The following is a 56,106-nucleotide window of genomic DNA, read 5'->3' as shown; positions in this document are numbered from 1 at the left end:
GTCCAGGGACGGGAAGAGCTCGTCAAGCAGTGCGGCGTCACGGATGTCGCCGTACACGAACGAGTACCGCGAGGACCCGGCGACCGGGGCCAGGTTCTCAAGGTTGCCCGAATAGGTGAGAGCATCGAGCACGACGACCTCGGCACCCTCGAGGCCCGGGTAGGCATCTTCGAGGGTGCGCCGAACGAAGTTCGAGCCGATGAAACCGGCTCCACCGGTGACAAGAATTCTCATTGAGTGGTTCTCTCCGTTCGCTGAGGTGCACAGGTTCGCCGAGGTGCACAGGTTCGCCGAGGTGCCCGGGTTCGCCGAGGTGCCACGGTCAGTGGTCTCCGTGCCGTTGCTGGAAACGCGAGCGAACGGCCAGGCCGACCGCGAGGGCCGTGCGCACCGGCCAGAAGAGCGGGCCGCTGTATTTGCGTGCGAGGAACCGGTTGGCGCTGTCGTGGTGGGCGGCGAGCATGCGTGCGGAGTCCGACTGGGTCGAGTGCGCGCCGGTGTGGGTGACCACGGCCGTCGGCTCGTAGACGCTGCGGAGGCCGGCCTGACGCATCCGCAGGCCCAGGTCGACGTCTTCGAAGTACATGAAGTAGCCCTCGTCGAACCCGTTCAACCCGTCGAAGATGTCCCGGCGGATGAGCAGGCAGGCGCCCGAGAGCCAGCCGGCGTCGCGTCGCTGGGGCTCCGCGGCATCCTGCAGGTAGCTGTGGGTCCAGGGATTGGACTTCCAGACGTTGGCGAAGAGGGCGTGGCCCACGCCCGTGCGAATCGAGGGCAGGGACCGGGCCGACGCGTAGGTCGTGCCGTCGGCGTTCAGGATGCGCGGCCCGACGGCGCTGATCGCCTGGTCGCTCTCACCGGCGGTCTGCAGGGTGTCGATCGAGTTCGGTTCGAGAACCAGGTCGGGGTTGCAGACCAGGATCCACTCGACGTCAGCGGTGAGGCTGGCGACGCCGGCGTTGATGCCGTGGCCGTAGCCGTGGTTCTGGTCGACCACATACCGGGCGCCGAATTCCGCGGCGATCTCGCGGGCGGCGCTGCCGATCGGCTTGTTGTCGACGACGACGACCGTCACCGGGGCCGTGCTGGCGACCGCGACGCTGGCCAGGAAAGGGCGGAGAACGTCGTCCGAGCCGTGGCTGACGGTGATGACCGCGATCATGATTTCCCGACCGATTCGATGTTCGGCGCTACCAGCCCGGAATCGCCGGTGACGAAAGTATTCATGCGTGCAGGTACCGTTCAGTTCGCGGATGAGACCTCCTGATTCTACGCGAGGCCCCTGTGCAGACTTCCGGGGGGTCAAGATTCGTGTGTATAAAATCCTGGACGCCTACCCTGCGGCCGGCGAGCTTCTCCCCTCTTCGAAGGATGTCGACGCACCGTCTCTGCGGTCCGCGACCGAGAGCGGACTGCTGCCGACCTGGGCGCAGGTGCGCGGGTTCAACGATTTGCGCAACGAGAACGGCTGACTATTTCGGGGATCATTTTGGCGGGGATCGGCCACGCGCCTATGGCCGATCATCAAGGCCATTTCGAAGCAGCTGATGCCGATCTACGACAAGCCGATGATCGACTACCGCGGTCCTCGCTGATGCTGGCCGGCATCGCGCTGTTCGCCCGGTACGTGCTTACGCCTGGGATTCGGACGCACGCCGGAACGAGAATTTCCGATGTCCGAAGAAGCTGATGAGGGTCGTGCAGACCAGCACGATTGCCTGTGCGATCAGCGAGTTGAGACCGAAGAGCTCAATCAGGATGGGCAGGGCGACCGCGTTGACTCCGATCGAAACCAGATAGACGCTGACGAACCGGGTGAGGTCGGTCCAGATTTGCCCGGTGACGTGGAAGACGAAGCGTCGATACAGGATGAAGGCCAGCGTGATGGCGATCGTGTAGGACAGTGCAAGGCTCAGCAGGTAACCGAAGGGAATGCCCGCGAAGACGTAGAGGTCGAGGGCGGCGAAGAGGCCGTAGCCTACGACCGTGTTGACACCGCCGATGACGAGGAAGCGGATGCGCTGGTCGTTGGCCAGCGTCGTGGCGAGCTCCAGCATCCGACGCATCGCAGTCCCTCATGAGGCTCGGGCATACTTGGCCGAGCGGCCGGTGCCCGCCCGCGTGAGCCCCCGACATGGAATAGTCTAACTGCTGGTGGCGACAGGGATTCGGGTCGTCTTGCAACCAGGGGATGAAATTGAAACTTCCAGAGGTCGATCCAGCCGTTGACTCGCGCGTTCCGCATGTGATCTCGGTGGTCATCCCCGTGTACAAGGGCGAGTTGGCCCCTCCCAGGTCTCCTGGCCGAGATCGACCCCTTCACCCGCCTCTCCATCTCTCCCGGCGGCGCGGTGTGGCAGGTCCGCGAAGTGTTGCTGGTCTTTGACAATGGGCCGGACAACTCGGCGCACATCAGCCGGGCATTGGAAGAGCAGTATCCCTTCGTGCGGCCAGTCTGGCTGAGCCGCAACTTCGGCCAGCACTCGCCACGCTCGCTGGCATGGCGTCCACTAAGTCCGAGTGGATCGTGACCATGGACGAAGACGGCCAGCATAATCCGGCCGAGATCGGCAAACGGATCGATTCCGCCCTCTCCTTCAACGCACCACTCGTCTACGGGAAGCCTTCTAATGCCCCACCCCATGGGCTGTTCCGCAATGCGGCATCCCGGTTGTCGAAGATCATCGTGTCGCGCCTCTCCGCGGGTCACGACGTGACCGAGTACCAGAGCTTTCGTCTGGTCCTCGGAGAAGTCGGGCGTTCGGTTGCCGCGTACGCCGGAGTCGGGGTGTACCTCGATGTGGCGCTCGGTTGGATCGCGTCGAGTGTTGCCACGGCGGACATTGAGCTTCGAGGAGAAAGCGGACGTGCGTCCGGCTACACCCTGCGAGCGCTTTTGAGCCACTTTTGGCGGCTGGTGCTGACCAGCGGCACCCGTGCGCTCCGGCTGGTCAGCCTCCTCGGGGTTCTTGTCGCGCTGGCCGGCTTTTTCCTCGGGCTCTACTTCATCGTTGAGAACCTGGTCAGTGGCGATCTGCCTGTGGGTTACACGTCCACCATCACCGTTCTCCTATTTTCCACCGGCGCCATCCTGATCGCCCTTGGCGTCATCGCCGAGTACGTGGGGGTATCGGTGAATATGGCCATGGGCAAACCCCTATACCTCATCGTTAGTGACCCGCAGAACGGCCCGCTGGGCCGTCGCCGTGCCGCCACCAGCACTTTGTGAGGGACCTGATCTGGGTCGTCGGCAGTGGCGGGATGCTCGGTTCCGCAGTGGTGCGACGCCTGCGCGCCGACGACCCGGAATAGGTGTTCACGGGTGGCCGGATCAGTTGGGGACAGCCCGATGCCTTGCGCGACCTGGAGACGAGTCTTCTGAGTCTCATCACCGAAGCCGGCGCAACGTGGCAGATCTATTGGTGCGCGGGGGCCGGTGTCACCTCGTCGGGGACTGACTCCCTGCGGAGTGAAGTGGCGCTTCTGCGGAGGTTTTTCGCCCTGGTGTCACAACTCCCACCAGGCGATCGCGCTCGTGGTTCGGTTTTCCTCGCGTCGTCCGCGGGAGCCGTCTACGGCGGGTCAGTGGTTGCCCCATTTGATGAGGACTCGATTCCCGTCCCCCGGGGAGTACGGAACCTCGAAGCTACTCATGGAAGCGGTCCTGGTAGGACTGTCGATCGCAACGGGCATCCCCGTGATGATCGGCCGGATCGCCAACCTCCATGGGCCGGGACAGAGCCTGGCTAAACAGCAGGGGATCGTGTCCCAGGTCTGCAAAACGAGCCTACTCGGGCAGCCGATTTCGATGTTCGTTTCCCTCGACACCCGTCGCGACTATATCATCGTCGATGACTGCGCTGCACTGATCGCGCAGGCCGGTGCCCGGCTGCGTCGGGTGGATCGGGGATCGCCGGTCATGAAGATTCTGGCTTCGGGGCGTTCGGTCACTCTCGCCAGCATCCGGGGTGAGTTCCGCCGGCTGATCGGTCGACGGCCGCGTGTAGTCACCGGAGTGTCTCCATATGCAAGATTGCAGGGGCGCGATCTGCGGTTCCTGTCACGGGTCTGGCCCGACCTGGACCGCGCGCAGAAGACCCCGCTCGTCGTTGGTATGTCGCGAACTCTGGCGGATCTCTCGTTGCAGGTCAACGGGGCTAGAAGCTCGGCCATGAACTGAGTCGTCCTTAATGGGAACTGAGCTGCGAACGACCAGTCATTGCGGAGAATCACAATGCCGGACCGACTGCCCGTCCTGTCCATTCAGGCAGCGGCGACAGCTACCCCTTGAGCGTGTCCAAGGCTCAAGTCGGTCCCACTAGACTGATGGGACGTTTGGGGTTGTCAATACGCACTGTTAAGGCCCGCGCAAGTTGGCGTTGGTGATTTTTTCTTTCTTACCTTTCCTGATCGTGGGGCTTCTGTTGTCTGCCGAGAACTCTCGGTGACTGACAGCCCAGATGTATTCACCTCAGAGACGATTGGAAGAAGACACGTGCACCCAGACGAATCCAACCCAATCGCGGGGGACCGCCATGGCGGCCTGGGATCAGTGCCACTGTCCATTGACTTCCTTCTCAAGGCGAACTCTCCGCGGAATTGGTCCCCCGAGATCAGTCGCCCCGCACCCCAGAACGTTCCATCAGGTCCTCGAACTCCTGAGATTCTCGTCAACCCGAAGCGCCGGAGCCTGCGCGCCCAGTTGCGTCGGGTCGCGCGCAGGTTCTACCCGCTGGTTTCCCCATTCGCCTGGCGCACCCGAACCTTTCTTCTCAAACCGCAGTTCGACATCGAGACCCGGCTGGCGGCGAGGATCGACGCCTCCGAGGCGCGTCTGGCGAGCCGTCTCGGTGAGGTGACCGAGCTGGTGAGAACAACCGAGAAGGCAGCCACGGATTCACTGAGCGAGCAGCGCAGGCTGTTCGTCTCGCTGCGCAACCTGATCGAGACGCAATCCATCGAGATCGCCCGGCTGGAACGGCAGGTTGCAGACTCTGCCGCCCGCATGCGAACGGACGCATAGCCAGTGATGAGCTCGAAATCCGTCCTGGTCTTCGGCGCCGGCGGCCATGCGAAAGTCGCGGTCGACGTTCTCTTGAGCGCAGGACATCATGTAGTGGCGTGTCTGGACCTTCTGCCGGGCGAGCCCGTGCTGGGCGTTCCGGTGCTCGACGAGGCCATCGAGCTCGATAGGCTGATCGACTCGGGGCACTCTCACGCCTTCGTGGCGATCGGCGACAACGCGGTGCGGCAGCGTCAATCTGCACGTGCCCGAAAACTCGGCCTCACACTGGTGAACGCCGTCAGCCCTCGCGCATATGTGGCGCCAAGCGTGACCTTGGGCAGTGGCATCTTGATCGTGCACGGAGCGGTGGTGAACGCCTGCTCCGAGCTGGGCGATGATGTGATTATCAACACCGCCGCGTCCGTGGACCACGACAACATAATCGGAGCCGGTGTACACATCGGGCCGGGTTCACATCTTGCCGGTTCGGTCACGGTGGGCAACGGCGCCTTCGTGGGAGCAGGCTCAGTGGTTATTCCGGGCATCATCATCGGCCCAGGTGCCGCCATTGGTGCCGGTTCTGTCGTTGTGCGGGACGTCGTTCCGCATCACCGTTCGTGGGGTAGCCCTGCGCGAGATATGGGGAGTGTTGCGACAAATGGGGATTGAAACAACAGCGTTGCTGCAGGATATTGCGCTCGCCCAGCCTGACCTTGGTGGCAACGAGCTCAAATACGTGACCGAATGCATGGAAACGGGTTGGATATCCAGCATCGGTCGGTTCATCCCCGAGTTCGAGGCCAGCTTTGCCCAGCTCGCGGGGACAACTCATGCGGTGGCCACCAACAATGGCACCACCGCACTTCACGTCGCGCTGGTAGCCCTCGGTGTGGGCCCAGGTGACGAGGTCATCATCCCGACGGTCACCTATGTCGCGACAGCCAACGCGGTGCGTTACTGCGGTGCCATTCCGGTGCTCGCCGACGTTCTTCCCGGAACCCTCAACATCGATCCGGAGGAGCTGCAGCGCCTCGTCACCCCGAGAACCAAGGGCGTGATCAGCGTTCACCTCTACGGCGTGCCCGCAGACGTCACCAGCGTGGGCGACTTCTGCCGAGCTCGTGAGCTCTTTCATCTCGAGGATGCCGCAGAGGCACATGGCGCCACGGTCGACGGAACTCCAGTCGGTTCCTTCGGCGATGCGGCCATCTTCAGCTTCTTTGGGAACAAGATCGTGACGACCGGCGAGGGCGGGGCCGTGGTGACCAATTCCGCGGCGCTGGCCAAGCGGGTTCGCTTGCTCCGCGGACAAGGAATGGACCCTGACCGCCGATACTGGTTTCCCGAGATCGGCTACAACTACCGAATGACGAACATCCAGGCGGCCATCGGTTTGGCGCAGCTGGAGCGGTTCGATCAGATCATGAGTGCACGGATCGATACTGCACGCCATTACGAGCTGCGCCTTGCGGAACTGGGAGCCGAGATTGAGCGCATCGAGATCCCCGCGGGCGTGAACCCGGTCCCGTGGTTGCAGAACGTGTATCTGGCCGACGGCGGTGCGGTCCGCCGAGACGCCGTTGTGGAGCGGCTGTCCTCACGTGGCGTGCCCAGCCGTCCCGTCTTCTACCCGATGCATGTGCTGCCGGCCTTCGTGGACTCTCGGCCTTTCCCTGTCGCCGACGACTGGACCGCACGGGGCATCAGCCTGCCGTTGCACACCGCTCTGACCGTTGATGCCGTTGATCGAGTGTGCGACGAGCTCGCCGCGGCAATGGCGTGATAGGGGTGTCGCACCGGTGAGAATCGCCCTCGTTTCATCCATCGTTCCGTTCGTGCACGGCGGAGCCCGGAACATCGTCGATTGGCTCGCGTTGGCCCTGCAGGAGCGCGGGCACGAGACGGAGATCATCTCCTTGCCGTTCGACGAGTCTCCGGATCGAATCATTTCGCAGATGGCCACATACCGCATGATCGACCTCACGGACCGGGCCGATCTGGTGGTGTGTTTTCGGCCACCCTCGTACCTCATCCGCCATCCGCGCAAGGTCCTCTGGTTCATCCACCACGTGCGGCCGTATTACGACCTCTGGGACACGGACTATCGAGGATTCGCCGACACCGAAATTTCGCGCGCCCGGAGGAACACGATCATGACGGCCGACACTCGGGGATTGATGGAGGCCGCGGCCGTCTTCACGAACTCCCGGGTCGTTTCTGAGCGTCTCCTACGCTACAACGCAGTCGAGAGCGAAGTGCTCTACCCGCCGCTGTACCAGTCTGAGGACTTCGTCAACGAAGGCTACGGCGACGAGATCGTCGTCATCGCGCGGCTCGAACATCACAAGCGTCAGCATCTGCTCATCGAGGCCCTCGGCCTCTGCAAGACACCCGTGCGTCTGCGCTTCCTGGGCAAAGGCTCCAGTCCTGACTATGGTCAGCATCTGCGGGCCCGGGCAGACGAACTTGGGGTTGGGGACCGGGTCATCGTCGATGACGAGTGGGTCGAAGAAACCGCGAAGCGCAAGATCCTGGCGTCGGCTTTGGCCTGCGCTTATCTTCCCCTCGATGAGGATTCCTATGGCTACCCATCGCTCGAGGCTGCTTACGCTCGAAAGGGGATCCTGACCACGGGAGACTCCGGGGGAGTGCTTGAGTTCGTTGAGGACGGACGGAGCGGGCTCATCGTCGATAGTTCGCCGGCGAGCATCGCTGCAGCAATGGACCGGTTGCATTCCGAAGCCGGCCTCGCGAAGAGACTCGGCGACGGCGCCCACAGCAGACTCGATGACCTGAATATTTCTTGGTCGCACGTTGCAGATCGGATCACCGCTTAATGCGTGTCGTTGTCGCCAACAATATGAGCCCATTCATTCACGGTGGCGCTGAGGAACTGGCGAATCATCTGGTACGTCGGATCGCCGCGCGAGGCCATGAAGCCGAGCTTCTTCGCATCCCTTTCCGCTCGGAACCCTACTCGGTGCTCCCCAAGCAAATGGCAATCGCGCGCCAGCTGAGAGTCGACTCGGCAGATGTTCTGATTGCGCTCAAGTTTCCGGCCTATGGGATGTCTCATCACCACAAGAACCTGTGGCTCTTGCACCAGTACCGCCAGGCTTACGACCTGTACGATGCCGGCTACACCAACATCCCGGCCGACGACGACGGAGACGTGGTGCGGAACATGATCCGCCTTGGTGATAATCAGTCGTTCTCCGAGGCTCGAACGATTTACACCAATTCCCCGACGACCAGCGCCCGACTGCAGCACTACAACGGAATCGGCTCTGAGGTCCTGTATCCGCCCCTGAACGACCCCGATCTGTTCACCGGTGGCAAGCCGGGGAACTATGTCTTCGCCGGAGGCCGGGTGGATTCCCTGAAGCGACAGGAGCTTCTGCTCCGGGCGATGAAGAAGACCCCGCAGCGGGTTCGCCTCGTCATCGCCGGCCCTCCCGACACCGCGGAAACGGGCCATCGGCTTCGCTCGCTGGTCGATGAGCTGGACCTTGCTGACCGGGTGACCCTGGACCTGCGCTTTCTCGACCGCGGGGAGATTGCGGCCCTGGTCAACGGTGCGGCGGCGTGCGCGTATATTCCTTATGATGAGGACTCCTTGGGCTACGTCTCCATGGAAGCGGCGCAGGCGCGGAAACCCGTCATCACCACCAGCGATAGTGGAGGCATTCTCGGACTGGTTAAGCATGGCGAGACCGGCTGGGTAGTGGAACCCACCGAGGATCAACTCGCGTTAGCACTCTCCGAGGCTGCCACCAATCACCGCTCGAGTCGGGCTCGCGGGAGCGCGCTCCACGACCACTGGCAATCGTTCGGGGCGACCTGGACGCACACGATCGACCGGTTGCTTGAATGAAAATCGCATTCTTCACACCCACACACGCACAATCGGCGATTGGCCGGGTGACGGTTCTCGTGCGGGCCGCACTCCAAATGGCCGGCCACGACGTCGCCCTCGTCGCGACCGAGTATTGCCTTTTGGACCCGGCGGATGTCAATCCGCTGCTGGTCGACAGCACTGCCTGGACCGACGTAGGTGCGGTTCGCCAGATTGTGTCTGAGTCTGACCTTGTCTTCCACCAGATCGGCGATCATTATGCGTTCCATGCCGGAAGCGTCGCGTGGCTGTCCGAGGTGGGCGGATGCGTGGCCCTGCATGATTTCTTCCTCGGTGACATGTTTCTGTCCTGGCTCCCGGGCAACGAGGCCCACGCCGAGAGCATCCTCAAGCGCTGGTACGGACTGCCTCTGGACGAGTATCTTGGCATGGCCAGGAGTGGGCGGTTCGTGGACCGAACTTGGCCGCGCTACCCCCTGACCGAATGGATCTGCAGCCAGGCCGACGCGGTGATCGCTCACTCCGACTTCGGGCTGCCCGCAGTTCTGGTCTCGACGGATGTCCCGGTTCGTGTCGTTCCGCTTCCGTACGACATTGCGGGTGGTTCGGTCGTCGGCGCCGATGGTCTCGTGGGGCGTGACCCCGGAGATGACAATGTGCGCGTACTCACTTTCGGGCGCATCAACCCCAACAAACTGTGCGATCTCATCGTCAACTCGATCGCCGGGGACTCCCAGCTGCGCAAACGGGTCGACTATCGCATCGTCGGCACGATCTTGCCCACCGATCGCGCGTACTTGACTTCCATGGCGCATGCGCTCGGAGTTCGACTCACCATCATCGGCGAGGTAGATGACGCGCAGCTGGTCGCTGAGCTCCATGCCGCAGACGTGATTGCCTGCCTCCGTGAGCCCGCTCTCGAATCCGCCTCTGCAAGTGCCATTGAGGGGATGCTCTCGGGCACGCCCCTCATCGTCGTAGACACCGGTTTCTACAGCAGCCTGCCGCGCGAGTCGGTGTTTCATGTACCGCAGCTCGACGCCCAATCGAGCTTGACCCAAGTGCTCCGCAGCATTCTCGACGGTGCCCACGACCTGTCGGCCATGGGGGCATCTGCGAAGGAATATGCGCTGGCGACCTTCCGGGCCGACACCTATGCTTCGGCGATCATTGAATTGGGCGTTGCCGCGGCCAAACGCCGACCGGAGCGAGAACTGGACGGCATCTTCGCCCCGATCTATGCCTCCTGGGGTGCTGTTACCGGCTCTGGCCCAATCGCGGCATACACGGAGGACACAAGTATTTTTCGAGCCGAGGGCGCGTATCGCAATTCGTTTAGCCACACGACCATGCCGCCCAGCGTGGCCCCTCCTCGGTAGTAGTTGAGGGCATAACGGGTGGCTCGGTCGCGCCAATGCTTGAGAGTGCGCGTTCGATGACATTGGTCTGCTTGCAGGCGGCCAGGTCGGCGGTGGGGCTTGGGGAGAAACGAGCTAGGGTTCTTCGATGTCCACGGAGATTCTGAACGCTTTTTCGCCTTGACCGAGAGCCGAAAAGACCGTGGTGTCCTCGGCGCCCGGCAAGTCAATGACGGACTCGCCCGAGGGCGCCTTCCAGCTGAGCGTGAGTGCCGAGGTGCCTTTCGCAGCCGTGGTGATTCCCTTCGTCGCGAACCATGCTCGAAGGTCTGTCATGTCGGCTTCAGTTCCCTCGATGCTCACCATCACCTGCGCTTCTGCACTGCGTGGGTTGGTGACCGAAATGCGTGGTCGGAATTCCCTGAATAGATGCGGAATTTTGAATGTTGACGCCGACCCAAAACAGGATTATTAACGCCGATTGAAAACAGGACCACCGACCAGTATGGAAGGTGATCAATATGGACGATTGGGCGAAGATACGCCAACTGTTTTCGACGGGTGAGCACTCGAAGCGGGAGATCGGCCGGCTCGTCGGCGTCTCGCGGGGAACGGTGGAGCGGGCGCTGGAGACGGACCGGCTACCGAAGTACCAGCGGCCCGCGGTCGGGTCGAGTTTCGACGCGTTCGCCCCGCAGGTGCGGGCGTTGTTGGCCGTGACGCCGACGATGCCGGCCTCGACGTTGGCCGAGCGAGTCGGCTGGCCCGGGTCCGCGTCGGTGTTCCGCGAGAAGGTCGCCGGCGTCCGGCCGGAGTATGTCCCGCCGGATCCCGCGGACCGCCTCGTTCACGAGCCGGGCCGGCAGGTCCAGTGCGACTTGTGGTTCCCGCACGAGCCGTTGCCGCTGGGACACGGGCAAGAGGGCATGCCGCCGGTGCTGGTGATGACGTCGACGTTCTCCGGGTTCTTCCAGGCGCTGATGTTGCCGTCGCGGACGACACCCGATCTGCTCGGCGGGATGTGGTCGCTGCTGCAAGCCGCGCAGGCGGTGCCGAAACGGCTGCTTTGGGACAACGAGACCGGCATCGGCCGCGGCAAACTCACCGAGTCCACGGCCGCGTTCGCCGGGACGCTGGGCACCGAGATCAAGCTCCTGAAGGCGCGATATTCGCAGTCCAAGGGCATGGTCGAGCACCGCAACTGGTTCTTCCGCTCGTCGTTCATGCCGGGCCGCGACTTCGCCTCACCGCAGGACTTCAACGAACAGATGGCGGCCTGGCTGCCGATCGCGAACTCGCGGCACTCCCGCTCACGGCGGGCCCGTCCGATCGACCTGATCGCCCAGGACCGGGCCGCGATGCGCCCACTCTCACCCGTGGTCCCAGACGTTTTGTTCCGCAACACGGTTCGGCTGCCCCGGGATTACTACGTTCGGTGCACTCGAACGACTACTCCGTCGCGCCGGTGCTGATCGGCCGGCTCGTGGATGTGACCGCTGACCTCGAGCGTATCCACGTCGCTCACAACGGTGTCACCGTCACCTCCCACGACCGCGCTTGGGCCAGGCAGTTGACCGTCACCGACCCCGACCACGTCGCCCAGGCGGCCGTGTTGCGCCGCCAGTTTCAGACGCTGCGCCGCCATCAACGACCGCAGGCTCACGTCGCTTTCGTCGAGACGGCCAGCCTCTCGTCCTACGACGACGTGTTCGGCGTTGACACCGGTCGTGGTCTGACTGATCTGAGCCTGATCGCATGAGCGCGACGGCATCTCAGATCGAGTACTACGCCCGCGCGCTGCGCGCCCCGAGGATCGGCGGCGCGTTCCGGCGCCTGGGCGATCAGGCCCGCGAGGCCGGCTGGTCGCACGAGGAATACCTCGCCGCGGTCCTTTCCCGCGAGGTCTCTGAGCGGGAAGCGTCAGGTGCGGCGCTGCGGATCAAGGCCGCCCGGTTCCCTGGGCACAAGACGTTGGAGGACTTCAACTTCGATCATCAGCCCTCCGCCGATCGGAACCTGATCGCGCATCTGGGCACGAGCACCTTTGTGACCGAGGCGAAGAACGTGGTCCTTCTCGGCCCGCCCGGCACCGGAAAGACACACCTCGCCGTCGCGCTCGGCGTTCAGGCCGCCAAGCACGGCCACCGCGTCCTCTTCGACACCGCAACAGGCTGGGTCGCCCGCCTCCAAGACGCCCACTCCCGCGGGAAACTCGCCGCGGAGCTGACCCGGCTGCGCCGCTACAGCGTCCTGATCTGCGATGAAGTCGGCTACATCCCGTTCGATCAGGACGCTGCGAACCTGTTTTTCCAGCTCGTCGCGAGCCGCTACGAACACGCGTCGCTGATCATGACGAGCAACCTGTCATTCGGGCTCTGGGGCGAGGTCTTCGGCGACCCGACCGTCGCCTCCGCGATGATCGACCGCATCGTCCACCACGCCGACGTGATCAGCCTCAAAGGAACCAGCTACCGGCTCAGAAGCCACCGGCCGGTGCCCGGTACGGCATAGTAGAAACACACATAGTGGTCCTGTTTTCAATCGGCACTATTGGCCCTGTTTTGGGTCGGCGTTAACATTGAACCCGGATCGGAGATTCGGTTCCAGCGCCGCAACAACAGGGAAGAACGTCCGATCGATCGCCAGAGCGATCTGCGCCGACGACATTTGAGATACGGACCGCTGGCGCAACGTTTCCAGCGACATCGCAAGGTACCGCGGTGGGATGATCAGGGCAGCAGAGTCTCCGAGCACGCGCGAGGTCTCCGCAGCTACCGCGTCCTGATCGTCACCCAGAGACTGGCGATCAATAACTACGGCGTTGAATCCTCTCAATGAGGCCGCGATCAAGGTGGACTCGAGCCCCTGCCGCGGCATGGACAGGGCCGGCCAGTCAGTTGTCGGCCTTCCTTTGATGGCCCCGCCAGTGATGGCCCCGCCAGACCATTTGAGGTGTGCAGAGTGGAGAAATGGTTCGATTTGGCCAGAGTCGACGACTCCATTGACCGGGCCGGATTGGAGGTACGCACTGTAAGGCAGCTGCAGAACGCTGGAACCGGTCGGGATTTTGGACTCGAGCTCCCTAACGAATGAGGCGTCTTGTGAGTAGGCGGCCGACACCGCAGGGTAATCGGGAATCATCTGCGGCGAGGTTTGGTCGAGCAGGCCGACCGGAAGAATGATCAACGCAGCGAGAGGTACGATGAGACACCGCAGTCGGGCCCACGACCCTGTACGAGCGGGAAGGTGACCGCCGAGTCGTCTCCAATTCCGATCTCCGATGAACATGGCGACGCCAACCATGGACACGAGAATGACCGTGACAAAGGCGTAGTACGAATTTGACGAGCCGACCGCTACTGCGACAAGCATCGTGCCGAGGGTGCGCCAAGGAATTCTCGTGGCGGTATTCCCGGAAGTCTGCGGTTTGCCCCAGATCTGCTTCCTTTGAAGGATCAACATGATCAGAGCCATGGCCAGTGGGATCGGGTAGTAAGAGGCCAGCCAAAGGTGCCACTAGTTACGTGCGAAGTGATATGGCGCCAGCGCAAACAGAACGGCGAGGGAACCGGCCAGCAGGTGCGGGAGTCGAAGAACACGAAAGAACCAGACGGCCGATGCGGCCGCCAGAGAGAATCCAGCAAGAAAATACACGTTCATCGCTGTTCCGTGCGAGCCGAGAAATTGTGTAAGAGGAATCGCAAGCAACATGTGGAGATTGTCAGCGGTCTTGTAGTCGTCGTAGTTCTGGCCGAATGGTGCCGCAAGCAATGGTTGAGTCTCGTACCATCCTGTTTCCAAGATCGACTTGAAATATCCGGCGATGTTTGTGGCGTCCCCCAGATAAGCGAAAGGAATAGTCATGTCTGCTCGCCATACACGCAGGATCACGATCGCTGCGATCAAGGACACGGTTGACGCAGCCAGGTAGGTCACGAGTGCCCTGAGCCTGCCGCTTCGAGAAGTCAACGGATTTTCGACAAGCAAAATACTGCTTTGGCTCACGCCTGGATCCCCTCGGTACCGCTGGCCAGTCGGGCCAGTCACATTCTTTAGCCAGCTCAGGACATCCGGCCGGTCTGTGAACGCGGCCAGAAAATTGTGGAATTCAGTAGCGGGATGGCAGTTCGCGTTTTCACAGGGATGCCCCGCCTGTTCAAGAATTAGCCGAGCAGCTCGAGATCATGAGTCACCATAGCGGCGACAACCTGTTCAAAGGAGCGCGTCGGGCTCCAACCGAGGGTGCTGCGGAGCTTGCTGCTGTCGCCGAGCATGACCGGCGCGTCGACCGGGCGGGCGAACCGCGGGTCAAGGGCCACAAGGTGTTCCCACTCCGAGATTCCCACGGCGGCGAATGCGGCCGCGACGAAGTCGCGCACGCTGTGGTCCACGCCCGTGGCGACGATAAAGTCGTCGGCAACGTCGGCTCTGGCGATGCGCACGAGCGCGTCGACGTAGTCGGGGGCCCAGCCCCAGTCGCGGCGGGCGTCGAGGTTGCCTAGCAGCAGCTCGGTGGAGGTGCCCTTCTTGATGCGGGCCACTTCCTGCGTGATCTTGCGGGTCACGAACGTTTCCGGGCGGCGCGGCGACTCGTGGTTGTAGAGAATTGCGGAGGCGGCGAAGAGACCGCGGCCGCGGTAGACGCCGACCAGGTGGTGGGCGTAGGCCTTGGCCGCACCGTAGGGCGAGATCGGCGCGATCGCCGTGCGCTCGGTCTGGGGCAGTTCCGTGGCGGCGCCGAACATCTCGGAGCTAGAGGCCTGCACGAAGCGCACGGGTCGGCCCAGGCGCTCCTGGAGGTCCCAGGCGGCGGCGAGCAGGCTCGACACGGCGAAGCCGGTGACCCGGGCGGTCAGCTCGGGCTGCGACCAGGACTGTGCGACGCTGCTGATGCCGGCCAGGTTGACGATCAGGTCAGGTTCGACCTCGTCGATCGTTGCGCGAAGTGACTCGCTGTCGAGCAGGTCGCCGCGGTGAACGGATACACCGGCGACGACCTCCTGCTCGAAGCGGTGCGGTTCTTCGCGAACGATCGCGTGCACATCCCAACCGTCACCAAGCAGGCGTTCGGCGAGGTAGGAACCATCCTGGCCGGTGATGCCGGTAACGATTACGGATGCCATCGGGTTAGGAGACGTTGGCTCTCTGCTCGGCGACGTCGTTGGCGACCATCATGCGAACGAGCTCCGGGAAGTCGACCTTCGGTGCCCAGTCGAGTGCGGTGCGTGCCTTGGTCGAGTCACCGATCAGGAGATCGACCTCGGCCGGGCGCATGAAGCGCGGGTCCTGCTTGACGTAGGGAGCCCAATCCTCGATGCCGACCTCGCGGAATGCCAGGTCGAGGAATTCGCGGATCTCGTGGGTCTCGTTGGTCGAGATGACATAGTCGTCGGGCTCTTCCTGCTGCATCATGCGCCACATGGCGTCGACGTAGTCGCCGGCGAAGCCCCAGTCACGGCGGGCGTCGATGTTGCCGAGCGTGATGTGCTCCTGCAGCCCGAGCGAAATGCGGGCGACGGCCTGGCTGATCTTGCGGGTGACGAACTCCGGGCCGCGGCGGGGCGACTCGTGGTTGAAGAGGATGCCGGACGACGCGTGCATACCATAGGACTCGCGGTAGTTGATCGTCATGTAGTGGCCGTAAACCTTGGCGACGCCATAGGGAGACCGCGGCCACAGCAAGGTGTCTTCGTTCTGGGGCACGGCCTGAACCTTGCCGAACATCTCCGAGCTGGAGGCCTGGTAGAAACGAACCTTGCGCGGCTCGTCGCCCGAGTACAGGCGCACGGCCTCGAGGGCGTTGAGCACGCCGAGGCCGGTGACCTCGGACGTCATGTGGGCGTTCTCCCACGAGTAGGCAACGAAGGAGATGGCGCCCAGGTTGTAGAACTCGTCGGGCTTAGCGATGTCGAGCGCCCGAAGGATGCTGGACAGGTCGGTGAGGTCGCCGGTCAGGACCTTGACGCCGGGAACGGTCTGTTCGACCAGTTCGCGCTTGGGGTTGTTCTGCCCCCGCATGAAGCCGTAGACCTCGTAGCCCTTCCCGAGTAGCAGTTCAGCGAGATAGAGACCGTCTTGGCCGGTAATACCAGTGATGAGAGCGCGGGGCATAATCCTCTTCATTTCCATGGGGAACGATTCGACTTACAATCCTAACGGGAGTTGGGCCCCGCCGAGTCGATCGCCGGTGGCGACCGAGTCCTGAGGCAGAGCCTGGCCCGAAGTTGACTTTAGCGGCTCGCCACGTAGATGGAGAAAGTGGCCAGCCAGAGGGCCCCGAGAACGAGCAGTTGTTTGTCTGCGAGAACCACGTCTTCCGGAGCCCCGGCAGTGCCCTTGTCCACGGTATATGCGTACCGCAGAATCGCCATGCTGAACGGCACGATCGAGAGCGCCGGGATGATGTTGGTGAGGAAATTGCCGAGTTCGAAGGCCCACAGGGAATAGGCGATCAGAGCCAGTCCCGCGGCGACCGACCACACGAATCGCAGGTAGGAGAGGGAGTATTCTTCGAGCGAGCGGCGGGTGGCACCACCGGCGTGCTCGAATTCGAGTTTCTCCGAGTAGCGTTTCCCTGCCACCATGAAGAGGGAACCGAACGAGGCCACGAGGAGGAACCACTGGGACGGCACGATCGACACGGCGACGGCGCCGGCGATGGCCCGGAGGAGGAATCCGCTCGAGACGAGGACGAGGTCGACGACCGGAACGTGCTTGAGCCAGATGCAATAGGCGATCTGCAGGGCCTCGTAGGTCACGATGACGATGGCCAGGCCGGGAGACAGGAAGAAGGCCGCTACCGGGGCGCCGAGCAGAAGGATGATTCCCGCCACGATCGCGGTGCGGATGCCCAGGGCGCCGGAAGCGATCGGGCGCTTGCACTTCTCGGGGTGCACTCGGTCGGACTCAACGTCGAGGAGGTCGTTGATGAGGTAGACGCCGGATGACGCCGCGCAGAAGCCCACAAAAGTCAGGAGGGTGACCAGCAACACATCCGGTGCGAACAGCTGGCCGGCGGCCAGCGGTGCGGCGACGACGAGAACATTCTTGAGCCACTGACGAGGACGTACCGCCTTGAGGAGAGGGGGCATTTGCACGGATGGATCCTTAGGGTTCACTCAAGCGCTGTTACTGTTGCATCGGCTTCTCCGACTACCCCTAGGACTTTACAGTGCGAACTCGTGTGACTTTTAGTGCGGTCGCGCGAACGGCGATTATCGCTGCGGCGGCACTTCTTTCCGGTCTCGGCAGCTATGTTCTGCTGATCGTCGTGGCGCAGAACACGTCGACGGCGGACTACGCCGACTTCGCCGTTTTCTGGTCGCTCACCGTTGTTGTCGGCCTCGGCGTGTTCTACCCGCTGGAGCAGGAGACGGCGCGTGAGAGTGCAGGACTGCCGATTGAGCCGAAGGGCGGATTCGCTCGGATCGTGCTGGCCGCATCCGCCGGCTGCGCCCTGCTGCTCGGCGTGCTCTCGCTGGTGTTCCTGAGCCCCTCCGGCGTGGACTATCTCGGCTCTCCCCTTCTCGTGCTTGCGCTGATCGTCTCTTTGGTGGGTTACGCAGTGCAGTTCCCCGTCCGGGGATTCCTGTCCGGTGCGGGGCGAACCTCGTCGTATTCCGCGGTCGTGGCACTCGAGGGTCTGCTGCGCGTGGTCCTGCCTGTGCTGTTGGTGCTGGCCGGTTGGACCGGGAGCTTCTGGTTCGCCTGCGTCGTCGGCGTTGCTGCCGGCCTGTCGGCCGTCCCGCGCCTGCTCGGGCGCGACCGCGGCTGGCTGCGCCGCGACCGACCGCGGACCGGTCTGTTCCTTGCCCGATTCGGTCGACTCATCGTCGCCGCCCTGTCGATCCAGGTCCTGCTGAACAGTGGCGTGCTCGTGGCGAAGGCACTGTCGGGCCCCGGTGACGCGGCGCTGGCCGCGCAGATTCTGACCGCTATCTCCGTCGCGCGCATCCCGATCTTTGGTTACCAGGTGCTTCAGATTCTTTACATTCCGCGACTCTCGACGCAGTGGAAAGGCGGCCGCTTCAAGGACGCCCGCTCGACAGTGCTGTTCGCCGTCGCGGCGGCAGCAGTGATCGGCGTCGTGATCGTCGTAGGGATGCTCGTCCTCGGTCCCTGGGCGACGGCGCTCCTCTTCGGTCCGAAGCTCGTTCTCTCGTCGGGCGGCATTCTGCTCGTCAGCGTGGGGGTTGCCCTGTTCCTCGTCGCGCTGGTGGCCTCCGACGGCGCCCTGGCGATCGGACGGCACTCACTTGTGTTGCGCTCCTGGCTGGTGGCGTTGGCGGCAGTGATCCCGATCGTCATCCTCGTTGATGGAACGCTGCTGCGGTCGACGCTCCCGCTCCTTCTCGGCGCGAGTTGCGCCGCCCTTCAGCTTGTCGTCGGGCTTGCGCTCACATTCATCCGGAACGACCGGAAGGCTTCACAATCCTAGAAATCATCGTCATCGGACTGGCAGGGGCCCTAGTCTTTTCGGGCCTCGGGGTCGCCGTCCTCGTGCAGGTGCGGCCCGATCTGCGGCGGCTCCTCCTTCCGGCGGCGCCGCTCATCGGCGCCGCCTATCTGGTGGTGGCGCTTCACCTCACCGGGATCTTCCTTCCCGCCGGCGTCGGGGTCTGGATCGCTGCGGCGGTGGCCCTGGTCGCTCTGGTGATCCGATTCATCCTGGACAGAAGCGCATTCATCGACTGGTTCTCTGCCCTTCCGGGCTGCCTCGGTGTCGCGGCCGTCGGCGGCCTGGGCGCGATGGTCGCGCTGACCCCGTCGTTGCTGGCCAGGTCGCCGCTGGCGATGCAGGCGACGCAGAGCAACGACGCCTTCTACTATGTGTCTGTCTCCCAGTGGGTCGCGGGTAACGCCATCACTACGCGGCCGTCGCTCGGGACGAGCCCTCTCACGGGCGTCGACTCGCCGGTGTTCGGGCCGGCCTATGAGAGCATGAACCTGTCGCTGCGGGTCGGCCAGGAACTGGCTCAGGCGGGCCTGAGCGCGCTGACCGACATCCCCATCATCTCCGGTTTCTCACCCTGGCTGGGTCTCTGGGTCTTCCTGATCCCGGGCGGCGCCTGGGTGTTGGGGGCGGCCTTCGGACTGCCGAGGCGCGGCCGCCTCGCTCTGGGTGCGCTGCTGGTGGTTTCATTCTCGGTCCAGGGACAGGTGCTTCAGCAGAACGCCGACTCCCTGCTCGGCGTCTCCGTCCTGCCCCTCGTGATCGGACTCGTCGTGATGGCTGTTCGGCCGAATCCGGACCATCCCCGCGTGCCCCTGTGGCTGCCGGCCCTGGTCCTCGCGGCGCTTGTCGGCACCTACACCGAGTACATCCCCCTTCTCGGGATGACGCTTGCGGTGCTGGTGATCGTCGGTCCGGTGTCCGGCCTGCGCGCGGCTGTGTTGCGAGCCGCGGGATTGGTCGGGCTCAGCATCGCCTTTGGTCCATTGATCTGGTGGCGCGCCGTGCAGGGGCTGCTGTTCCTCGGAACGGTCGCCGCGGGTGGCAACGGCGTCGGGGTCGGGCCGCGCCAGCTTGCGAAGCAGATCTCACTGCCCGTCGAGGTCTACTTCAACGTCACCTGGCCCTCGCCCTCCGGTCTGGTCGTCACGGTGCTAATCGTTTTCGCCCTGCTGTGTGCCTGCGCGCTGGCGGCGACACTATTCAGCAGCCGCACCAGGGCGTTCGGAATCGGCGGTGTGGGGCTCTCGACCCTGGTGGTGCTCTACATCGGCAGCCGCGGCAACGAATACATCACCCGCCGGGCGGTAGACATGCTGATGCCGCTCCTCATCATCGGGGCGGTTCTCGGCGCCTCGGTCATCGTTGCGGCGCTCCGCGCACGCCTGCGGGGAGATCACGCCAGCCGGGCGTTGACTCTCGGTGTCACGGCCATCGCCATCGCCGGGGCGCTCGCGCCCACTTATCTCGTCGTGCGCCTGATTGTTCAGGAGCAGGCCGACGACCGGATCGTGAGCCCCGCAGTCGGTGAAGCCGCCGACTGGGTCTCCGACCGGGGCGGCGACGGTGACGATGTCACGGCCGCGCTGACAACGCTCTATGACCAGCTGTGGCTCAGCGAGGCCCTGGTCGACGAACCGGATGTCAGTTACGTCAACATGCGTGGAGACCTGGGCTATCGCGGCAACCTGAATCTTCTGTCCTATTGGGACGGGGAGCTAGACCGCTTCATCCTGGTCGGTCCGGGCGCTTACCTCGTGGCCGAGGACGCAGCCGTCGCCGAGAGGAATGAGCTGTTCCAGATGCTCGACCTGTCGCACGGACCCGTCACCGTGGCCGTGCCCGTTGAACTCGACCCGTCGACCGACCCGACGACTCGGGGCCGGTGGGCCTGGACGATTGACGTGGACGGCCGTATTTCGGGCGACCCGGGCACGGCCGTCGAACTCCTGAGCAACGCCTCGGATCTTTCCGGGGAATACCTGCTCGTCGAAGGTGTCGGCGCCGGCGCGACCCTGACTCTGAGGCAGGGTGCCTCGCTGCTGCACTCCGTGAAGTCCACGGGTGCGACCATCCGGGTGCCTCTCGCAGACGTTTCCCTGGCCGACGGCAAGGGACGTGTTCTTCTCGACCTCGTCGGGCAGACCACGCCGCTCATCTTGAAAGGAATCACCAGTGAGTAAGCAGTACGACGTCGTGATGGCGCTGAACTACTACGCCCCTTACGTCAGCGGATTGACCGATGCCGCGAGGCTGGTCGCCGAGGAGTTGGTCACCCGGGGTCTGCATATCAAGGTCATCACCTGCCGGCACGATCCCGGACTGCCGCTCGCGGAGACCGTGAACGGCGTGGACGTCGTGCGTACCCCGGTGGTGGCACGAATCGGAAAGGGACTGATCAGCCCGACGTTCGTGTCCACGGCCATCCGCCACGGCCGACGAGCCAAACTCGTCAACCTGCACCTGCCGATGATCGAGAGCGGGCCGATCGCGCTGGGCCTCGGCTCGACACCCGTCGTCGTCACCTACCAGTGCGATATCTCCCTGCCCGCGAGCCTGGTCAACACAGCGCAGACGAAGGTGATGGATGCCTCCAACGCCCTGGCTATGCGCCGCGCCGACGCCATTGTGCCGTCGAGCGCCGACTATGCGGCGTCGTCGCGGTTGCGGGAACGGATGACCGCAGACAAGACCCGTCCCATCTCTCCGCCGACCCGGCTCTACCCCGACGCGGAGCCCACGTTCCGCTCGACCTCCGGTCTGCACGTCGGGTTCCTCGGGCGGCTGGTCGAGGAAAAGGGGCTGGAATACCTCGTCGACGGCTTCCGCAAGCTGCAGGACCCCGACGCGCGCCTGCTCATCGGCGGGGACTACTCCAAGGTTGCCGGAGGCAGCGTCGTCAAACTCGTTCGGGCCCGGATGGGCGACGACGACCGCATCCAGCTCCTGGGTTTCCTGGCCGATGCCGACCTGCCCAGCTTCTACGCGTCCCTCGACGTTTTCGCACTGCCGTCGGTGAACTCCTTCGAGGCGTTCGGCATCGTGCAGATCGAAGCCATGCGGCGGGGCGTGGCAGCGCTCGCCTCCGACCTCCCCGGGGTGCGGATGCCCGTGCGCACGACCGACTTCGGCGTGATCGTTCCCCCGCGTGATTCCGACGCGATCGCGGCGGAGCTGCAGCGCCTGTCCGAGCATCCCCTGGACCGCACGGCCGGGGCTGAGCGGTCCAACGAGGCCTACTCCCTTACGAAGACAGTAGACGAGTACCTGGCGCTATTCGATTCCCTCACATAGGCGTTAAACGTGGCGGGGCCTGACCTGACGGTCAGGCCCCGCCACACGTACTCGGGGATCAGGGCTGGGGGAATCTCGCCCGGGAGTTGAGGAGATACTCCATGCTGCTGACGATGCTGGTTCGTGCGGCCTGGTCGCCCTGGGCGAGGATGAGCGGCACCCAGCTGGAGATGCCGGACGCGTCGACGTCGCGCTGCAGGAAGGTCTTGTAGATGCGGTTGAGACGGATCTGACCCGATTCGTAGGAGTTCCAGATCGAGTCGACGACGTAGTAGCCGCCGCGCAGTCGCGCCTGTTCGCTCCACGCGGCGACGTCGCCCTCGGAGGCAGGACGGTTCAGCAGGGTCGTGTAGAGAACGCTGACGAAGGCGGCGTCGGTTCCGCCTGCCTTCATGTAGAACTCCAGGCTGCCCGTGAACGATCGGCGGATCTCGTCGACGCTCACCTGGCGGGTGCGCATGCGGTTGAGCCAGTCGTTTCGGCCTGCTGTGTCGGGTTCCCGGCCGAGGACCTCGCGGTAGGCGGCGTCAATCCGCTGCAGGTAGTACTCGTCGCTGTACAGGATCGCATTGCCGACCCAGATTGTCGGCCAGCCCTGGCCGATCAGGTAGTTGCGCCAGGTCTCGAGTCCGCCCGCATCGGGTGCTCGGAGTAGGATGTCGGCGTAGAGGGCGTTGGTCAGGGAAATGGCGTCCTTTGAGTCAAGACCCGAGATCGTCGACCCGAACCAGTCTGTATACATGCGCCAGAAGTTGCGATTCCCGTAGCTCGAGCAGGTGTCGCCAGTTCCGTACAGATTGGCCATGGCGGCCGCGTTGGGGACGTACGGCGTGTAGTTGTACAGGGCTGCCGTCGCAGTGTTGGTGATCTTGACCGAGGAGGCTCCGCAGGCGGTGTTCGGGTGGTAGCCCACGTTCTGGGTCAGACCGGCGCGGAAGTTGTAGGAGCCGGAATTCAGCGTATACCGCTGGAAAGCGCGGGCCCCGTAGTAGACCTGAAAGAAGAAGCCGGACACCGCGGGATCGCAGTCGGCCGTATCGGGGCATCCGTTGCCGGTTGCGGCCGAGTACTGCCGCGCCGTGGGCCACGTGTCGGTGACGAGACCCTGCTCCTTTTCCAGCAGCACGATCAGGACCTTCGGGCTGATTCCACAGCTCACAGCGACCTTGGAAATAATCGAGGCTGCGCTTTCCCAGCCGGAACCGTTATAGCCCTTGCAGTACTGGTCGGCACCGATCGAACTCGTTGACTGCCAGTAGTCCTTGAGGCAGGTATAGCCCACCCGGCAGGTGGCAACCTTGCCGCTGAGGAAGGCCTGGGTTTCGGCGGGGGACAGCGCCCCGGAGGCGTAGAACATCGAGTCGCTCATGATGCGGCCGGGATTGAAGTCGTTTCGGTTCGCCGCGGCGGCCGGGGTCAGGCCTGTCGTGAAGGCCATGAGCAGGGCGAGCGCCGAGCCCACGAGGGCCATCCCGGTGAAACTCCGCGAACGTTTTTCGCCTGGCGCAGACGGCGGCGCCTTGACCGTGTTCATTCTAATATCTCCCATCAGTAATATGGGAGCATCCCCGATCCCCATAGTACGGTTCGATCGCCAGTACCCGTGATGATTTGGCGTGTCGGTCGCGTTCCTGTTGACGAATATTCACGCTATGTCCGGTGCTGCTCGTTGAGACGGAGTTTCCTTGGTAGGCACACGACTGCACCTGGTGCGTCATGGTGAAGTTTTCAACCCTGACGGGGTTCTCTACGGTCGACTCCCCGGCTTCAACCTGTCGGAGCGAGGCGCGGCCATGGCGACGCTCGCCTCGACGGAACTCCTCCGCGAGGGTCGTCCGGTGCGACGGATCCTAAGCTCCCCGCTCGAACGTGCCCAGGAGTCCGCGAAGCCCATATCCGAGGTGTTCGGTCTCCCGATCGAATCGGTCGACGGTTTTATCGAAGCATCGAGCCATCTCGAGGGTGGAGAGTTTGCGATGAGCCTGAGTATTCTCGCCAAACCACGCGCCTGGCGCTATCTCTTGAATCCCTTCAAGCCGAGTTGGGGGGAACCGTTCGCCCAGGTTGCCGAGCGGATGCTGGCTGAACTGACGAGCGTCGGCGCCGAGACCGGCGAAGTGGGTGACGTCGTCGTCGTGAGCCACCAGCTGCCGATCTGGCTCATGCACCGAAACGCGCAGGGCCGACCCCTTTTCCACGACCCACGTAAGCGACGTTGCGCGCTGTCGAGCATCACGAGTTTCGAATGGCGCGACGGCTCCCTCGTAGAGGTCGGCTATCGAGAGCCGGCTCGGTCGCTGATTGACGGTTCCATCGACGTCGGGGCCGTCTGAAACCTGCTGCCGCGGCCACTCCGGCCGCGGGCGGGGAGCAGGTTCAGGCTCGGCCTTGAACGACACTGCCCTAGAATGAGGCAATGTCTGAAAGTCAAATCAACGGTCCAACGACCGGCACTCCTCTGACCGACGGGGCAGCCGCTGAGGCAGATCTTGCCGCTCGCCTGGCTGATTCCGAGGCGGAACGGGACAGGCTTCGTAACGAACTCGATGCCCGCTCCAACGAGTCCGTCGAATCCTGGCTCGAGGTCGTGGGCACCGAGTCCCGCATCCTCGGGCAGATGCACGGCACCCTGTCATGGCGCATAACCAAGCCGCTGCGATTCGTGCGCAAAGTGCAGCTCAAGGCGGCCCAGGTGGGCGTGGCGCAGGTGGCCCAGCTGGCCGTGGCCGACCTCCGTCGCCGTTTCACCGGGCGCCGGCGTTGAGCTGGGCCGAGCTGGAAGACCAGTCCGAAGAAGTCGACCGTCCAGGCTTGTCACAAGCCCTACTGGGTCGACTCGCGACAGTCGCGCCCTACATCTTTAGCGAGCAAGCCGATATTGACGCGCTCGTTCAGCGCGGCGCGGGGCCGCTGCTGGCACGCCTCGTAGCCGAGGCAAATTCGCGCGAGAGCCCTGACCTGCTCTGGCTGCTGATCGCCGGGGTAACGGCCTCCTTCCCGAATGCCGACCAGGTGCGTATGACCCGGCGAGCGGTCGCCCTGGCCGACCCGAGAAAAATCTCGGCGGCGTTCTTGGAAGCCTGCTTCGATTCGGCTGTCCGCTTCGACGACCTCGACAAGGGCATCGAAGTTGTGTCCGGTGGAACCGTCGTCGACGTGGACTTCTGCGCGAACCACCGGCACAATACCGGAATCCAGCGCGTCGTGCGCCAGACCATGTCCCGATGGAATGCCACCAGCGACGCCGTTTTCGTGGCCTGGACTGCCAACGGCGGCGCCATGCGCAGCATGACCCCGCTCGAACGCAGCCGGGTCATCGAATGGAACACCTACACGGAGCCCGGCCGCGATCAGCCGCCGGTCGACCCTGAGGTCTACCGCGTCATCATCCCGTTCAAATCCGTCGTGATCCTGCCCGAGGTGCCGCAGGCAGCCCTCTGCAGTGCCCTCGCAGCCCTCGCCGAATACTCTGGCAACAGGGTCGGGCTCGTCGGCTATGACGCCATTCCGGTCGTCAGCGCCGACACGCTTGACTCCCTCGAGACCGAACGTTTCGTGCGCTACCTCACCATCTTCAAGCACTCCCATCGCCTGGCCGGCATCAGTGGCGCGGCCACCGAGGAATTCGCGGGCTTCGCCGCCGCCCTGCCCGCGCAGGGTCTCGTCGGCCCGGAGACGGTCGAGGTGAGCCTGCCGATCGACGCCCCCGACGGCGACGCCGATGTGAGCGGAGCGACCGGAATTGATCCGCTCGTCATCTGCATCGGCAGCCAGGAGCCGCGTAAGAATCACCTCGCGGTTCTGTTCGCAGCCGAGCTGCTCTGGCGCGAAGGCGTGGCGTTCCGGCTGCGCTTCATCGGCGGCGGCAGCATCCTCTATACGCGCGAGTTCGACAAACGGGTTCGGGCGCTGAAGCGCCGCGGCCGCCGGATCGAGGTTCTCCGTGGAGTCAACGATGAAGTTCTGCTGTCGGCCTACCGCGAGGCGCGGTTCTCGCTGTTCCCGTCGCTGCATGAGGGCTACGGGCTGCCGGTTGCCGAGTCGCTGGCATTCGCCACCCCCGTGATCACCACTGATTACGGCAGCACCGCCGAAATCGCCCGTGGGGGCGGCTGTCTTATGGTCGACCCGCGCAACGACGACGAACTCGTCGTGGCCATGCGCTCCCTGCTCACCGACGACGACATCCTCAACCGTCTCCACGCCGAGATTGCCGCCCGGTCGGATCGCACCTGGGATGACTACGCGAACGAACTATGGGACCAGCTCGTCCTGCCCCTGAGAGGGGAACTGGATGTCTAACCAGACCACGATCGACCGACTCCGTGTCCTGCTGGCTGCGCTGGACCCGTCGACCGACCTGACCGGTGACGAAGCCGCGCTCCTCGGCCGCCTGGCCACGCACTTCGTCGTGCCGGCCACCGACAACATGTGGCTGGCCCTGGCCGTGCTGCACGCCGAGTTTCCCACCCACGACCAGGTCGTCGACGGCATCCGTCGCATCCGTCTCGACGGCGCAGCATCCGTGCTCAAGCAGGTCGCGCACTCCCCGGTGCGGCGCGGGCTTTTCGGCCTCCATCCCGTGCGTCCCGTGCGCGTGGTCACCGGGGCAACGTTCGTCGACGTACACCACACGGCGCGCACCGGTCTGGCCACCGGGATTCAACGCGTGGTGCGCAAGACCATCGAACAGTGGTCGCAGTCGCATGATCTTCTGCTCGTGGGCTGGGGTTCCGCGTTCGGCGCGCTCCGCGAGCTCTCCGAGCAGGAGAGGGCCAATGCCCTCTACGGTACTCACCCGAATGCTGAGAGTGAGGGAGTCGCCGAAGTCACCGTGCCATGGCGCTCAACCTATATCCTTCCCGAACTCGCCGTCGAAGCCGAGCGCACGGCCCGCATCTCAGCCCTAGCGGAGTTCTCCGGCAACGCCTCCTACGTGATCGGTTTCGACTGCGTACCTCTGACCTCGGCGGAGACCACCGGCCTCGGCATGGGTGGGGCGTTCGCGAAGAACCTTGCAGCGGTCGCCAGGTTTGACAAGGTCGCCACCATTTCCGGTGCGGCCGCCCTCGAGTACCGTGGCTGGCGGCGGATGCTCGCCGGGGCCGGCCTGACCGGCCCGGAGATCGAACCGGTCCTGCTGCCTGCCGATGCCGGCACGGTTACCGCCGCTGAGCTCGAGTCGGCGAAGGAGTCGCTCGTCATGGACGAGCTGCCGCTGCTGCTCTGCGTGGGCAGCCACGAGCCTCGGAAGAACCACCTTGCCGTGCTCAGCGCGGCCGAGCTCCTCTGGCGCGAGGGGCACGAATTCTGCCTCTCGTTCGTCGGAGGTAACTCGTGGGGCGGCCAGGCGTTCACCACCCAGCTCGAGCAGATGCAGGAACGCGGTCGGCCGGTGCAGACCATTTCGGCGATCTCCGACGCCCTCCTCTGGGGTGGCTATCGGGCCGCGGCTTGCACGGCCTTCCCCTCTTTGAACGAGGGATTCGGCCTGCCTGTGGCCGAGTCGCTGGCCGTGGGCACCCCCGTGGTCACCTCCGATTTCGGCAGTATGAAAGAAATCTGCGAGCAGGGTGGGGCAGTTCTGGTGGATCCGCGCGACGACGCGGCTCTGGCCGCCGGCATTGCCCTGGCGATGTTCGACCCGGAAGTGAACCAGCGTTTGCGGGACGAGGCCGCCCGCCGCGAGAACAAGGATTGGAACGACTACGCCACCGAGGTGTGGGAGTACTTCCACAAATCCTCGTAGACTCGACCGATGGACGGCCAGTCGTCCACCACACTCACGGAGTTATATGACCAGCATTGCCCAAGAACGCGCAGACCGACTCAAGTCTCTGCCGTTCCAGAAATCGGCTCTGTCCGGCGGCGGACTGATCGGTGGATTTTGGGGTTCGATCAAGGAGATCGCGGCGCACCGCGAACTCCTTGACCTCCTCATCCGACGCGAACTTAAGGCCCGCTATAAGGACAGCAGCCTGGGCTTCATCTGGAGCTTGATTCGGCCGTTGACCATGCTGCTGATCTACTACGTGGCGATCGGCCAATTCCTTGGTGCCGCCCGCGGCATCCCCGACTTCGCCATCTTCGTCTTCACCGGCCTCACTATCTGGGGGCTCTATAGCGAGATCGTGTCGACGGGAACCATGTCGATCATCGGCAACGCCGGTCTGATTAAGAAGGTCTACCTACCGCGGGAAATCTTCCCGCTAGCCGCCACCGGGTCGGCCATCTTCAACTTCGTGATCCAGATGGTCGTGCTCGTGGGCGCCACCATTCTGCTCGGCCAGTTTCCACTGTCGTGGAACCTGCTCTATGTGCCCGTGGCCATCGTGATCGTGCTGGTCTGGGGCGTCGCGTTCGCGCTGCTGCTCTCGGCCCTCAACGTGTACCTGCGCGACGTGCAGTACCTGGTCGAGGTTGCCATGCTCATCCTCTTTTGGGCATCGCCCATCGTCTACTCGTGGTCGCTGGTGGTGGGTGCGATCACCAACTCGCGCGCCCCGTGGTTGATCGAGGTGTACCTGTTCAACCCGGTCACCGTCGCGGTGCTCGCCTTCCAGAAGGGCCTGTGGCAAGCGGGGTCCGAGACCCGCACGATGGGCGATATTACTGTCGGTCCGCAGCCGTGGCCGCCGGACCTTGATCTTCGACTGATCGTGACGGCCGTCGTCGGTATCGTGTTCCTCATCATCTGCCAGCGCGTCTTCCAGAAGCTCCAAGGCAACTTTGCGCAGGAGATCTAATGTCACTTCTTCCTCAGAGACCTCCCATCAAGGACGCCCCGGTCGTCATCCGCACGAGGGATGTCTCCAAGCGCTTCATCATCCGCAAGGACAAGTCGCTGAAGGAACGAATTGTGAACTTCGGCCGATCGAAGCAGCACAAGGAAGACTTCTGGGCGCTGCGCGACATCGGAATCGAGATCACGGCGGGCACCAGCGTCGGACTCGTCGGCGCTAACGGATCCGGCAAGAGCACCCTGCTCAAGGTCATCGGCGGGATCATCCAGCCCAATAACGGCTTCGTCGAGCGACGCGGCCGCCTCGCGGCGCTGCTCGAGCTCGGCGCCGGGTTTCACCCCGACCTCACTGGCCGGGAGAACGTCTTTCTCAACGGGTCGATCCTGGGGCTGACCCAGCAGCAGACCGCCGACTACTTCGACTCCATCGTCGCGTTCTCTGAAATCGGTGACTTCATCGACACGCAGGTGAAGTTCTACTCCTCCGGCATGTACGTGCGGCTCGCGTTCGCAATCGCCGTGCACGTCGACCCGGACATCCTGCTGGTCGACGAGGTGCTGGCCGTCGGCGACGAGCCGTTCCAAAAGAAGTGCATGGACAAGATCCGTGAGTTCCAGCAGGAGGGCCGCACGATCGTGTTCGTGTCGCACTCGGCCGGCCAGATCGCCGACCTCTGCGACCGCGTGATCGTGCTGTCCCACGGCAAGATCGTCTTCGACGGGGAGACCGAGGCGGGCATCGACGCGCTGCGGGAGTCCTTCGGCAGCTGATGGTGTACGTGCCTGGTGCCCGGCCGGGCGCATCCGCTCGTCTGCGCGTCGCTCTCTCGGTGCTCACCATGTATCCCGGGGCGATGGGCGGCGGGGAGACGTATGCCCGTGAGTTGGCCAGGCAACTCGCCCGCCAGCCCGACGTCGATGTGACGGTCTACGTGCCCTCGAACGCCGCCGGGTGGAGCGAGGAGGCCACGGAGACGGTCGTCGCCGGAGTGCACAGCGGCACCGGTTCGAAGGCGCGCATCAGGGGCATGCTGTCGGCGTTCGGCCATGCCCGTCGGGCGCGCGCCCTGATGAGCGAGGCCGAGGTCGTCTACTTCCCGTTCACGGTGCCAGTGCCGCGGCCGAGCCGGCGCCAGGCGTTCGTGCTTATGATTTTCGACGTGCAGCACCTCGACCTGCCGGCGCTGTTCACCCCGGCGGAGCGTGCGTTCCGGTGGCTGACCTACGACAGGGCGGCGCGCCGGGCGGATGCCGTGATCACCATCAGCGAGTTCACGAAGGCCCGCATCGTGCACCACCTCGGGGTCGATCCCGCCCGCATCCACGTGGCGCACCTCGGCGCCAACCGGGAGCAGTTCACGCCGAATCTCGGTTCGCGGGGCGACTTCCTCTTCTACCCGGCCCGCGCATGGCCGCACAAGAATCATGCCCGACTCTTCGCGGCCTTCGCCCTGCTCCGGCAGCACTACCCCGACCTGCGCCTGGTTCTCACCGGTGGAGACCTGGAGAAGCTCGGCGTTCTGCCGGCCGGCGTCGATTGGCGAGGGCATGTCAGCGGGCCTGAGCTGGCCGAGCTCTATCGAAGCGCGGCGGTCGTGGTGTTCCCGAGCCTCTACGAGGGTTTCGGCCTGCCGCCCTTGGAGGCGATGGCATCCGGATGCCCTGTCGCGTCGTCGAATGCCGGGTCACTGCCCGAGATTTGTGGCGACGCTGCCGAGATGTTCGACCCCACCGACCCGCAGGCCATCGCGGATGCCGTGGAGCGTGCCTTGGCCAACGCGGCCGCCCTCGGGCGCCGGGGAGTTGCCCGAGCGGGGGAGTTCAGCTGGGAACGCTGCGGTCGGGAGCACGCGGACGTGTTCCGGCTGGTGGCTGAGCGCCGCCGCACGACCTGAGCCGGGCTCGGCCCTCGCTCAGTTCTCCGGGTGCCGATGCGGAGTGGGCTGCAGAAGGCTGCGCCAGCTCTTGCCCTGCGCGGCCTTCACGGCGCAGATCAGCAGCAGCAGCCAGCCGAAGTCGACCAGAACGGTGCTTTCGGCCGCGGAGGTGACCAGCAGGGTCACCAGCACCAGCGGCGACCAGACGTAGACCATCGAGCGCTTATCCGAGGCGAGCAGCCACGACCGCCAGAAGGCGAGCATCACGAGCGCGAGGAACGACAGGAGGCCGACCAGGCCGACCTGGAAGTAGACGTCGAGGAACGCGTTCAGCGCGGAGGCCTGCGGGCGCCCGGTGACGAAGCTGAGCCAGCCGTAGGGCGTGACGTCGACGGGCCAGAGACCGGCCCAGCCCCAACCCTCGAGCGGGTTCAGCATGGCCAGACGCCAGATTTCGCCCCAGAGTGTGGTGCGGGCCTCGAACTCGCTGCCCGCGTTCAGCTGGTCGGTGATGCGCGCGCGGGCCGCAACCGCGATGATGCCGGCCACGACGGTGCCGCCGAGCAGCCCGATCTGCAGCAGCCACCGGTTCGCGGCGGGCGTGGCGCGCAGCCAGATCAGCGCCAGCGCGGCGAGGCCCACGAACAGGGCCACCACGAGGATGACGGGGGAGCGGGTGAGTAGCAGGCCGAACACGGCCAGGGCGATGGAGCCGATGCCGAGCCCGCGCCGCACCGACCGGGACCGCAGTTCGACCGCGAAAGTGACCGCCGCGATCAGCGAGACCAACCCGAACACGTTGCGAGAGCCGAAGAGGCCCTGCACGGGCCCGAAAGAGTCGATGTTGCCCTGGATGCCGAGGAAGACGAAGGGCGTGTCGAGCAGCAGGCCGGAGAGCACCTCCAGAGCCAGGGACAGTCCGAGCAGCACCCGCAGCACGTCGCCGGTGGCGCGCACGACCTGGATGGTGTCGCGGGCCAGGGCGATGTAGATGGCCAAAAAGGTGAAGGCGAGCTGGTAGAGCGAGGCGCTGAGGGTGTGCAGCGGGTAGCTGGACCACAGCACCGACAGGGCACACCAGCCCACGAAGACCATGATCGAGATCGGCAGGAGCCCGTGCCAGTCGACGCCGGCCCAGCGGGCGGTGAGCGAGAACGCGGCCAGCACGACGAGGCCCACGAGAATGCCGACGACGCCGGGCGGGCCGATCACGGCGCGCAGGGCAGTGGTCGAAAAGGCGAAGCCGATGATGACCAGCGCCAGCGAGGAGGCGAACTTGGGGGAGGCGAACAGCCGTGTGAACTGGTCCGGCACGGCGGGGGGATACGCGCGGTAGGTCATGACGTTCCCACGCTACCGCCTAAGGCATCCGTTGATTGGTTGCCTGCTGTCGCTTCGTGATCACGGCGAGCACGACCAGCAGCAGCCAGCCGGACTCGATCAGGATGCGGCTTTCGGCCAGGCTCTGGGCGATCAGGGCTACCAGGAGCAGCAGCGGGAGCAGGGCGGAGGCCGCGTAGGGTTCCGTGTCGGCGAGGGCGCGCCTGGGCCGGTCGACCGCGAGGAACCAGCAGCGCCACAGCGTGGAGAAAACGGCGGCGGCGAAGATGACCAGCCCGAGGACGCCCAGCTGAAGCCAGACGTCGAGCCAGGCGTTGTGCGCCTGAAGGTAGACGACGCCGCGACGCACGGCGAGACCCTCGAAGGGTTCGACCCAGGGGGCCCAGTAGCTCACCCAGCCCCAGCCGAACACCGGGCGCTCGGCAGCCAGCCCGGCCACGCTGCGCCAGATGTCGAGGCGGCCGGTGAGGTCGGCGGATTTGCCGAGCAGGGCGAGGAGCTGCGGCGTGAGGGCCACCAGGCCGACACCGCCGACGACCACGGATGCCGCGGCCACCAGGTACACCGGCCGGCGCCCCTCGGGGGGCCGGCGGCGGGCCCAGAGGGCGAAGAGCAGCGCTGCGGCGACGGCGGCGGCGGCAAGCGTCACGGTCGCGGACCGGGTCAGCAGCAGCATGAGCACCCCGAGGCCCAGCCACGCCAGACCCCAGTTGCGGCTCACGGTGCCGGCGGCGAGCTGCACGGCGAAGACGATCACGGCCATCAGTGCCACGAATCCGAGCAGGTTGCGGTTGGCGACGATGCCCTCGATTGGCCCGCCCTGCAGCAGGATGCCGCGGGTCCAGTAGTACGACTCCGGCACGTTGCGGGTGCCGTAGTCGACCCAGAAGGGGAGCACGGCCTGCCGCACGAACAGGGCGACGATGAGCTCGAACGCGAGGGATAGGGCGAGGATCCAACGCAGTGCGGCGGCGAGCGTGCGCAGCAGCTCGGCCCAACTCAGGCACAGGGCGAGGAACAGCGCGGCCAGCGTGGTTGCCCACTGCAGGGTGACCCCGATCAGGGAGGCGCCGAGGTAGAACGACCAGGCCAGCGACAGGGTGGCCAGACCGAGGAAGGCGATGAGCGATTTCGGGAACCGCGACCACATCCAGTCCGGGTTCAACGTGACGAGGGCGACGACGCTGCTCACGACGACGACCAGCGCGATCGCACCGTAGCCCCACCAGCCGAACAGGCTGCGCCAGAACTGGCCGGCCAGGACGGAGAAAAAGACGAGCGTCGCGAAGGTGCGAACGACGAATCGGCTCTGGACGGCGGGCATGTGTCTAAGGCTAGAGCGTGCCGGGGCGGTCACCGATCATTTTCTATACCCCCTGGGGTATACTTATCCCGGAGGTTCGAATGAAAACGATCATAGTTGGTGGAGTTGCGGGCGGAATGTCGGCGGCGACGCGGTTGCGTCGGCTGGACGAGACGGCAGACATCATTGTATTTGAACGCGGCCACTATGTCTCGTTCGCAAACTGCGGACTTCCCTATTACGTGGGCGGCGTGATCACGGACCGCAGCAACCTCCTACTCCAGACCCCAGAATCCCTCGGGGGCCGCTTCCGCCTCGACGTGCGCGTCGACCACGAGGTCACGGCGATCGACCGGGAAGCGAAGACGGTCTTCGTGCGCCAAACGCAGACCGGCGCTGAGACCATCGAGACGTACGACCGCCTCATCCTGGCTGCCGGAGCGACGGCCCGAACCGGGATCACCCCGGCCGGCCTCGCCACTCGCACCCTGCGCACGGTCGACGACGTCGACCACATCACCGCTCTGCTGGCCGGCATCACGGGTCAGGCCTCCGCCGTCGTCATCGGCGCCGGGTTCATCGGCCTGGAGGCCGTCGAAAACCTTGTTCGCCGCGGCGTGCACGTGACCCTGGTCGAGTTCGGCTCCCAGGTCTTCGGGCCCTTCGACGCCGAGATGGCCGCGCCGATCTTCGACGAGCTGCTCTTGCGGGGTGTTGACGTACGCCTGAACACGACCGTCACCGCCGCCGCCGACGCGGGAGTCAAGCTCAGCGACGGATCCGTCGTTCCGGCCGACCTCGTCATCGACTCCGTCGGGGTGCTCCCCGACACCTCGCTCGCCGCCCGGGCGGGCATCACGATCGGCGCGAGCGGCGGTATCGCCGTCGATGGCAGTCAGCAGACCAACGACCCGTCGATCTACGCGGTCGGCGACGGCGTCGAGAAGATCGACGCCGTCGACAATAGCGGCATCCTGATCACCATGGCCGGCCTCGCAAACCGGCACGGCCGGGCGGCCGCCGACAGCATCGCCGGCGAGCCCGCGTCGGCCGCCCCGGTGCTCGGAACCGCCATCCTCGGCATCTTCGGCCTGACGGCGGCCATGGTCGGCTGGAGCGAGAAGCGTCTCGTGCAGCGCGGCCGCGCGCACCGGGTCGTGCACACCCACCCGGCCTCGCACGCCACGTACTACCCCGGCGCCGAGGGCATGTCAATAAAGCTCCTGGTCGACCCGGCGACGGATGCCATCCTCGGCGCCCAGATCGTCGGCGGCAGCGGCGTCGACAAGCGCATCGACATCCTGGCGACGGCGATGACCGGCGGACTGGCGGCATCCGCTCTCACCCGCCTCGAGCTGGCATACGCGCCGCAGTACGCGTCGGCGAAGGACCCGATCAACCAGCTCGGCTATGTCGCCGACAACCTTGCCGCGGGAACGACGCGTGCGCTGCAGTGGCACGAGCTGGCCGCAGCCCGGGCCGCGGGCGCGGTGCTCGTGGATGTGCGCTCGGCGGCGGAGTTCGCCGCCGGGAACATTCCCGGCGCGATCAACGTTCCGGTGGACGAACTGCGGGACCGCCTGGCCGAGCTGCCCGACGCACCTGTGATCGTGCACTGCCAGGTGGGCCAGCGCGGGCACACGGCCGCACGCATTTTGAGCCAGAACGGGCTGGACGTGCAGAACCTCGACGGCGGCTACCGCACCTGGATCGCCGGCGAAACCGCTCTCGGCCTGATGCCCGTCATCGCCGCCAAGTCTGAAAGGATTCCGGCATGACCGAAATCACCGCTACCGCTGCTGACGTCGCTGCTGCCGACGTCGCTGGGGAACAGAACCAGAAGAAGATCCTCAACCGGTTGCGCCGGGCCCAGGGCCAGCTCGCGGCGGTCATCACCGCCGTCGAGGCCGGCGGCAGCTGCAAGGATGTCGTCACTCAGCTTGCCGCCGTGTCCAGCGCCCTCGACAAGGCCGGTTTCGTCATCGTCTCCACGGCGATGCGCGAGTGCCTCGACAACCCGCAGGGGGAAAATTCCCTCACGGTCGAGGAGCTGGAGAAGCTCTTCCTGACGCTGGCGTAGCCGCCCGACGCGACCCGGGCCCGCTCGGCGTTGAACCAATTCGACGGAGATTCTCCCGTAAAAGCGCGTTTTCAGGGTTTTGCGGACTAGTTTGGCCAAAATCTCCGTCGAATTCGTTCGGGGTTCGGGGCGGTAGGGCGGGCGCGGCCCCTGACTCGCCTAGACGAAGGCCGCCTGGCCGGTGATGCTGCGCCCCACGATCAGGGTGTTCATCTCCCGGGTGCCCTCATAGGAGTAGACGGCCTCGGCGTCGGAGAAGAAGCGCGCCACATCGTACGAGAGCACGATGCCGTTGCCGCCGAATAGTTCGCGGCACCAGGCGACCGTTTCGCGCATCCGGGCAGTCGTGAAGAGCTTGGCCAGGGCGGCGTGCTCGTCGCGCTGGCTGCCCTCGTCGAGCATCTGCGAGACCCGCACGACCATGCCCAGGCTGGCGGTGATGTTGCCCAGCGACTTCACCAGCAGGTCCTGCACCAGCTGGTGGCCGCCGATCTCCTTGCCGAACTGCGTGCGCTCCTTCGCGTACGCGACGGCCGCCTCGTAGGCGCCGATCGACGTTCCCACGGCCGCCCAGGCCACCTCGGCGCGGGTCAGGCGCAGAACCTTGGCGGTGTCCTTGAACGAGTTCGCGTTCTGCAGCCGGTTCTTTTCGGGCACGACCACGTTCTCGAGCACGATGTCGGCGTTCTGCACCGAGCGCAGGCTGATCTTGCCCTCGATGCGGGTGGCGCTGTAGCCGGGGGTGTCGGTGGTCACGATGAAGCCCTTGACCATGCCGTCGGCGGTGTCTTTCGCCCAGATGATGGTGATGTCGGAAAAGGTGGCGTTGCCGATCCAGCGCTTGGCGCCGTTCAGAAGCCAAGTGTCGCCGGTGCGGGTGGCCGTCGTGCGCAGTCCCTGCGCCGCGTCCGAGCCGGAGAGCGGCTCGGTCAGCCCGAATGCCCCCACGAGCTCCCCGCTCGCCAGGCGCGGCAGCCACTCGTCGCGTTGCTCCGGCGAGCCGGTCGCCGAGATGGTTCCGCAGGCGAGGCCGTTCTGCACGCCGACGAACGTGGCGACGGATGCGTCTACGCGCGCCGTCTCCAGGGCCACGAAGCCGCGGAACACCGCGGAGTTCTGGAAGGGCCGGGTCTCAGGCCAGCCGAAGGAATAGGCCCCGAGCGCCGCCAGCGGCCGGATGACCTCGGCCGGGAACTCGGCGCGCTCCCAGCATCCGTTCGCGATGGGCCGAACGTCGGACTCGAGGTAGGCGCGCAGATTGGCGAGCGCGGTCTTCTCCTGATCGGTCAGCAGATTCTCGTAGCCGTAGAAGTCGCTGGGAAGTAGCTCGAAGGTCATCAGGTGCTCCATTGCAGGGGGTGGCGACGGCCGGCGTGCGGCGGTCGGCGGATGTTCGCAGCCTACGGTCGCGGAACCGGCACGCCGCAAGCGGTTGGTAGTTTGGTCTAAACCTAAGAGTGCAGGAGAGCGCCATGTTTGTGGGCATCACCAATACGCCGCGGCACTATGCCTGGGGTTCGACCACCGCCATCGCGGGTCTGCTCGGCTACGATCCGTCGGGCACAGCTGAGGCCGAACTCTGGCTGGGCGCTCACCCGGGATCGCCGAGCGTCATCACCGACCCCGAGCAGGTCGGCGGCCACCACACCCTCCTGGACTGGATCCACGCAGCCCCGAAGGAGGCCCTCGGCGCCGCGCTCGCCGCGCCCGCTGCTCCGCGGTTGCCGTATCTCCTGAAGATCCTCGCCGCCGCGGGACCGCTCTCGCTGCAGGCGCACCCGACCGCGGAGCGGGCACGGATCGGCTTCGGCCTGGAGAACGCGGCCGGTATTCCGCAGGATGCGGCGGACCGCAACTACCGCGACCCGTTCCATAAGCCCGAGGTGATTTTCGCCCTGAGCGACACCTTCGAGGCCCTCTGCGGGTTCCGCGAGCCGGTCGAGATCCGCGGCATCCTGGGCGAGCTGCGCGCCCTCGACGTGGCCTCGGACGACCCGCAGCCCGGCGCGCTCGATGCGCTCGAGCGGCACCTGCTCGGCGACGACGCCCTGCGCGACTGCGTCGACTGGTTGTTGCGCGACGGCCGCGGCGGCGATTCCGGCGAGGTGGCCTGGCTGGTCGAGCGGGTGGTTGCCCTCGCCGTCAGCGCGGCCGACCTTGCCGAGAGCGGCGCGATCCTCGACTACCCGCTCGAACTCGCCACCGTGCGGGACCTGGCCCGTGCCTACCCGGGGGATCCCGGCATCGTGATCTCGCTGCTGACGAACCGGGTGTCGCTGCGCCGAGGCGAGGTGCTCTACCTGCCTGCCGGGAACATCCACGCCTACCTGTCCGGCCTCGGTGTGGAGCTGATGGCCGCCTCGGACAACGTGCTGCGCGGCGGGCTGAGCCCCAAGCACATCGACGTCGACGAACTGCTCGAGGTGCTCGAATTCACACCGCTGCCCGTGCCGTACCTTCCGCCCGTGCTGTCGTCTCCGGGCGTCTCGGAGTACCGACCCGACGTGGACGACTTCGTGCTCGTGCACATCGCGGCGGAAGCCGGGGGTGCGGGTGTGCCTGCGGCTTCGGCTTCTCGCGCGGGAGTGCCGATGCGGCAGTTCACGCTGACGGGGCCCGCGATCGCCATCTGCACGGCCGGGGGATTCCTGGTGGCCGGTGCGGGGGCATCCGTCGCCCTCAAGCGCGGCGAGTCCGTCTACATCACGCCCGACGAAGGCACGCTCACGTTCGCCGGCGTCGGCGAGGTCTTCCTGGCCACGACCCCCTAGCCCTGGCTCCCCACCAATTCGACGGAGATTTTGCGCTCGAACCCGCTATTTGCCGGTTTGTGCGCTGTTCGGAGCAAAATCTCCGTCGAATTCGTTCGCGGTCGCCCTTCCGCGCAGCAGCGAGGGGGTGCTGGGGCGGTCTGATCGGTAGCGTCCGGGCGGGAAACGGTGCCCCCCACCCGGTGGGGGCGGCGCGTTATCCCCAAGGTGACGGATGCCGCGGCGCGGGTACGACTCCGCTGCGAGGCTGCGGGCCATGCGCTCACTCACCAGGGACATCCTCGGCCACGGACTCTTCGTCAAGCGCGCCGCACTCCGCGCCCGAGGCTGGAGCGATGGGCACCTCCGCGGCGAGGTCAACCGGGGAACGGTCGTGCGGGTGCGCAAGGGCTGGTACTCGGTTCCGTTGGCGCCGCCGTCGGCCGTCGAGGCGTTCCGGATCGGAGGCCGGCTGGCCGGATTGAGCTGCCTGAAGTCCTACGGGATCTGGACCCCAACCACCGGCAGGCTCCACGTCAGCGTCCCCAGCGCCGCGCGCGGGTTGCGGCGCCCGACGGACATGCGCGCGCGGCTGGATGTGCTCGACGGTGTGCGGTGCCGCGTGACGTGGAGCGACGACGCGATCGACGGGCGGGGCGACTGCGTGTGGCGTACCAGCGTGCACGAGGCCCTGGTGCACATTCTGAACAACCACGACCGGGTCACCGCGATCGTGTGTCTGGATGCCGCGTTGCACAGCGCCCAGGAAAACGGCGTCGGGATTATCCTCGACGACCTGGGCTGGATCTTCGCCCGCGCGCTGCTGCGGGTTCAGTCCTGGCGCGACGAGGTCGACGGACGCGCCGCCGCGGGTGGGGAAACGGAATTCCGGCTCAAGGCCCTGGCCGCGGGCATCCCCTTCGTTCCGCAACCGTTCGTCAGCGGCGTCGGGCATCTCGATGGCCAGATCGGGCCGTCGACCTTCGTCGAGATCGATGGGAAGGACTGGCATGACGATCCGATCGCCTTCGAGGTCGACCGGGAACGTGATCTGCTTGTTGCAAGCCAGAACGGGCGCACCCTGAGGTTCAGCTACGCGCTCCTTCGTAAACAGTGGGGGTTGTGTGTGCGGGCGATGGTCACGGCGCTGGAGTACGACTACCTGCGCGAGCCGTCGGCAGCGTTTCTGCCGTTCCACGAGCGGATGCTGCGGGCTCGCCGCCGTCTCGGCTAGGGCCCGGGTCGGTTCCCGGCCCCCGAGGCTAGGCTTGCAGAGCGGCAGTGCTTGATTGCCGTCAGATCTTGCGAGGTTCAGATGGCGTGGCTTGTCACCGGAGGTGCCGGATACATCGGTTCCCACATCGTTCGTGCTTTCCTGAAAGAGGGCATCGAGGTGGTCGTCATCGACGACCTCTCCAGCGGGCACGCTGAATTCGTGCCTGCCGACGTGCCGTTTGTGCGCGGCACCCTCCTCGACCGCGAGCTGCTGATGCGCACCTTCGCCGAGCACACCGTGACCGGCGTCGTGCACGTCGCGGGCTACAAGTACGCCGGGGTCTCGGTGCAGCGCCCGCTGCACACCTACGAGCAGAACGTCACGGCCATGGCCACCCTGCTGGCGGTCATGCAGGAGTGCGAGGTCAAACGGATGGTGTTCTCCTCGAGCGCGGCCGTCTACGGCACCCCGCACACCGACCTGGTCACCGAGGAAACCCCGAAGAACCCCGAATCTCCCTACGGTGAGTCCAAACTGATCGGCGAATGGTTGCTGCGCGATCAGGCCGTCGCCGCCGGACTGCGCTACACGGCGCTGCGCTACTTCAACGTGGTCGGGTCCGGAGCGACGGACCTGCGCGACACCAGCCCGCACAACCTCTTCCCCCTCGTCTTCGACGCGCTGATGGAGAGCCGCATCCCGAGCATCAACGGCGACGACTACGCCACCGCCGACGGAACGTGCGTGCGGGACTACATCCACGTGGCAGACCTGGCCCTCTCGCACGTGGCCGCGGCCCGGCACCTGGACGCCGGCGAGCCGGTGCTGCCCGTCTACAACCTCGGCAGCGGCGACGGAGTGTCGGTGGGGCAGATCATGTCGACCGTGGCGGCCGTCACCGGCATCGACTTCGCTCCCGTGATCGGTCCGCGCCGCGCGGGCGACCCCGACCGGATCGTCGCCTCCGGCGAACTCGCGGCCCGCGATCTGGACTGGGCCATGCGCCACAGCCTGGAGGAGATGGTGCAAAGCGCCTGGGAATCGCGACAGGCGGCATCCGTCTCAGCGTTGTGACCAATCAAATCTCACCGATTTTCGCTCTTGGGCGAGTCGAAACCCTCCAACAAATATTGACGGTTTAGTATCAGCGACTTGACGGCAAGGAATTACACGGCTGTAATTAGGGCTGACGCGTAATTTTGGGCACATTTTGCAGTGGGGTGGATGACGATATGGCGCTATCAGAGTCTCGTGCCGGGGCACCGGAGGACTGGTTCATTGACCCGGTTCGTCTGGGTGTTCCCGGGGTTCGCAAGGAAGCGGGCGACGGCGATCTTCTGTCGTGGCAATCGGACTCGCTCTGCGCGCAGACCGATCCGGAGGCGTTCTTCCCCGAAAAGGGAGGGTCGACCCGCGATGCCAAGAAGATCTGCTCCTCGTGCGAGGTGAAAACCCAGTGCCTGCAATACGCGCTCGCCAACGACGAGCGGTTCGGAATCTGGGGCGGCCTGTCCGAGCGGGAACGGCGCAAACTGCGCAAGCGGGCCAGCTAGGCCTCAGACGGGCCGTAAAACGACGCACGGCATGCGAATCCGGACCCGACGCCGGCTGCGGCACCGGAGGCGAAGCAGTGTTTTTCAGGCTCGCCCCTCCCATTGCTCCTCATCGGGCCCGAACCAATCTAGGCTGTTCTCCATATGCATGCCAGAGTCACCGCCATCCTCGTTGCCCGTAACGGCGCCAAGCACCTCGAACGCACTATCGAGGCGCTGAGTCGCCAGACACGTCAACCCGACGTCGTGATCACGGTCGACTGCGGATCGACCGACACTACGGCCGCGCTTCTGGCTGCCTACGCACCGACTCACTTCATCTCAGCGGATGCCGGACTCAGCTTCGGCGAGGCCATCGCCACGGCCGAGAGGGTCATCGCGCCCGCCGAGTCTGATAGCGAAATGCTGTGGCTCCTCGCCCAGGACAGTGCGCCGGAACCCGACGCCCTGACGGCCCTGCTCGGCGAACTGGAGATTGCGCCATCCGTTGCCGTGGCCGGTCCCAAGGTCATGGACTGGGACGCCGGCGACTACATCCACGAATTCGGGCAGTCCCTGACGCCCGGCGGTGCGACCGTCACCCTGGTGGAGAGCGAACTCGACCAGGGCCAGCACGATGGAATGGGCGACGTGCTCGGTGTGAGCGCCGGCGGCATGCTGGTACGCCACCTCGTCTGGCAGCAGCTCGGCGGCTTCGACCCGGCCCTGCCGTCCGCGGACGACTCCCTCGATTTCTGTGTGCGCGTGCGGATGGCCGGCTACCGCGTCTCCGGCGTCGCCGCGGCTCAGGTGGCCTCAGCCGGAGACGGCGTTGCCGGCACCAGCGGCTCCTCCCGCGGCCGCGCGCGTCGCAAGCGCCTCCGTGCCATGCGCGCCGCGCAGCTGCACCGCCGGCTTGTCTACTCCCCGCGCTGGATGATCCCTCTGCACTGGCTGGCCCTGGTTCCCCTCGCGGTGCTGCGCTCGTTCGGGCAGTTGCTGCAGAAGGAACCCGGGGCGATTCTGGGTGAGTACTCCGCCGCGTTCGCCGCGGCTTTCAGCGGTCTGCGGGTGAGTGCTGCCCGGCGCCGCTTCGGTGCCACCCGCACCCTGGGCTGGGCATCGATCGCCTCGCTGCGCGTGCCCACCGTCGAGGTGCGCCGCCGCCAGGCGCTCCGCCGTGAGGCCAGCCTCACCAGCGTGAACGGCGAGGTGCCCGAAATCCGCTTCATCTCCGGTGGCGGCGCGTGGACCGTGTTGGCCGCCCTGGTGGCCGGCCTCATCGTCCTGGGCCCTCTGATCGGCGCCCGCACCCTCACCGGCGGCGGGCTGCTGCCACTGTCGGACACCCCCGCCGAACTCTGGGGGAGCATCGGCTACGGCTGGCGCGACATCGGCCTGGGCTTTGTCGGCGGCGCCGACCCATTCGCCACGGTGCTGGCGGTGCTGGGCTCGCTCACCTTCTGGGCGCCGTCCTTCTCGCTCGTCCTGCTCCACTTCCTCGCCCTGCCGCTGGCCGCCCTCGGCGCCTGGCTTGCCGCGACCCGCCTCTCCGAGCGCGCGTCCATTCGCGCCATCGCCGCCGTGCTCTGGATGCTGTCGCCCACCTTCCTCAGCGCCCTCGCTGCCGGGCGTCCGGCTGCGATCCTCGTGCACCTGCTGCTGCCGTGGCTGTTCTTCGCCGGGTTCATGGCCGCCCGCTCGTGGTCGGCGTCCGGCTCCGCGGCCCTGCTGTTCGCCGCCATCGTGGCTGCGGCGCCGTCGCTCGCGCCCGCGCTCCTGGTGGTCTGGCTGATCGCCATGCTGCTCAGTGGGCGCAGCGGTATGCGGTTCATCGGCATCCCTCTGGCGGCGCTCGCCCTCGCGGCACCTCTGATCTGGAATCAGGGACTGCGCGGCAACTGGCTGGCCCTGCTGGCGGACCCGGGCCTGCCTCTGCCCGCCCCCGACGTCTCGGTGTGGCAGCTGTTGCTCGGCTTCCCGTCCGGTGAGCTCGGCGGGTGGACCCCGCTGCTCGAGACGCTCGGGCTGCCCGGTGTCGACGCGTCCGTGCTCGTGCCGGTGCTCCTGATCCCGCTGGCCGTACTCGGCGCCCTTGCCCTCTTCCTGCCTGGGGCCCGCGGCGCGAGCTTCGCGCTGCTGACCGCCCTGCTCGGCGCGGGCACGGCCATCGCCGCCAGCCAGCTCTCCCTCTCCTCGGTCGGCGGCCAGTCGGTCGGCATCTGGGCCGGCGCCGGGCTCAGCCTGTACTGGCTCGGGCTGGTCGGCGCGGTCGTCTTCGCCCTGCGCGGCCTGCGGCGCTTCGCCATCGCCCCGGCGGTCACCGTGGTCGCCCTGCTCGTGATCGTGGTGGCGCCGCTGGTCGCAGCCCTGCCCCTCGGCACCAGTGTCGTGGCCGAAGGCATCGACCGCACCCAGCCCGCGTTCGTCAGCGCCGAGGCGCAGACGGATGCCCGGGTCGGCACCCTGCAGATCGTGCCGCAACCCGACGGCGGCATCCTCGCGACCATCGTGCGCGGTCCCGGCGCCACCCTGAACACCCAGTCCACCCTCAGCAGCACCGACGTGACCCTCAGCCCGCGGGAGGAGGAGCTGGCCACTTTGGCCGGAAACCTCGCCTCGCGCAGCGGGCTCGACGCCGCGGCCGGCCTGGCCGACTTCGGCATCCGTTTCGTGCTGCTTCGACCGGCCGCCGTCGCACCGGCCGGTCCCGGAAACACGGCGCCGGTCACCCCCGCGGCAGAAGAGACCGCCGGCCGCACCACGACCGCCCTCGACGGCAACGCCGCCCTGGCGCCGGTGGGAGACACGGTCTTCGGCCGGCTCTGGCAGCACGAGGTGACGGATGCCCCGGTCCCCACCGCGGCCAACGGCGCCATCCCGGCCAACGCCGGCGGCACCCTCGGTCTGGTGTTCCTCGTCATCGCCGTGCTCGTGGTCGGGGCCACCGTGCTCTTGTCGATCCCCACCGGTGCGGGGCCGGAGGCGGTGCGTCAGGCCAGCCGGGACGCCATCCGCAACACGGCAAAGGCCCGCACCAGGGAGAACAAGCGTATCGCCAAGGCGGCGGCCCGCAGGAAGCCCGCGCCCGGCTTCCGGCCCTCCGCCGAGCGCGCCGTCACGCCCGCGGCGGCGGGCGCCCTCGACACAGCCGCACCGGTCACGTCGACTGAAGCCGTCCCTGGAACGTCACCGGACGTCGGTTCCGGTACCGGACCCGATTCCGGACCTGATTCCGGACCTGACACGGAAATCGGCGCCCGTTCGGAGGAGCACGACCATGCCCAGTAAACGCGGAATCGCCCTGTTCGGGGCGCGGGCGGTGGCCGGATTGGTCGGTCTCGGCGTCGTCGTCGCATCCGTCGGCGCGGCAACCCTCGTCACCTGGCCCACGCTTGAGAAGGGGCCGTCGTCCATCATCGTGTCGCCGACTCCGAGCGAGCAGCAACGAGTCTGCCCGGGGCCGCTCCTCGTGCTGGCCGAGGATTCCAGCCAGGCACAGGCAGCCAGTTCTGTCGGAAGCGCTGCAGCCGTTTTCGGCGCCCATGCGGCGTCGGGCGAGCCGGGGTGGATCGAACCGCAGGTTACGTCCATCGCGGCCCCGGATAACGCGAACCCCGAATCGTTCGGCGCACCGCAGTTGCTGCGCGTTCCGACCCCGCCCGGGTCGGGGGCGGCACCGCTGGTCACGGGCAGCCAGTCCCAGATCGCGGGCGGCGAATCGCTCGGTGGCCTGGCCGTCGCGGGCTGCGGGGAGGCGGCCGGTGATAGCTGGCTCGTCGGCGGTTCCACCGACATCGGCCGCACCAGCCTCGTGCTGCTCAGCAACCCCACCACGGTCGTGGCCACCGTCGACCTGGCCGTGTTCGGCGAGACCGGTCAGGTGGATGCCCCCGGCTCCACTGGAATCCTCGTGCAGCCGGGCACCCAGCGGGTCGTTTCCCTCGCCGGACTGGCCCCCAACCTCCGCTCACCCGTGCTGCACGTGCAATCCAAGGGCGGCCAGGTGGCGGCCACGCTGCAGCAGAGCATCGTGCGCGGGCTGGAACCCGGCGGCGTCGACCTCCTCGGTCCCTCCAACGGCCCCGCCGAAGCCCTGGCGATCGCCGGCGTGATCGTCTCCAACGCGGCCGGATCGGATGCCCCCGACGAGGTCGGCGGCCTCAGTGACGACGTCACCTCGGTGCGGGTGCTTGTTCCCGGAACGGTGGCGGCGACGGTCCAGGTCGGTGTGACCGGTGCGACCGGCCAGGCGGCCGGGGCCTCGGTCCAGGTCGACATCCAGCCGGGGGTTGCCACCGAGGTGCCCCTGACCGGGCTCGTTCCCGGTACCTACTCGCTGGAACTGACCGCCAGCGAGCCGATCGTGGCCGCAGCGCAGAGTTCCGCGGCGGGTTCCGCAGGCCGCGACTTCGCCTGGTTCGCGTCGTCCGACGCCCTCGCCGACGAGTTCCTGGTGGCCGCCGCCGACGGCCCGTCCCCGCAACTCAACCTGGTCAACATGGGCACCGTCGACGCCACCTACACGGCCACCCCCGACAATGGCGCATCCAGCACAGTGGCGGTGCCGGCCGGCGGCTCGGCCACGATGCCGTTGGAGCAGTCGCAGCGCTACCTCGTGTCCGGCGGCACCTCGACCGTGGCTTCGGTGGCCTACGCGGGCGACGGGCTGCTCGCGGCATTCCCGCTGAGCCAGGCCGGGCCGCTGGCGGCCCCGATCCGGGTCTACCCCCGCTAACCGTCTTCCAACCTCTGGAGATCCCGTGATCGAGACCACCAGCACCACCAGCGCCGCCGACGTGGGCGTCGCCGTCATCGGCGGGTCCGGACTGTACCGGCTCTTCGACGCCGGCACCGAGACATCCGTCGACATCATCACGCCTTATGGCCCTCCCTCGGCGTCGATCACCATCGGACTGCGGGCCGGCCGGCGGGTCGCCTTCCTGGCCCGGCACGGCGGCGACCATTCGGTGGCGCCGCACCTGATCAACTATCGGGCCAACATCTGGGCGCTCGCGTCGCTGGGCGTGAAGGCCATCATCTCCTCGTCGGCCGTCGGCGGCGTCAGCCCCGCATACCCGCCGGGGATGCTGGTGGTGACCGACCAGTTCATCGACCGCACCTCGGGCCGTGCCGACACCTTCTACGACCAGGGCACGGTCGCGCACCTGGCCGCGGCCGACCCGTTCGATCCGGAGTTGCGCCGCCTCGCGATCGGCGCGCTCGCGGCGCTGGAGGAGAACTTCGCACCCACCGGCACCTGCGTCGTGATTCAGGGCCCGCGGTTCTCCACCCGGGCGGAATCGCTCTGGTTCCGCGCCGCGGGCGCGCACACCGTCAACATGACGCAGTACCCGGAGGTCGTCCTGGCCGCCGAACTCAACATGGGCACGGTCAATCTCTCCTTCGTCACCGACGCCGACGCAGGCCTGGCCCCGGTGCCCAACGTTCAAACCGACACCGCTCAGACCATCACACCTCAGGCCGAGGCCGACCCGGATACCGTTTCCGCCAGCCTGGTCTTCACGCGTCTCCGGGCCGCCCAGCCGAGGATCCTGGCCGCAATCGACGGCATCCTGCGTGCCCTGCCCGAGAATTTCGCCCCCCGCGAGCTGATCGCCCCCGAGCAGGTCGGCGTCGTGCTCGATCGTCGACCTGCACCTGCACCTGCCCCTGCCGCGCCGGCCGGAGCCGACGCGTGACCCGGCGCCTGCTCGTCACGGGTGGGGCCGGTTTCATCGGCGGCGCGATCGTCCGGGACGCGCTCGCCCGCGGCTGGCAGGTACGGGTGCTCGACTCCCTTCGCAGTGACGTGCACGGTGGACTCCCGGTGCTGCCGAACGGTGTTGACGTGATCGTCGGCGACGTGACCGACGCATCCGTCGTCGCGCTCGCTCTCCGCGACACGGATGCCGTCTGTCACCAGGCCGCGAAGGTCGGCCTCGGCGTGGACTTCGCCGACGCCCCCGACTATGTGCACAGCAACGAGGTCGGCACGTCCGTTCTGCTCGCGGCGATGACCGAGGCCGGGATCAACCGGTTCGTGCTGGCCTCCTCGATGGTGGTCTACGGGGAGGGAAGCTACCGCGGCCCGGAGGGGTTCACGCGTCCGGGACCGCGCCGCGAGGCCGATCTGCTGCGGGGCGTGTTCGACCCCGTCGATGAGGCCACCGGTGAGGCCCTCGAGCCACTGCTCATCTCCGAGGACGACCCGCTCGACCCGCGCAACGTCTACGCGAGCACCAAGCTGGGACAGGAATACCTCGCGTCGGCGTGGGCCCGCGTCACCGGAGGCCGGGCCGCGGCGCTCCGTTACCACAACGTCTACGGGCCGGGGATGCCGCAGAACACGCCCTACGCGGGTGTCGCGTCGCTGTTCCGCTCGGCCCTGGAACGCGGCGAGGCCCCACGGGTCTACGAAGACGGCGGCCAGCGTCGCGACTTCGTGCACGTCGCCGACGTCGCCTCGGCCAACCTCGCCGCGCTCGACTGGACCGCAGGCACCGAGCCGTCCACCTTCCGCCCCTTCAACGTGGGCAGCGGCGTCGTGCACACCATCGGCGAGATGGCCGCGGCCCTCAGCGTGGCCACCGACGGACCGACCCCCGTCGTCACCGGGCAATTCCGGCTCGGCGATGTGCGCCACATCACTGCCTCTTCGGGGCGACTCCGCCGCGAACTGGACTGGGCACCCAGCATTTCATTCGAGGAGGGCATGCGCGCTTTCGCGAACGCGCCCCTGCGCGCCGCCGTCACCCGGTAGCCCCGGTATGAACCAATTCGACGGAGATTTTCGTGTGAACCGGCTTTTTCGGCGCTTCTGGCGCCGATTCAGTCAAAATCTCCGTCGAATTCGTTCGGGGCGTCCGGCGCGGATCAGCGCGTAGCGATCGGATGCCGCGGCAACAGCACCTCGAACCGGCACCCGCCGGGCACGTTCAGCACCCGCACTTCGCCGTGGTGCGCCCGCACGATCCCCTGCACGATGGCCAGGCCGAGACCAGCGCCGCCGGTGCCCAACGGTTCGGCCACCGGGGTGCGCGGACCGCTCGCCCGCCAGCCGGTTTCGAAGACCCGGCTGAGGTCCTGCTCGGGGATGCCGCCAGCGGCATCCGTTACCGAGATCACGGCGTGGTCGGTGGCACCGGCACCCGATCCGGTGCTGGCCGTGACCGAGACCACGATCGAGCTGCCGGCCGGCGAATGCTGGATGGCGTTCATGACGAGGTTGCCGACCACCCGGGACAGTTCGCGCGGGTCCGCGAGGATGGTCAGCCCCTTCTCTCCGGCGAATCGCAGGTCGAGCGACTTGGCCTGGGCGATCGGCCAGAGTCCGGCGACGGTGTCGCTGATCAGGTCGTAGAGCGAGACCGGCTGCAGCCTCAGGCGCAGGGTGCCGGAGTGGATTTTCGACAGCTCGAACAGGTCGTCGACCATACCCGTGAGCCGGTCCACCTGCCCGCGCATCTGCGTGTAGTACCGTTCCGGGTCCTCGACCATGCCGTCCTCGAGGGCTTCGGCCATGGCACGGATGCCCGCGAGCGGCGTGCGCAGGTCATGGGAGATCCAGGCGATCAGCTCGTGCCGTGACTCCTCGATCTGATTCTCGCGGACACGGGATTCGGCGAGGTGTTCCCCGGTCGCGGCCAGCTCCCCGGCCAGCGCCGTGAACTCGTTGTTGCTGTGCCGGTCGGTCGCAGCGACCCGTTCGCCGGGCCCGATGCTGGCCGCGGCCGAGCGCAGGGAGCGGATGTCCCGGGCGAGCTGACGGTTGAGCACCGCGGCCATGGCCAGCGACACCAGGCCGGCGACACTGGCCACGGAGTAGAAGACCGTGAGGTCGTGCCGGGAGACGTATGTCTGCGAGGCGACCGCCGCCATCCCGCCGACGACCGACACCACCGTGGCAAGGGCGATCACCATCAGCTTCAGTACGAGGGAGGTGCGGGAGAGCAGGCGCAGGGTGAGCAGGCCGGCGCCGCCGACGACCACCGCGCAGGCCAGCGTGAACAGGGAGACCGTGAGGAGCACATCCGGTGTCATGACTGCCGCCCCGTGGGAGCCAGCGGAACCGGGTCGAACCGGTAGCCGACCCCCCAGACCGTGTTCAGCAGCCGGGGCTGCGCCGGGTCAGCCTCGATCTTCTCCCGCAGCCGGCGCACGTGCACCGTCACCGTGGACAGGTCGCCGAACTCCCAGCCCCAGACCGAACGAAGCAGGTCCTCCCGGCTGAGCACGGTGTGCGGACGCCTGATCAGGTGGGCCAGCAGGTCGAATTCCCGCGCGGTGAGCACCAGCGGCTCGCCGCGCAGCCGCACCTCGTGCGCCTGCGCGTCCAGGGCGAAGTCGCCGACCGAGACCAGCCCGGCCGGCACGGCGGGCGCGGTGCTCCGGCGCAGCACCGACTGCACCCGCAGCACGAGCTCGCGCGGGGAGAACGGTTTGGTCAGGTAGTCGTCGGCGCCGGCCTCGAGGCCGTCGATGCGGTCCTCCTCCTGGTTGAGGGCGGTCAACATGATCACCGGGATCTCCCAGTCCCCGCGGATGCGCCGACACACCTCGATTCCGTCCAGGAGTGGCAGCATCCGGTCGAGCACGACCAGGTCTGGCCGCAGCTGTTCGGCTTTCGCGAGCCCGTCCAAGCCGTCTGCCGCCTCGTCGACCACGAACCCGGACGCCCGCAGATACCGGCAGACGATCTCGGACACCGTCGGGTCGTCGTCGACGACGAGGATGCGGCGCTCGAGAGGCGGTAGCGGGCGCAAATCGCCCGGGGGCAGGGAAGAAGGCACGAAATCAGGATAGAGCGGCGGGCACCGGGTGTGCCGGGCCGGAGCAGGCGACACCGTTTCTTCCTCACTCCGTAATCTCTTTCGCCGTTTCGGCGGAGCCGGCCCCCATAGTGTCGAGTCATGACTGTGTTCCAGGTGGACCTCGTGCTGCCATGCCTGAACGAAGCCGACGCCCTGCCCTGGGTGCTGTCGCGGCTCCCGGAGGGATATCGGGCCATCGTCGTCGACAACGGCTCGACCGACGGATCGGCCGAGATCGCCGCCATGGCCGGCGCCCAGGTCGTGCACGAGGCGCGCCGCGGCTTCGGCGCCGCCGCTCACGCGGGCCTCCTGGCGGCCACCGCGCCGATTGTCGCCTTCTGCGACGCCGACGCGTCGATGGACCCGGCCGAACTGCCGCTCCTGGTCGATCCCGTGCGGGCCGGATCCGCCGACCTGGTGCTCGGCCGCCGCCGGCCCGCGACCGCCAAATCCTGGCCGCTGCACGCGCGCCTCGCCAATTCCAGTCTGTCCTGGCGTCTGCGCCGAATAACAGGGGTGAACATCCATGACCTCGGCCCCATGCGCGCCGCGCTCCGCGAATCCGTGCTGGACCTCAATCTCCAGGACCGCCGCAGCGGGTATCCGCTGGAGATGTTCTTGAAGGCGGCGTCGGCGAACTGGCGCATTCTCGAGGTTGACACGACGTATTCGCCCAGGGTCGGCCGCAGCAAGGTGACCGGAACCGTGCGCGGCACCCTGACCGCGGTCAATGACATGTCCGCCCTCCTCCGGGAGACGCGCCGATGACGACCATCGTCGTGATCGCCAAGGAATGCCTTCCCGGTCGGGTGAAGACCCGGCTGCACCCGCCGCTGAGCCTCGAACAGGCCGCCGATCTGGCGGCGGCCAGCCTCGACGACACTCTCGCCGCGGTCGCCGCCCTGCCCGCGACCCGCCGCATCCTGGCCTTCGACGGTGTGATTGCGCCGAACGCAGCCGCCGGCTACGAGATCCTGCCACAGGTGGAGGGCACCCTCGACCTGCGGCTCGCGGCCGTGTTCGACGCCTGCGAGGGTCCCATGCTGCTGGTCGGCATGGACACCCCGCAGGTCACCTCCGCCCTGCTTGAACCCGTCTTCACCGACTGGACCGATGACGTGGATGCCTGGTTCGGCTTCGCGAACGACGGCGGATTCTGGGCGCTCGCCCTGAACGACCCGACCGGCGACCTGATCCGCGGCGTGCCGATGTCCCGGGACGATACTGGCGCTGTGCAGCTGAAACGGCTGACGGATGCCGGGTTGCGCGTGAACCTGTTGCCTACCCTCACCGATGTGGACACCATCGAAGACGCCCACCGGGTGGCGGGGATCGCGCCCACCGGCAGATTCGCCGCGGCCCTGGCCGCCATGATGCCGCCGAGCCCGACGGACAATTTCCGATGACGCTGCTGGCCGCACAACTCGAGGGGGAGTGGGCCGAACCGACCACCTTCGGTGCCGGCGGCGCGGAGCCCTATGCCGCCGCGCTAAGGAACGCCGACAACGTGCTCTACCTGCGCCGGATATCCTCCGGCGAGCACGCCACCATCGACGCCGGCCGGTGGAGCGCCGACGCCGACGACACCGACCTCTGCCTGCTCGACGGGATCACCGGCCCGGTGCTCGACATCGGCTGCGGCCCCGGCCGCATGGTGCGGGCCGCCATGGGGCTGGGGCTGACCGCGCTCGGCCTCGACGTGTCGGCGACCGCCGTGCGCATGGCCGCAGACGCCGGCCTCGACGTGTTGCAGGGCAGCGTCTTCGACCCTCTGCCGCTGGAGGGTGGCTGGGCGGCCGCGCTGCTCGTCGACGGCAACATCGGAATCGGCGGCGACGCATCTGTTCTGCTCACGCGCTGCGCCGACCTGCTGGCGCCGGACGGCGTTCTCCTGGTCGAACTCAGCCACGACCCGGCCCGGGACGACAGCTACCTCGGCACCATCGAGGATTCAACCGGGAGCCGCAGCGCCGTGTTCCCCTGGGCGGAAATCGGCATTAACGGCCTCCGCGATCGTGCCGGAGCGACCGGTCTGGTCGTGACTCAGGACTGGCGGCTGGACGGCCGCTGGTTCGCGCGCCTGCTGCGAGCGTAGAGCACGACCGACCAGACCGTCGCGACCAGGGCGACGGCCACCCAGAACAGAGCGAGGTTCCGACCGTAGTCGAGCGGAAGGATGCTCGGATTGTTCGAGGTGAGAGACCGGGCGACGATCGCGGGCACCACGATCAGCGTCATGATCGAGCCGACCACGATGGCGGCCTGCACGACCAGCACGATCGTGCCCGTGACGCGGCGCCCCGCGCGGCGCAGCAGAAGGCCGCAGAAGAAGACCAGGGGCGCCAGCACGGCGTCGTGCAGCACGATCGCCGCGCCGATCCAGAGCGCCACCCCGGGCAATCGGGTGATCCGCACTGTGTCGAACAGAACGTAGAGGCCGAAGAGGAGCCCGGACGTGCCGAGCAGAATCAGCGTGGTGCGGGCTGCGCGCATCCGTCGGTCGCCGGCGTGGGGGAGCGCGGTGGTCCCGCGTGCTGTTGTCATACCTGCGGTGTTCATGCGGTGATCGCCTCGATCCGGCTCAGCCATTTGGTTTGCAGCACTCCGGGCCGTCCCGGGGCGATCATGCGTGCCGGGTAACCGTGCTGCAGGTCGAGCGTCTCGCCGTTCAGCTCGAGCGCCACCAGGGTCAGCGGGTCCCGCACGTATTCCGGTCCCATCTCGGTCTTCTTGAAGCTGCCGCGCTCTTCGAGACTGATCAGGCGAAAGGATGCGCCGGTGTCGGCGCCGACCAGGTCGGCCAGTTCCGACAGGCGAACCCCGCGCCAGAGCGCCAGTTGGCTCCAGCCCTCGACGCAGGCGATCGGCAGTTCCACCTCGGTCTGCGGCAGGGCCTCGAGCTCGGCGCGGCTGAAGCTGCGCTCCACGCCACCGGCAGCGAGGGTGAGCACCCAGCCGGCGGCGACGGCCGACGCGGTGACCTTTGCCTCCTCGGCCGTGCGGTTCACCGGGAGGCCCTGCGGGCCGACGCCCTTCTTGCGCGGACCGAACACGTTCACCGCGTCCAGAGGCGCAAAGGTCTGGCCGGCGGTCAGCCCCACCACGGCGGCGCAGGCGATTCCGACGGTGGTGAGGAAGCCCCGGCGACTCACGGTCGTCGTCTCGCTCACGGTCTTCGTCTCGCTCACGAACGAGGGCGTGGCGTCGATCCAGGCGATCAACCGGCCCGTCACACCGGACGGACGTCCGCTGCCCCAGAGCCGCACCGCCTCGACGTCGGCCGGTGACTCAACGTCGCTCGCGGCATCCGTTGCCTCGTGCTCGGCAGCGGCGCGCCCGTTCCAGAACCGTGTGATGATCGGCAGCTTGATGCCGATGTGCAGTACCAGCAGTCCCACCAACACCCAGCCGAGGGCGTAGTGCACCTCGCGGAAGGGAAAGGGCCACGGGTACCACTGGTAGGTGTTGATCAGGCCGATGGTGATCTGCACCAGGGATGCGCCCACGAAGAGGGCGATCGACGCGCGTTCGAGCAGGTGTAGGAACGATTTCACCGGCGGCCACTGGAACAGGTCGGGGAAGACGATGTAGAGCTTGGCCAGCAGCAGCGGGAAGCATGCGATGCCGGCCACGATGTGCGTGCCCTGGGTGATCTGGTAGAGCGACGCGGGCCGGGTCGGGAACCGCATCCACGGCAGCGGCTCCTGCAGGAAATGGCTGTACAGGCCGGTGCCGAAGCAGACGATGAACGCGGCGCCGAGCAGCCGGCCGATCACGACCGCCAGCCGGGGATTGCGCACCGGGGAGGCCAGCGCGCGCTGGGCCTCGTACATCATTCGTCTCATGGTTCCATTGCATCATCCGGGGTGCCCGGAGAGGCGGCGCAATCCTTACGGTCCGGTGACGCGCACCGGGACGGTTGGGCCCGAATGCCCGGGTTCCGTCAGGATGGCAGGGTGCGTATCGCCGTTGTCTCCCTCCTCCTTGCCGCCAGTGCGGCCCTGACGGCCTTCAGCGTGCTCGCGTATGACCTGTTCAAGCCGGGACGCGACACGGTCCCTCTGGTCATCTGCACCAGCGGGCTGTGGCTGCTTTTCGCGCTCGCCGTGGTCCTACTGCGCGGGGTGCGGGGCCGGGCCGTGGTCGTGCTGATCCTGGCGGGTTCGGTCGGGATCGGGGCCGCGGCCATGGTCGGTCCGCCGAACACGAGCACGGACTCCGCGCGCTACGCCTGGGACGGCATCGTCGCCACCGCGGGCATTTCGCCGTATGCCTACACGCCGGCCGACGATCGGCTCGACGCCCTGCGCCCCGACTGGTTGTTTCCGGCTCCGGAGCTGACCGCGGCCGGCGATCTCGTGTGCGTCGGCGAACGCATCCAGACGGCGCTGAAAAGTGAGTCCGACGAGATTCTCTGTTCGGCACTGAACCGCACCGGAGTGCCCACGATCTATCCGCCGGCCGCCGAGATCTTCTTCGCCGGCGTCCGGGCGGTCACCGGGCCGGATGCGGAGTACTGGCCCCTGCAACTGACGGGCCTCCTGCTCAGCGTCGGCACCACGGTGATGCTGCTGGTCGGGATGCGCCGCCGCGGCATCGACCAGCGGTTCGCCGCGCTTTGGGCCTGGTGTCCGCTCGTGGCCACGGAAGCGGTCACGAATTCCCACATCGACATGCTCGGCGTCGTCTTCACGTTGAGCGCGGTGTTCCTGGTCACCGGCCGGCGCTGTTGGAGCGGTGGGATCGCGCTCGGCGCGGCGATCGCGACCAAGCTGATTCCCGTGCTCGCGGCCCCTGCCATGCTGCGGCGCCAGGGGTGGAAGGTCGCCGTGGCCGCCGTGGCCACCTTCCTGCTGCTGTACGTGCCGTATGTGCTGACCACCGGTATCGGGGTGCTCGGCTATCTGCCCGGCTACCTCTCCGAGGAAGGGTACGAGGACGGCACCCGCTTCGCCCTGCTCTCGCTGGTCGCCCCGGGCGGCTCGGCCGTCATCGTTGCCGGTGTGCTGCTTTTCGTCATCGCCGTGCTCGTGATCTGGAAGACGGACCCCGACCAGCCCTGGCTGGGCCAACTTGTCATGATCGGCAGTGCGCTGCTCATTCTGAGCCCGCGGTACTCCTGGTATGCCCTGCTGCTGCTGCCGTTCATCGCCCTCAGCGGCCGCTGGGAATGGCTTCTGGTGCCGATGGCCCTCACCCTCCGCTTGCTGGTCCCGTCGATTCCGCTTACCCGGGTGGCCATCGCCACGGCTATCGTCGTCATCGTCGTCATGTCGATCCACCGCGCCCGCCCCGAGGTGGCACGACGCCTGTTCCGCCCGATCAGAACGGCGCCGGCACGTCCGACTCCGGCTGCCGCGCCTTCTTCACCTTCTACTCTTCCGCCTTCTCCTTCTTCTCCGGCTTCTCCTTCTTCTCCGGCTTCTCCTCCTTCTCCGGCTTCTCCTCCTTCTCCGCCGGATGCCTCGCCGGGCGGATGATCGTGGCCGGTTCGCTGAGGAGGATGCGCCCGGTCGGTGACGTCTTCTTCAGCGTCCCGTCGGGCAGGTGCACGGAGCTCCCCCGAGTCGCGTTCCGGGCCGTGATCTCGGAAGACCGGCGGGCTCCACTGACCTGCGCGGCGAATCGGGCGTCGACTCGGGCGGACTCCGCCTGCGTCGCCTGAATCGCTTGAATCGCCTCGAAGTGTCGCCCCGGGCCTCGCACTTCTCGCCATAAGTCGGCTTCATGAGGGAGACGCTACGGGTATCCACTGACATTCCATGCCGCAGGTCGGCACCAGTCATCGCTCTGTGGATAACCCGATGAAACCCATATTGTGAAGGAGGAGAGGGGCCACGGCGCAATCCGTTTAACTGTCCGCCGCGGGCATCGGTCACACGGCCCTCACCTCGCATCCGCCGTGTGAAGTAAACGNTATCCGTGGGTGTTTCGGAGCGCCTTAACGGCCGCACGCCGCTTCCTGTCTAGGTTTCTGACTGTCAAAGGAAAGAAACTTTATAGGCGGGAAAACGGCGTGCGGTCTCTAACAATATGGCGGACTTTGCTCGGTGTCGACAAGACAGTGGTCGAGGACGTTGATCTCGACCTGGTAGCGGGCGTTTTTGTTGCGTCGGTGCGACTGACCAGGTCGATGCGGAACCGGTGTGGGAGCTGCCAGAAGCGCTGCCCGCGCTACGACGACGGAGCAGGCCGCCGCCGGTGGCGGGGATTGGATTTCGGCTCGACCCGGGTCTTTCTGGAGGCGGATGCCCCGCGGGTGTCGTGCCGGGAGCACGGTGTGATCGTGGCTGCGGTGCCATGGGCGCGGCATCAGGCCGGCCACACCCGCCACTTCGATTCATATGTCGCGTGGCTGGCCACGCAAACCTCGAAAACCGCGGCAACCCAGTTGATGCGAATCGCATGGCGGACGGTCGGGGCGATCATCACCCGGGTTTGGGCTGACACGGAAGAGCTCCATGATCCCTTCGCCGGGCTCACCCGG

54 protein-coding genes and 1 pseudogene are annotated in these 56,106 nt (G+C 66.5%); 38 read left to right on the top strand and 17 right to left on the bottom strand.

What is annotated here, in order from left to right:
* Both E3T40_RS01810 and E3T40_RS01805 read right to left on the bottom strand, forming a co-directional pair.
* A partial coding sequence (locus tag E3T40_RS01810) for a GDP-mannose 4,6-dehydratase (RefSeq protein WP_134542522.1) occupies positions 1-234 on the bottom strand: 234 nt, incomplete at its 3' end.
* 88 nt (positions 235-322) lie between these two features.
* On the bottom strand, positions 323-1,162 hold the full coding sequence (locus E3T40_RS01805; protein WP_134542521.1) for a glycosyltransferase family 2 protein: 840 nt from the start codon (positions 1,160-1,162) through the stop codon (positions 323-325).
* Positions 1,163-1,313: 151 nt separating this feature from the next.
* Here E3T40_RS01805 and E3T40_RS16175 point away from each other — a divergent pair, with 151 nt between their 5' ends.
* Together E3T40_RS16175 and E3T40_RS16635 are read left to right on the top strand one after the other, a co-directional pair.
* Entirely contained in the window at positions 1,314-1,472 is a 159-nt protein-coding gene (locus tag E3T40_RS16175) for a hypothetical protein (protein ID WP_166786542.1), read from the top strand.
* Positions 1,473-1,520: 48 nt separating this feature from the next.
* The gene (locus tag E3T40_RS16635) at positions 1,521-1,595 is read left to right on the top strand and encodes a hypothetical protein (protein WP_370287848.1); all 75 of its coding nucleotides are present in this window, start codon (positions 1,521-1,523) and stop codon (positions 1,593-1,595) included.
* A gap of 36 nt (positions 1,596-1,631) precedes the next feature.
* Here E3T40_RS16635 and E3T40_RS01795 read toward each other — a convergent pair whose 3' ends face one another.
* Entirely contained in the window at positions 1,632-2,066 is a 435-nt protein-coding gene (locus tag E3T40_RS01795; protein ID WP_241981638.1) for a GtrA family protein, read from the bottom strand.
* A gap of 434 nt (positions 2,067-2,500) precedes the next feature.
* Here E3T40_RS01795 and E3T40_RS01790 point away from each other — a divergent pair, with 434 nt between their 5' ends.
* The 8 genes from E3T40_RS01790 to E3T40_RS01755 all read left to right on the top strand — a co-directional run bounded on the left by E3T40_RS01790 (position 2,501) and on the right by E3T40_RS01755 (position 10,240).
* Positions 2,501-3,229: a glycosyltransferase gene (locus E3T40_RS01790; RefSeq protein ID WP_241981637.1), complete on the top strand. Its 729-nt coding sequence runs from the start codon at positions 2,501-2,503 to the stop codon at positions 3,227-3,229.
* A 372-nt stretch (positions 3,230-3,601) separates the two neighbouring features.
* The gene (locus E3T40_RS01785; protein ID WP_134542520.1) at positions 3,602-4,180 is read left to right on the top strand and encodes an NAD(P)-dependent oxidoreductase; all 579 of its coding nucleotides are present in this window, start codon (positions 3,602-3,604) and stop codon (positions 4,178-4,180) included.
* A 372-nt stretch (positions 4,181-4,552) separates the two neighbouring features.
* Complete coding sequence (locus E3T40_RS01780) at positions 4,553-5,023, top strand: hypothetical protein (RefSeq protein ID WP_134542519.1); 471 nt, start codon at positions 4,553-4,555, stop codon at positions 5,021-5,023.
* Between the two features lie 6 nt (positions 5,024-5,029).
* On the top strand, positions 5,030-5,674 hold the full coding sequence (locus E3T40_RS01775) for an acetyltransferase (protein WP_134542518.1): 645 nt from the start codon (positions 5,030-5,032) through the stop codon (positions 5,672-5,674).
* Positions 5,664-6,788, top strand: coding sequence for a DegT/DnrJ/EryC1/StrS aminotransferase family protein (locus E3T40_RS01770; RefSeq protein WP_134542517.1), 1,125 nt, complete (start codon positions 5,664-5,666; stop codon positions 6,786-6,788). Before E3T40_RS01775 ends, E3T40_RS01770 begins: the two co-directional genes overlap by 11 nt.
* Positions 6,789-6,804: 16 nt before the next feature.
* On the top strand, positions 6,805-7,842 hold the full coding sequence (locus E3T40_RS01765; RefSeq protein ID WP_134542516.1) for a glycosyltransferase family 4 protein: 1,038 nt from the start codon (positions 6,805-6,807) through the stop codon (positions 7,840-7,842).
* Entirely contained in the window at positions 7,842-8,879 is a 1,038-nt protein-coding gene (locus tag E3T40_RS01760) for a glycosyltransferase family 4 protein (protein WP_134542515.1), read from the top strand. Before E3T40_RS01765 ends, E3T40_RS01760 begins: the two co-directional genes overlap by 1 nt.
* A complete protein-coding gene (locus E3T40_RS01755; RefSeq protein ID WP_134542514.1) occupies positions 8,876-10,240 on the top strand; it encodes a glycosyltransferase family 4 protein in 1,365 nt (454 codons plus the stop codon). The genes E3T40_RS01760 and E3T40_RS01755 overlap by 4 nt, the downstream gene beginning before the upstream one ends.
* A 114-nt stretch (positions 10,241-10,354) precedes the next feature.
* Here E3T40_RS01755 and E3T40_RS01750 read toward each other — a convergent pair whose 3' ends face one another.
* The gene (locus E3T40_RS01750; RefSeq protein ID WP_134542513.1) at positions 10,355-10,588 is read right to left on the bottom strand and encodes a hypothetical protein; all 234 of its coding nucleotides are present in this window, start codon (positions 10,586-10,588) and stop codon (positions 10,355-10,357) included.
* A 152-nt stretch (positions 10,589-10,740) separates the two neighbouring features.
* Between E3T40_RS01750 and istA the strand changes: the two genes are divergently transcribed.
* From istA to istB, 3 genes are read left to right on the top strand one after another with little or no spacing between them, the layout of a single operon-like run.
* Positions 10,741-11,691: an IS21 family transposase gene (istA, locus tag E3T40_RS01745; protein ID WP_241981636.1), complete on the top strand. Its 951-nt coding sequence runs from the start codon at positions 10,741-10,743 to the stop codon at positions 11,689-11,691.
* A complete protein-coding gene (locus E3T40_RS16830) occupies positions 11,655-11,978 on the top strand; it encodes a hypothetical protein (protein ID WP_241981635.1) in 324 nt (107 codons plus the stop codon). Before istA ends, E3T40_RS16830 begins: the two co-directional genes overlap by 37 nt.
* A complete protein-coding gene (gene istB, locus E3T40_RS01740; protein WP_134542512.1) occupies positions 11,975-12,730 on the top strand; it encodes an IS21-like element helper ATPase IstB in 756 nt (251 codons plus the stop codon). The genes E3T40_RS16830 and istB overlap by 4 nt, the downstream gene beginning before the upstream one ends.
* 36 nt (positions 12,731-12,766) lie before the next feature.
* Here the strand turns inward: istB and E3T40_RS01735 are convergent, their stop codons facing one another.
* The 5 genes from E3T40_RS01735 to E3T40_RS01715 all read right to left on the bottom strand — a co-directional run bounded on the left by E3T40_RS01735 (position 12,767) and on the right by E3T40_RS01715 (position 17,310).
* Complete coding sequence (locus E3T40_RS01735; protein WP_134542511.1) at positions 12,767-13,693, bottom strand: hypothetical protein; 927 nt, start codon at positions 13,691-13,693, stop codon at positions 12,767-12,769.
* A gap of 42 nt (positions 13,694-13,735) precedes the next feature.
* Positions 13,736-14,224 (bottom strand): hypothetical protein, encoded by a 489-nt coding sequence (locus E3T40_RS01730; protein WP_134542510.1) that lies wholly within the window; start codon positions 14,222-14,224, stop codon positions 13,736-13,738.
* 158 nt (positions 14,225-14,382) lie between these two features.
* Complete coding sequence (locus tag E3T40_RS01725) at positions 14,383-15,342, bottom strand: GDP-mannose 4,6-dehydratase (protein ID WP_134542509.1); 960 nt, start codon at positions 15,340-15,342, stop codon at positions 14,383-14,385.
* A gap of 4 nt (positions 15,343-15,346) precedes the next feature.
* Complete coding sequence (locus E3T40_RS01720; RefSeq protein WP_134542508.1) at positions 15,347-16,330, bottom strand: GDP-mannose 4,6-dehydratase; 984 nt, start codon at positions 16,328-16,330, stop codon at positions 15,347-15,349.
* 119 nt (positions 16,331-16,449) lie between these two features.
* On the bottom strand, positions 16,450-17,310 hold the full coding sequence (locus E3T40_RS01715) for a decaprenyl-phosphate phosphoribosyltransferase (protein ID WP_134542524.1): 861 nt from the start codon (positions 17,308-17,310) through the stop codon (positions 16,450-16,452).
* A 92-nt stretch (positions 17,311-17,402) separates the two neighbouring features.
* Between E3T40_RS01715 and E3T40_RS01710 the strand changes: the two genes are divergently transcribed.
* From E3T40_RS01710 to E3T40_RS01700, 3 genes are all read left to right on the top strand, one after another.
* Positions 17,403-18,656, top strand: a complete 1,254-nt coding sequence (locus E3T40_RS01710; protein ID WP_134542507.1) for a lipopolysaccharide biosynthesis protein — start codon at positions 17,403-17,405, stop codon at positions 18,654-18,656.
* A 62-nt stretch (positions 18,657-18,718) separates the two neighbouring features.
* A complete protein-coding gene (locus E3T40_RS01705) occupies positions 18,719-20,854 on the top strand; it encodes a hypothetical protein (RefSeq protein WP_134542506.1) in 2,136 nt (711 codons plus the stop codon).
* Positions 20,847-21,965, top strand: a complete 1,119-nt coding sequence (locus tag E3T40_RS01700) for a glycosyltransferase family 4 protein (RefSeq protein ID WP_241981634.1) — start codon at positions 20,847-20,849, stop codon at positions 21,963-21,965. Before E3T40_RS01705 ends, E3T40_RS01700 begins: the two co-directional genes overlap by 8 nt.
* 58 nt (positions 21,966-22,023) lie before the next feature.
* Here the strand turns inward: E3T40_RS01700 and E3T40_RS01695 are convergent, their stop codons facing one another.
* A complete protein-coding gene (locus tag E3T40_RS01695; RefSeq protein WP_166786539.1) occupies positions 22,024-23,436 on the bottom strand; it encodes a DUF4214 domain-containing protein in 1,413 nt (470 codons plus the stop codon).
* Positions 23,437-23,650: 214 nt separating this feature from the next.
* On the opposite strand from E3T40_RS01695, the gene E3T40_RS01690 reads away from it, so the two are divergent.
* The 7 genes and pseudogenes from E3T40_RS01690 (at position 23,651) to E3T40_RS01665 (ending at position 30,602) form a co-directional block, all read left to right on the top strand.
* Entirely contained in the window at positions 23,651-24,298 is a 648-nt protein-coding gene (locus E3T40_RS01690; RefSeq protein ID WP_134542504.1) for a histidine phosphatase family protein, read from the top strand.
* 83 nt (positions 24,299-24,381) lie between these two features.
* Entirely contained in the window at positions 24,382-24,729 is a 348-nt protein-coding gene (locus E3T40_RS16170) for a hypothetical protein (protein ID WP_166786538.1), read from the top strand.
* Between the two features lie 47 nt (positions 24,730-24,776).
* A complete protein-coding gene (locus E3T40_RS01685) occupies positions 24,777-26,267 on the top strand; it encodes a glycosyltransferase (RefSeq protein WP_166786537.1) in 1,491 nt (496 codons plus the stop codon).
* Positions 26,260-27,714: a glycosyltransferase gene (locus E3T40_RS01680; RefSeq protein ID WP_134542502.1), complete on the top strand. Its 1,455-nt coding sequence runs from the start codon at positions 26,260-26,262 to the stop codon at positions 27,712-27,714. The genes E3T40_RS01685 and E3T40_RS01680 overlap by 8 nt, the downstream gene beginning before the upstream one ends.
* A gap of 46 nt (positions 27,715-27,760) precedes the next feature.
* A complete protein-coding gene (locus E3T40_RS01675) occupies positions 27,761-28,711 on the top strand; it encodes an ABC transporter permease (RefSeq protein ID WP_134542501.1) in 951 nt (316 codons plus the stop codon).
* Positions 28,711-29,463 (top strand): annotated as a pseudogene (locus E3T40_RS01670) (ABC transporter ATP-binding protein); the annotation flags it as partial. The gene E3T40_RS01675 and the pseudogene E3T40_RS01670, both read left to right, overlap by 1 nt.
* Positions 29,464-29,477: 14 nt before the next feature.
* Positions 29,478-30,602, top strand: coding sequence for a glycosyltransferase family 1 protein (locus E3T40_RS01665; RefSeq protein WP_134542499.1), 1,125 nt, complete (start codon positions 29,478-29,480; stop codon positions 30,600-30,602).
* A gap of 18 nt (positions 30,603-30,620) precedes the next feature.
* Here E3T40_RS01665 and E3T40_RS01660 read toward each other — a convergent pair whose 3' ends face one another.
* Complete coding sequence (locus E3T40_RS01660) at positions 30,621-31,925, bottom strand: O-antigen ligase (protein ID WP_134542498.1); 1,305 nt, start codon at positions 31,923-31,925, stop codon at positions 30,621-30,623.
* Positions 31,926-31,944: 19 nt separating this feature from the next.
* Positions 31,945-33,249: an O-antigen ligase gene (locus E3T40_RS01655; protein ID WP_134542497.1), complete on the bottom strand. Its 1,305-nt coding sequence runs from the start codon at positions 33,247-33,249 to the stop codon at positions 31,945-31,947.
* An 80-nt stretch (positions 33,250-33,329) separates the two neighbouring features.
* Between E3T40_RS01655 and E3T40_RS01650 the strand changes: the two genes are divergently transcribed.
* Both E3T40_RS01650 and E3T40_RS01645 read left to right on the top strand, forming a co-directional pair.
* Entirely contained in the window at positions 33,330-35,006 is a 1,677-nt protein-coding gene (locus E3T40_RS01650; protein WP_134542496.1) for an FAD-dependent oxidoreductase, read from the top strand.
* On the top strand, positions 35,003-35,308 hold the full coding sequence (locus E3T40_RS01645) for a metal-sensitive transcriptional regulator (RefSeq protein ID WP_104100304.1): 306 nt from the start codon (positions 35,003-35,005) through the stop codon (positions 35,306-35,308). Before E3T40_RS01650 ends, E3T40_RS01645 begins: the two co-directional genes overlap by 4 nt.
* A 159-nt stretch (positions 35,309-35,467) precedes the next feature.
* Here the strand turns inward: E3T40_RS01645 and E3T40_RS01640 are convergent, their stop codons facing one another.
* Complete coding sequence (locus tag E3T40_RS01640; RefSeq protein ID WP_134542495.1) at positions 35,468-36,646, bottom strand: acyl-CoA dehydrogenase family protein; 1,179 nt, start codon at positions 36,644-36,646, stop codon at positions 35,468-35,470.
* 134 nt (positions 36,647-36,780) lie between these two features.
* Between E3T40_RS01640 and manA the strand changes: the two genes are divergently transcribed.
* From manA to E3T40_RS01600, 8 genes are all read left to right on the top strand, one after another.
* Entirely contained in the window at positions 36,781-38,079 is a 1,299-nt protein-coding gene (gene manA / locus E3T40_RS01635; RefSeq protein ID WP_104194441.1) for a mannose-6-phosphate isomerase, class I, read from the top strand.
* A gap of 256 nt (positions 38,080-38,335) precedes the next feature.
* Positions 38,336-39,292, top strand: coding sequence for a hypothetical protein (locus E3T40_RS01630; RefSeq protein ID WP_104194442.1), 957 nt, complete (start codon positions 38,336-38,338; stop codon positions 39,290-39,292).
* A gap of 81 nt (positions 39,293-39,373) precedes the next feature.
* Positions 39,374-40,348, top strand: coding sequence for a UDP-glucose 4-epimerase GalE (gene galE / locus E3T40_RS01625; protein WP_104194443.1), 975 nt, complete (start codon positions 39,374-39,376; stop codon positions 40,346-40,348).
* A 158-nt stretch (positions 40,349-40,506) separates the two neighbouring features.
* Positions 40,507-40,827, top strand: coding sequence for a WhiB family transcriptional regulator (locus E3T40_RS01620; RefSeq protein ID WP_104194444.1), 321 nt, complete (start codon positions 40,507-40,509; stop codon positions 40,825-40,827).
* Between the two features lie 144 nt (positions 40,828-40,971).
* Entirely contained in the window at positions 40,972-44,097 is a 3,126-nt protein-coding gene (locus E3T40_RS01615) for a glycosyltransferase (RefSeq protein ID WP_134542494.1), read from the top strand.
* The gene (locus E3T40_RS01610; protein ID WP_134542493.1) at positions 44,087-45,544 is read left to right on the top strand and encodes a DUF5719 family protein; all 1,458 of its coding nucleotides are present in this window, start codon (positions 44,087-44,089) and stop codon (positions 45,542-45,544) included. Before E3T40_RS01615 ends, E3T40_RS01610 begins: the two co-directional genes overlap by 11 nt.
* Before the next feature lie 25 nt (positions 45,545-45,569).
* Positions 45,570-46,508, top strand: a complete 939-nt coding sequence (locus tag E3T40_RS01605; RefSeq protein WP_134542492.1) for an MTAP family purine nucleoside phosphorylase — start codon at positions 45,570-45,572, stop codon at positions 46,506-46,508.
* Complete coding sequence (locus E3T40_RS01600; RefSeq protein ID WP_134542491.1) at positions 46,505-47,569, top strand: NAD(P)-dependent oxidoreductase; 1,065 nt, start codon at positions 46,505-46,507, stop codon at positions 47,567-47,569. Before E3T40_RS01605 ends, E3T40_RS01600 begins: the two co-directional genes overlap by 4 nt.
* Positions 47,570-47,682: 113 nt before the next feature.
* Here the strand turns inward: E3T40_RS01600 and E3T40_RS01595 are convergent, their stop codons facing one another.
* Positions 47,683-48,849, bottom strand: coding sequence for a sensor histidine kinase KdpD (locus tag E3T40_RS01595; protein WP_134542490.1), 1,167 nt, complete (start codon positions 48,847-48,849; stop codon positions 47,683-47,685).
* Entirely contained in the window at positions 48,846-49,598 is a 753-nt protein-coding gene (locus tag E3T40_RS01590) for a response regulator transcription factor (RefSeq protein WP_233194046.1), read from the bottom strand. The genes E3T40_RS01595 and E3T40_RS01590 overlap by 4 nt, the downstream gene beginning before the upstream one ends.
* A 120-nt stretch (positions 49,599-49,718) precedes the next feature.
* Here E3T40_RS01590 and E3T40_RS01585 point away from each other — a divergent pair, with 120 nt between their 5' ends.
* Genes E3T40_RS01585 through E3T40_RS01575 form a run of 3 tightly spaced genes read left to right on the top strand, consistent with a single transcriptional unit; the run spans position 49,719 to position 51,714 of the window.
* The gene (locus E3T40_RS01585; RefSeq protein WP_104099192.1) at positions 49,719-50,387 is read left to right on the top strand and encodes a glycosyltransferase family 2 protein; all 669 of its coding nucleotides are present in this window, start codon (positions 49,719-49,721) and stop codon (positions 50,385-50,387) included.
* Positions 50,384-51,025 carry a DUF2064 domain-containing protein gene (locus tag E3T40_RS01580; RefSeq protein ID WP_104171420.1) on the top strand — a complete coding sequence of 214 codons (642 nt, stop codon included), beginning with the start codon at positions 50,384-50,386 and terminating at the stop codon, positions 51,023-51,025. The genes E3T40_RS01585 and E3T40_RS01580 overlap by 4 nt, the downstream gene beginning before the upstream one ends.
* Positions 51,022-51,714, top strand: a complete 693-nt coding sequence (locus E3T40_RS01575; RefSeq protein ID WP_104194450.1) for a bifunctional 2-polyprenyl-6-hydroxyphenol methylase/3-demethylubiquinol 3-O-methyltransferase UbiG — start codon at positions 51,022-51,024, stop codon at positions 51,712-51,714. The genes E3T40_RS01580 and E3T40_RS01575 overlap by 4 nt, the downstream gene beginning before the upstream one ends.
* Here E3T40_RS01575 and E3T40_RS01570 read toward each other — a convergent pair.
* Both E3T40_RS01570 and E3T40_RS01565 read right to left on the bottom strand, forming a co-directional pair.
* Positions 51,663-52,163, bottom strand: coding sequence for a hypothetical protein (locus E3T40_RS01570; RefSeq protein ID WP_134542489.1), 501 nt, complete (start codon positions 52,161-52,163; stop codon positions 51,663-51,665). The genes E3T40_RS01575 and E3T40_RS01570 overlap by 52 nt on opposite strands.
* Positions 52,164-52,174: 11 nt before the next feature.
* Positions 52,175-53,464: a molybdopterin-dependent oxidoreductase gene (locus tag E3T40_RS01565; RefSeq protein WP_104171422.1), complete on the bottom strand. Its 1,290-nt coding sequence runs from the start codon at positions 53,462-53,464 to the stop codon at positions 52,175-52,177.
* Between the two features lie 111 nt (positions 53,465-53,575).
* Between E3T40_RS01565 and E3T40_RS01560 the strand changes: the two genes are divergently transcribed.
* Both E3T40_RS01560 and E3T40_RS01555 read left to right on the top strand, forming a co-directional pair.
* Entirely contained in the window at positions 53,576-55,099 is a 1,524-nt protein-coding gene (locus E3T40_RS01560; protein WP_134542488.1) for a glycosyltransferase family 87 protein, read from the top strand.
* 536 nt (positions 55,100-55,635) lie between these two features.
* Positions 55,636-56,106: helix-turn-helix domain-containing protein (locus tag E3T40_RS01555; RefSeq protein WP_241981633.1), on the top strand; the 471-nt coding region annotated here is incomplete at its 3' end.

The organism is Cryobacterium sp. TMT1-19 (assembly GCF_004403055.1).
GTDB classification, from domain to species: domain Bacteria; phylum Actinomycetota; class Actinomycetes; order Actinomycetales; family Microbacteriaceae; genus Cryobacterium; species Cryobacterium sandaracinum.
The sequence above is the reverse complement of the archived record's forward strand: the minus strand, read 5'-3'. Positions and strand labels throughout refer to the sequence as shown.

What these genes read in the sequence shown, in the direction of transcription:
- E3T40_RS01680 (WP_134542502.1), top strand. Translation starts at nt 26,260, where the DNA reads ATGTCTAACCAGACCACGATCGACCGACTCCGTGTCCTGCTGGCTGCG.
- E3T40_RS01805 (WP_134542521.1), bottom strand. Translation starts at nt 1,162, where the DNA reads ATGATCGCGGTCATCACCGTCAGCCACGGCTCGGACGACGTTCTCCGC.
- E3T40_RS01640 (WP_134542495.1), bottom strand. Translation starts at nt 36,646, where the DNA reads ATGACCTTCGAGCTACTTCCCAGCGACTTCTACGGCTACGAGAATCTG.
- E3T40_RS01725 (WP_134542509.1), bottom strand. Translation starts at nt 15,342, where the DNA reads ATGGCATCCGTAATCGTTACCGGCATCACCGGCCAGGATGGTTCCTAC.
- E3T40_RS01655 (WP_134542497.1), bottom strand. Translation starts at nt 33,249, where the DNA reads ATGCCCGCCGTCCAGAGCCGATTCGTCGTTCGCACCTTCGCGACGCTC.
- E3T40_RS01715 (WP_134542524.1), bottom strand. Translation starts at nt 17,310, where the DNA reads ATGCCCCCTCTCCTCAAGGCGGTACGTCCTCGTCAGTGGCTCAAGAAT.
- E3T40_RS01785 (WP_134542520.1), top strand. Translation starts at nt 3,602, where the DNA reads ATGAGGACTCGATTCCCGTCCCCCGGGGAGTACGGAACCTCGAAGCTA.
- E3T40_RS01775 (WP_134542518.1), top strand. Translation starts at nt 5,030, where the DNA reads ATGAGCTCGAAATCCGTCCTGGTCTTCGGCGCCGGCGGCCATGCGAAA.
- E3T40_RS01650 (WP_134542496.1), top strand. Translation starts at nt 33,330, where the DNA reads ATGAAAACGATCATAGTTGGTGGAGTTGCGGGCGGAATGTCGGCGGCG.
- E3T40_RS01585 (WP_104099192.1), top strand. Translation starts at nt 49,719, where the DNA reads ATGACTGTGTTCCAGGTGGACCTCGTGCTGCCATGCCTGAACGAAGCC.
- E3T40_RS01565 (WP_104171422.1), bottom strand. Translation starts at nt 53,464, where the DNA reads ATGAGACGAATGATGTACGAGGCCCAGCGCGCGCTGGCCTCCCCGGTG.
- E3T40_RS01580 (WP_104171420.1), top strand. Translation starts at nt 50,384, where the DNA reads ATGACGACCATCGTCGTGATCGCCAAGGAATGCCTTCCCGGTCGGGTG.
- E3T40_RS01620 (WP_104194444.1), top strand. Translation starts at nt 40,507, where the DNA reads ATGGCGCTATCAGAGTCTCGTGCCGGGGCACCGGAGGACTGGTTCATT.
- E3T40_RS01665 (WP_134542499.1), top strand. Translation starts at nt 29,478, where the DNA reads ATGGTGTACGTGCCTGGTGCCCGGCCGGGCGCATCCGCTCGTCTGCGC.
- E3T40_RS01645 (WP_104100304.1), top strand. Translation starts at nt 35,003, where the DNA reads ATGACCGAAATCACCGCTACCGCTGCTGACGTCGCTGCTGCCGACGTC.
- E3T40_RS01615 (WP_134542494.1), top strand. Translation starts at nt 40,972, where the DNA reads ATGCATGCCAGAGTCACCGCCATCCTCGTTGCCCGTAACGGCGCCAAG.
- E3T40_RS01570 (WP_134542489.1), bottom strand. Translation starts at nt 52,163, where the DNA reads ATGACAACAGCACGCGGGACCACCGCGCTCCCCCACGCCGGCGACCGA.
- E3T40_RS01790 (WP_241981637.1), top strand. Translation starts at nt 2,501, where the DNA reads ATGGCGTCCACTAAGTCCGAGTGGATCGTGACCATGGACGAAGACGGC.
- E3T40_RS01720 (WP_134542508.1), bottom strand. Translation starts at nt 16,330, where the DNA reads ATGCCCCGCGCTCTCATCACTGGTATTACCGGCCAAGACGGTCTCTAT.
- E3T40_RS01795 (WP_241981638.1), bottom strand. Translation starts at nt 2,066, where the DNA reads ATGCGTCGGATGCTGGAGCTCGCCACGACGCTGGCCAACGACCAGCGC.
- E3T40_RS01760 (WP_134542515.1), top strand. Translation starts at nt 7,842, where the DNA reads ATGCGTGTCGTTGTCGCCAACAATATGAGCCCATTCATTCACGGTGGC.
- E3T40_RS01695 (WP_166786539.1), bottom strand. Translation starts at nt 23,436, where the DNA reads ATGGCCCTCGTGGGCTCGGCGCTCGCCCTGCTCATGGCCTTCACGACA.
- galE (WP_104194443.1), top strand. Translation starts at nt 39,374, where the DNA reads ATGGCGTGGCTTGTCACCGGAGGTGCCGGATACATCGGTTCCCACATC.
- E3T40_RS01770 (WP_134542517.1), top strand. Translation starts at nt 5,664, where the DNA reads ATGGGGATTGAAACAACAGCGTTGCTGCAGGATATTGCGCTCGCCCAG.
- E3T40_RS01610 (WP_134542493.1), top strand. Translation starts at nt 44,087, where the DNA reads ATGCCCAGTAAACGCGGAATCGCCCTGTTCGGGGCGCGGGCGGTGGCC.
- E3T40_RS01660 (WP_134542498.1), bottom strand. Translation starts at nt 31,925, where the DNA reads ATGACCTACCGCGCGTATCCCCCCGCCGTGCCGGACCAGTTCACACGG.
- E3T40_RS16170 (WP_166786538.1), top strand. Translation starts at nt 24,382, where the DNA reads ATGTCTGAAAGTCAAATCAACGGTCCAACGACCGGCACTCCTCTGACC.
- E3T40_RS01630 (WP_104194442.1), top strand. Translation starts at nt 38,336, where the DNA reads ATGCGCTCACTCACCAGGGACATCCTCGGCCACGGACTCTTCGTCAAG.
- E3T40_RS01595 (WP_134542490.1), bottom strand. Translation starts at nt 48,849, where the DNA reads ATGACACCGGATGTGCTCCTCACGGTCTCCCTGTTCACGCTGGCCTGC.
- E3T40_RS01675 (WP_134542501.1), top strand. Translation starts at nt 27,761, where the DNA reads ATGACCAGCATTGCCCAAGAACGCGCAGACCGACTCAAGTCTCTGCCG.
- istA (WP_241981636.1), top strand. Translation starts at nt 10,741, where the DNA reads ATGGACGATTGGGCGAAGATACGCCAACTGTTTTCGACGGGTGAGCAC.
- manA (WP_104194441.1), top strand. Translation starts at nt 36,781, where the DNA reads ATGTTTGTGGGCATCACCAATACGCCGCGGCACTATGCCTGGGGTTCG.
- istB (WP_134542512.1), top strand. Translation starts at nt 11,975, where the DNA reads ATGAGCGCGACGGCATCTCAGATCGAGTACTACGCCCGCGCGCTGCGC.
- E3T40_RS01735 (WP_134542511.1), bottom strand. Translation starts at nt 13,693, where the DNA reads ATGGCTCTGATCATGTTGATCCTTCAAAGGAAGCAGATCTGGGGCAAA.
- E3T40_RS01575 (WP_104194450.1), top strand. Translation starts at nt 51,022, where the DNA reads ATGACGCTGCTGGCCGCACAACTCGAGGGGGAGTGGGCCGAACCGACC.
- E3T40_RS01755 (WP_134542514.1), top strand. Translation starts at nt 8,876, where the DNA reads ATGAAAATCGCATTCTTCACACCCACACACGCACAATCGGCGATTGGC.